Consider the following 51,278-nt stretch of genomic DNA (forward strand, 5'->3'; position numbering starts at 1 on the left):
GCCGGACGGGCTGGATCGTTGCCGCAACAAAATCCAGCCCCTCCGGCGTTTGAGGAGCGGGGTCTGGGGCGGAGCCCCAGTTCGGGAAGGGGCGGGTAGGGGAAAGGGCCCCGCGCAGCGGCCCGCCCGCACTCGCCCGCACCGGATGGCAGAATCGAGCGCGAGAACCGCCACCCGCCCCCAAAACCCCGCAGGGGACATGAGCACGTACCGAGACTTCGCGCACCGCGGCTCCGCCCGCGCCACCGTCCTGCGGACCGTCGGCACCCGGGAGCGGCGCTCGCACCTCAGCGCGCCCCGGGTGCCCACCGTCGGGATCGACATCGGCGGTACGAAGGTGATGGCCGGCGTCGTCGACGCCGACGGCGTCATCCTGGAGAAGATCCGCACCGAGACGCCGGACAAGTCCAAGAGCCCCAAGGTCGTCGAGGACACCATCGTCGAGCTGGTCCTCGACCTCTCCGACCGCCACGACGTCCACGCGGTCGGCATCGGCGCGGCCGGCTGGGTCGACGCCGACCGCTCCACCGTCCTCTTCGCGCCCCACCTGGCCTGGCGCAACGAGCCCCTGCGCGACGCGATCTCCGCCCGGCTCGCCGTCCCCGTCCTGGTCGACAACGACGCCAACACCGCCGCCTGGGCGGAGTGGCGCTTCGGGGCCGGACGCGGTGAGGACCACCTCGTCATGATCACGCTCGGTACCGGCATCGGCGGCGCGATCCTCGAAGACGGCCAGGTCAAGCGCGGCAAGTACGGCGTCGCCGGCGAATTCGGCCACATGCAGGTCGTCCCCGGCGGCCACCGCTGCCCCTGCGGGAACCGCGGCTGCTGGGAGCAGTACAGCTCCGGCAACGCGCTCGTGCGCGAGGCCCGTGAGCTCGCCGCCGCCGACTCCCCGGTCGCGTACAGCCTCATCGAGCGCGTCGGCGGCAACATTCACGAGATCACCGGACCGCTCATCACCGAGCTCGCCCGCGAGGGCGACGCCATGTGCGTCGAGCTGTTCCAGGACATCGGCCAGTGGCTCGGCGTCGGCATCGCGAACCTCGCCGCCGCGCTCGACCCCTCCTGCTTCGTCATCGGCGGCGGTGTCAGCGCCGCCGACGACCTGCTCATCGGCCCGGCCCGCGACGCCTTCAGGCGCCACCTCACCGGCCGCGGCTATCGCCCCGAGGCCCGTATCGCCAAGGCCCAGCTCGGGCCGGAGGCCGGTATGGTCGGCGCCGCCGACCTCGCCCGCCTCGTCGCGCGCCGCTTCCGCCGCGCCAACCGCCGCCGCCTGGAGCGTTACGAACGCTATGAGCGCTACGCCCAGGCCATCCGCTCCACCACGCAGGGACCCCAGTAATGACCCCGTCCGTTCCCCACCAGTCGCCGTCCCCGGACGATGCGGGCAAGCCCACCGAGACCCACCGCCACATGATCCGCCGCCGCTGGCTGACAGCCATCATCATCGTGCTGCTCATCGGCGTCCCCGCGGTCTACCTGCTGATCGCCGCCGAGCAGAGCCGCGACAGCGGCCGCGACAAGGCGAAGATCGCCTCGGCCAGCGGCCTCACCGAGGGCTTCCCGTCCCGCATGACACGCCGTATCTACGACGTACCCGTGCCCAACGCGGGCCAGGAAGTCGCCTACTACGAGACGAACAACTGGAAGAGCAGCAGGCTGTACGTCCAGTTCCGCACGGTCCCGCCGGACTTGGACTGGTTCCTGAACGACCTCGGCATCAACCGGGCCGCCCTCAAGAAGAGCAAGATCACGATCAGTGAGCGCGACGCCGAGGTCGCCGGCTGGAACCTCGATCCCGCCCGCACCTGGTCCGGCACCACGGTCGACCAGAAGGATCCGCAGCCGACCGTCGACATCACCGTCGACGACACCGACCCGGCGCACCCCTTCGTCTACGTCGTCTCCACCGCCACCCCCTGACCCCCTGGGGCGAGCACGCTCACCGGATCGCTAATCTGGAGCGAGTGAGCGACGAGACCGAAAAGAAGCCCCCGCAGCCCCTGCAGTACCGGTTCGACGGCCCCGAGGACGCCCCGGTCCTCATCCTCGGCCCCTCGCTGGGCACGACCTGGCACAGGTAGGCCGAACCGTCTTCTGGTGTCCACGTGGTCCAGGTCGGGAGCGTTTGGCCTGGTCGGGTCCTTGTGGCGTAGCTGCGTCGACCCTGTTGGTGACACGTATGTGACCGCTGTGACTGTTGTGGACCCCTGCCGGCTCGTTTCGGCGGGGGTCTCTGCGTTCGGGGATGGGCCCGGTTGAGCGGTGGTCGATGAGGTTTGCTCTGCTCCGGCTCGCTGTTCCGGACGGCGAGGCGCGAGTGGCTGTAGCGACGCCGCGCGGAGCGGGGCACAGGGCTAGCGTTCAGCGGTGACGCAGGAGCCTCCTAGGTATGGCGCGGACCGTTTTTTATTCAGGCTCTTATCATGCGCGGCGAACATTTGGGTTTGATAGACGACCGACGCAAGTTGTCACTATTCAAGCAACTGTCGGCACGAGGCTGGAGGAAGTCCGAGCCCGTAACTGTCCATGCGGAACAGCCAATGCTGATGTGGAAACTACTCGCGGCAAAGTGTGGCCGAAAGGGCATTTATTCCCGAGCAGGTGACCTGCTTGGAATCCAAGCCCACGTCCTACGGAGTATTGCCCCCGAACCGGTAGCTGCCTAGCCGCTGCTTTGACGGCTGGTCTCGCAGGAGCTACGTCGACAGTCCGGTGGACGCGCGGGGCATGCACCACGGAGCTAGTTCCCATGCCAGCGTCCTCTCTGACGGGACGCCGGCGGTGTCCCCATGCTAGACGGTCCCGAACCTGCAGCGTGTTCCAGACCGAGCCTCTCGAATAGCAACGGACCGGGGGAGTGGCGTACTACAAGGCTGGTCGATATGCGCGCGAGCCGCTTTGTGACGCTGTGGGGGGTTGCGGCAAACGGCGGCGGGAGCCTTTGCGGCGTCAGATGCGGCCGGTCTCGTGGGCCCACATGGCGACCTCGACGCGGTTTCGGGCGCCGAGCTTTCGCATGAGGCTGGCGAGGTGGGCTTTGACGGTGCTTGGGGTGATATGGAGCTCGTTGGCGATCTCATTGTTGGTGCGGCCTTGGGCTACAGGCACGAGGACTTCCTCCTCGCGGGCGGTGAGCGGTTCTATCGGCTGCCTTGGTGGTGGGGTCTGTGCGTGGGCGAACGCTGCGAGCAGTCGGACAGTCACGCTGGGTGCGATCAGTGCGTCTCCGTCGGCGGCGGCGTGGATGGCCTGGGTCAGCAGGGCGGGTCCGGCGTCCTTGAGCAGGAACCCGCGGGCGCCGGCTTTGAGCGCCCCGTGGACATACTCGTCGAGATCGAAGGTGGTGATGACCACGATCGGCAGGGGATCGGTGACGTCGGGGCCGGCGAGGCGTCGGGTGGCTTCGATGCCGTCCATCAGCGGCATTCGGATGTCGAACAGGCCGACGTCGGGGCGCAGCTGGAGCGCCAGGCGGACTGCCTCGCGCCCGTCGGCGGCCGCGCCGACCACTTCGATGTCGGGTTGGGCGTCGAGCAGCATCGTCAGCCCGGTGCGCACGATGGGCTGGTCGTCGGCGATGAGGACCCTGATGCTCATCGTGGCGTCCCGGTTCGGGGCAGGACCGCCTCTACCCGCCAGCCCCGCTCGGCGGCGGGGCCTGCGTGGAAGGTGCCGCCGAGCAGTGAGGCGCGTTCCCGCATGCCCACCAGGCCGTAGCCTGCTGGGGCGCGGCCACCAGCGGCGGAGCCGTCGTCGTCGATGGTCAGCCGTACCTGGTCGGCGTCGCCTGTGACGGCGACGGTGACCTGGGTCGCGTGGCGGGCGTGCCGTCGAGCGTTGGTGATGGACTCCTGGGCCAGGCGGTAGATCGCGGCCCCGACCGCCGGGCTGAGGTCGTCGAACTCGCCGAATAGCGTCACCTCGACGCAGGGACGCGTCTGGCCATCGGTGGCGAGCTGCTCGACCTCGGCCACGCCGGGCTGCGGCGCGAACTCGGTGTCCTGTGTGGCGCGGAGCACGCCGACGATGGCGCGCAGCTCGGTGAGGGTGCGGGTCGCTGCGTCCTCGATGATGGCCAGGGCCTCGATGGCACGCTCGGGGTGGGAGGCCGCGATGGCACGTCCTGCTTGGGCCTGGATGGCGATGCCCGAGACGTGGTGGGCGACGGTGTCGTGGAGTTCACGAGCGAGCTGTTCGCGTTCGCGGGCCTTGGCTTGGTCGATGTCGCGGATGAGGATCTTCGTGTGATAGCGGATCGCGGCGCCGAGCGCGGCGGCGAACAGGAAGAACCCGTATGCTGCGACCGAATCCGCCAGGCTGGTGGTGTCGGCGACGTTGGTGATGGCCAGCCAGAGCAGGATGACGCCGAGGCCGCTTGCGGCTTCCCGCCCGGAGCCCCACCGGAACAGGGCGTAGGCCAGGATCAGCGCCGCGGAGATGCTGTTCAGCAGGGCGCCTTGCGACCCGGTGAGGATTCTGACGATGTCGACGATCGTCAACGTGCCGAAGGAGACCGCAACCGCGACGAGCGGGTGCGTGCGTCGCCACAGCAGGGGGCCGAGGACCGCGAGCACCGCGAGTAGCAGCAGCGGGCGTGGCGCCAGGTCCTGGCGAAGCACCACTTCCAGCAGGGACCAGCAGATCAGTACTGCGACCAAGGCCCAGTCCCGCGGCCTCCGGTCCGGGGCATTCGTGGGTCGAGGTTCGGCCCACAGCGAGCGGAGTGCGTTGGTGGCCATCTGATCAGCCTAGGCGGCCCGCGTGCTCGGTGTATCCGCCGAAAGTACAAGAGCTCGGCTGTGCCAACGGCCAGGTCGAATCAGGCTCCGCGGCTGATGTGCCCGCCGCCGGCATCCGTGAAGGTGGAAGCACCCACCCAATCAAGCCAGGGAGCATTGTGATGAGAACGCCTCAATCCCATACCGCACTAGAGAATCCGCCGTCCCAGAGCACGCTGGAAGATCTGCGCATGCCCGTGCAGGCCAAGCTCGCAGCAGCATGGACCAGCTTCATGTTCCTCTACATCTACGTCGACTACCTCGCCCTGTACAAGCCCGGCTTCGTCGACGACATCCTGGCCGGCATCGTCCACGAGTTCGACATCGGTCCAACCTTTGTCGCCATTGCGCTCATGCTCATGGCCATCCCGATCCTCATGATCCTGCTCTCCGCGACACTGCCCGCCCGTGTCAACCGCACCATCAACCTCGTCGTAGCAACGCTCTACATCCCCGTCTCGATGTTCAACGCGGTAGGGGAGTCTTGGACCTACTTCTACTTCTACGGCCTCTCCATCGGACTCGAGGTGCTGCTCCTGGCCTTCATCCTGCGCTCCGCCTGGACCTGGCCACGCCGCATCGCATCACCGGCGACCCTGGCAGCCAGCCTCGACAGCGAGCCACTCCGCAGGCCGCAGCAGGCGTGACTGCCCGCCCCGCGCCCGATCATCCTTCGCTCGCGCCACCCGCGGGCACGGTCCATTCAGCGGTGACCTGATGGCCATGCCGGTGTGGCGATGCTCCAGGGATCGCCCAGAAAGGCGTTGCGTAGGGCTGTGAAGACCTCGACTCCGTGGGCTTTGGCCGTGGCGATGTAGGAACGGACGCGGCAGAACGCGGTGAGTCCTCGCATGCTGCGCCAGCTCCCGCTGATCTTGGCTTGGAGCTTGGCCATCCTGATCGCCTGCTCGGCTGGGTTGTTGGTCCACTCGACGTGGAAGTCCAGGGTGAAGTTGAGGACTTGATCGACTCGCTCACGCATCCGTTTCGCCAGCTGGCCCACCAGGAGTTCCCGGCGACCGCCGCCGGACACCGCCAACTCCTGTCCTGGGCAGGCTCCTTCGGCACCCTGCGCCGAGCCGGAGTGGAGTGTACTGGTTCCTACGGGGCGGCTCTGGCACGGTTCCTGAGCCGAGAGAACGTCCAGGTCGTCGAGGTCAACCAGCCCGATCGCGCCACGCGCCGCAAGCGCGGCAAGACCGATGCCGTCGACGCGGACGCCGCCGCCCGCGCAGTCCTGTCCGGACGCGCTGCCACCACACCCAAGACAGGTGAGGGCCCGGCAGCCGACATGCGCGTCCTGAGGCTGGCGAAGGAATCCGCCGTCAAGGCCCGCACCCAGGCGAAGAACCAGCTCAAGGCCGTACTCCTCGGCATCGATCCCGAGCTGCGCGAGTCCCTGTCCGAACTCAGCAACTCGGAATTGATCGCCCGATGCGCAGACCTTCCCGACACCGGCAGCGCGGCCGTCTTCACGCTCCGGCTGCTGGCTTGACGTATCCAGCAGCTGACCGCCGAGGCGAAGGAGCTCACCCGCCGGGTCAATCGAGCAGTCCGTACCCAACATCCGCAGCTCCTGGACAGCGTCGGAGTCGGGCCCGACAGCTGCACTGCTTATCGCCGCCGGTGACAACCCTGAGCGGCTGGCCAGCGAGGCATCCTTCGCCGCTCTGTGCGGTGTCAGCCCAGTCGAGCACTCCTCCGGAAAGACCCAGCGCCGACAGCTGAACCGCGGAGGCAACCGACAGGCCAACGCCGCCCTCTACCGCATTGTTGTGACGCGCATCCTCCGTGACACTTGCACCCGCATCTACCTCGAACGACGCACGAAGCAGGGCATGTCGAAACGCGAGATCATCCGCTGCCTGAAACGCTACGTCGCCCGCGAGATCTACCGTCAGATCCAGCCGGAGACAGCCTCCCCGACCTCCCCATCTGCCATCCTCAACACCCACCTGGCCGCGGGGCTGAAGCGGTACGAGGCCGAGCACGACTGGCTCACCACCGTCCGGCTTCCACCGTATGCACCCGACCTGAATCCCGTCGAGGCCGTCTGGTCACTCGTGCGCAGAGCGATGGCCAACACCGCTTTCACCACACCCGACGACCTCGACCGCAAGCTCCGCAGCGAGTTACGCAGGATCCAGCTCCGACCCCGCCTGTTCGACGGCTGCCTCACCGCCACAAGCCTGGCCATCAACCCACCGACCCCACCCTGAAAACCTCAGTAAGTGACGAGCGACATATCGTAACTTGGTGTGACTTTTGCAGGGCCCACGTGCTCGACGGTCGGCGCGCAAGCAGGTGCTTAAGATCTCGTGGTTGAGACCAAGGTGACTTTCGGTCACTTTAAACTCTTCCAAACCGAAAGGGAGTTGGCGTGTCGGTACCGCGATCAGCAGTTTGAGGCTACGTTTCAGCACGAACGCGAGAATGACCAACTCGCGTGAGCCGGGGGGTTTTGGGTGCAACGGATACTCCGGCGATCTCTAGACCACCTGCACCCAAGGGGGAGGGAACACCTATGTCCACCGCAATTCGCAGACACGGCCTGCGCATCTTAGTGGCAGCCTTTCTGTTCGCCGCCGCCGGCTTGGTAGCACCTCAGGAATCCGCTGCCGATGACCCTTCCGAGGCAGTCGTGGCGATATCGCCGACTGCGGATAAGGCCACGCGCGCCATCGCTGTGGCTGAGGCAGGTGCGGTGCGAGCGACAGCGAATCTGTGTGGTTCGGGTTACGTGCTTCAGTCCGCTGAGCGACTGCCGGATGAACGGCGCTTCGGCACGCTGTTCAGCTACGTCCGGGGGTCTGCTGATCTCACCGGTGCGTGTTCCGTTTTCGACAACAACACCGGCTCGGCTAAGTACATGAAGCTGAAACTGTGTACGAACAGGGTCCAGCCGAGGTGCGACACCGACGAGGGGACCTTCAGCCAGTACGCGGGCCCAGTCAAGATCACAGGCACTCACAGTGAGATCTTTTGTTCCAGGTTCACTGCTGTCATGAAGACCAGCAAGACATCCACCTCGGCACTGATTGACCGGGTCGACTACGCCACGGTGTGCGGATGAGGTCATGTGCACCCCACCGTGAGCCAGTGGCAGAGAGTCGACTGGCGCGGCGGGGTAGGGCTCTGTTGCTGAGTGTTGCAACGCTCGCGGTGGGTGCCTTCCTGGTTTCCTGTAGCGGGACGCAATCGGACGATAAGGCAAGCGCTGAGAGTGCTGTAGCGACATCACAGCCGTCCGCTACCAACCCAGCGGCTCTTCCAGTGCCTAGCGAATCGAAGCCGGTACGACGACCCGCCGCTTCTGCATCGGCCTCTCTCGAAGTCACAGTTACGCCGCATTCGAACCCGAGCAAGGAGGCGGCGGATAGGGTGGCCGCGGAGCGTGTAGCCGGCATGCCCAGCGGCGACTTGGTCACGCCCTCAACTGGTGCGGCCTCAGGCAGCGAGGAATTCGGCAGATCGGTCGCCACCAATGGGGATGTCGTGGTCTATGCGCCGACCCGTACCGGAACACGCCTGACCGTCCCAGTGAAGATCACGAATGCTGGTGATCGACGGGCCTTCTATCAGGTTGCCATTCGCATCACCGGACCTGGCGGGTTCGACGTGACCGTACGCGTTGCTACCGACGTAGTCGGCATCTATCCCGGTGCTTCGTGGCCGACTGAACTCTCCGCCGTGGATCCCGGCAAGCCGTTGCCGCGTAATCCGATCGTGACGATCGAGAAGAACACTAAGCAAGAACTCCAGTACTGATTTGGAGTAGGCGGCCCCTTCGTCACCCAGACCGCCTGCGCTGTACGACACCACCGTGCGCGCCAGGCGCCCCTGCTTGGCCGAGGTCTGCAGCTATGGGCAGGTGACTCCAGGATGCTGAGGCCGTTTCGGCTCCCCTCGTTATGCCTAGCTCTCAGGAGAACCGTCATGAACCGCACCACCATGCGTCTGTCCACTATTGCCGCGGCGGCCGTCGTTCTCCGGCACGCGCAGTAGCGCGGCCCTGGGGTTCGTCAGGTAGCGGTGATCCGGCGCTGGAATGAAGCACCCGGGCAGGGTGACGGCGTCATCGTCGACCTGTCGCTCCCGTCTCCCCAACAGAAAGCCGCCTTCTACCGGTGAAACTGGCCTAATGAAACGAATCCTGCCTGCGCTCGTCCTTGCTGCTGCCGTCCTCCTCTCAGGATGCGGCCAAGACGATGAGACTCCGTGGACGCGCGATCCGACCTCACCGGCGCCCCCGAGCGCCACCGCTTCTCCTGCCCCGGCGGCCACCGAGCTGGCCGACCGCTACCGCAAGGCCGGCGGAGACACCGACGTCTACGGCATCCGCCACGCGAAGAACAAGGACGGCTCCCTCGTGCTGACCGTGTGGACCCGCAAGATGACCGGCTACGAGCCCTTTGACGACTTCGCCACCAACTTGGCGTCCTTCCTGGCCGCCGAGGGCGTTCGCCTCGACCAGGGCTACGTACTCAACGTGTACGGCCCTGACGGAACCCGGCTGCACAACTACGACACCACACCGGAGAACAACTCGTGATACGCAAACCGTTAGCCAATCTCCTGCTCGCGACCGCCTCGGCCACCGCGCTGATCTTCACCAGCGCCGCAGCAGCGCAGGCCGACGAGCCCACTCCTGAGCCGTCGGTCACGGCGCCGCCGGCGGCAGAGGAGCCGGTCAACCCGGTGATCGCCGAATACGACGGGCGGAAGATCAACCTCGCCGAGTCATGGGAGGGGGCGGACAGCTGCACCGAACTCCCCAACGGGGAGGTCCACTGCTACGACTCGGACGAGGAAGCGCTGGCCGACCCCGAACTGCCCGCCGAGAGTCGCAAGGAGACGTTGAAGGCCGCCTCGGCGCGCTCGGCCTCCGCCCCTCCCCGTGGGTGTGTCGCCGACTACTGGTGCCTGTACATGGACACCGGCTACGGGGGCAGGCTCCTCCGGCTGTCCAGCGACGGTAAGAAGGATCTCAACGAGTGGGGCTGCCGCGACAACCTGGGCTCCGTCTTCTACTGGGTCGGACGTTGGGCGCTCAACTACGGCAACGCCAAGATCACCGACTACCGGTCATGGCCGGTCGAAGACCGGGTCAGGGAGCTCAACGCTCCCGCTGACTACCGCAACTTCGGCAACCTCGCCTATCCCGGTGGCGGGAACTGGAACAACAAGGTGGACATCTTCGAAGTCCGCCGCAACTAGCTTCCGCAGCCACGACACGGTGCTCGCACAGCGCCACGCTGTGCGAGCCCGTTGACCTGTTCGCCCACTTCACGTGACGGGCAGGGCTGCCGGGCCGGGCCGCGTCTGACCGAGGTCGCAGTCCAGGTTCGAGGCCGACCCGCGTTGAAACGTGCGGGTACTCGCGTGGACGCGCGCAACAGCGCCGCGCCTCCGGCGCCGCACACCCTCAGCGCAACCGTGCGGCCCTTCACTGTGCGGAAGCAGGTGAGACGAGCGGTGTGTCCTCCGCTCGTACTTTGCGAGTGTCGGTGCGACTGGGCAATCACGGCTTGCTGCTGCAATGCGCTCGCTTGCCTGGACTCACCGGTAGAGCGGCCACCTGGCAAGCAGTCGGTGATTGACGGGCTGCCCCCATTTCGATTCAGAGCAACAACTAGGAGATCTGCTATGAACCGCACCGTCATGCGCCTGTCGACATTTGCTGCGGCAGCAGTCGCTTTCAGCGGAGTCATGATGACCTCGCAGTCAGCCAGCGCAGCTGCTACTTGCTCGGCGGCGTCCAGCAACTTACGCGTCATAGACCTGCCCGGATTCAAGCCGGACACTCAGGTCGGCGCCGACGTCTGCGCCGACCCTTCCGCCGACGGAAAGGTAAAGGCTGACGTCACGCTCAACTGGGGCATCCTGGACGACCAAGTGCAGGACGCCGGCAAGCGATTCACGTCATTCAAGGTAACCAGTCGAGTGGAAAACCGACCGTCGCCGTCCGGCGTCGACCGTGTGGTCGCGAGCACCACTTGCGACTTCACGAACAGGCTCAACCAGAGCTATGCCAACGCGACGGGCCTGACGTGCTCTACTCCGACCGCCGCTTACAACGCGGATCTGCATTGGTCCGGTGACGCGACCGTCGTCTCCGACATCGAGGGAGACGGGAAGGGCGCGTTCACCTGGCAGCTCATCGGATCTCCGCTCGTCAGCTGAGCGAAGAAACTCGGCCCTGGTCTGCCCCAGCAAAAGGGGCGGACCAGGGCCGAACCCAGCACCACTGACGATTGCTGCTGAGCTGCGTGTTACCGCTCCGAGCCGCCTCATCGGAACTGTGGTCACCGCGGTAGGCGGTATCAGCCCTTGACGCCACACGCTGCGTACTGACTGAGCATGCCCATGACAGAGGCGACGGCACATCTCACCCCGGCACAGGGCTGCGGCGTCTTTGTCCAGCCCATCTCCCTGTACGGGCCGCCCACGCCACCCCCATCCCGAGAGCACACAGAGGGAAAATCGTTGAAATTCAGAACAAGACAGGGAAGGGCCGTCGCCGCAGTGCTGAGTGCCACGCTGATAGCCGGCCTCGTCCAGAGCCAGGCGTGGGCGGACCCCCAGCCAGCGGACGATCTGCCAGCGCGTTCCGCAGCTGACGCTCTGGTCCGCCCGTCAAAGGTCCCGCCGGCCGACCGTGACAAGGTGCTGGGGAGGGATTGGAAGGAATCGGCCGACCGGGCCTGGACGACGACGGGCGATGCCGCAGGCTTCCATCTCCTCGCGGCGGATCAGAAGGCCGGTTACGCCTGGCGCACTGCGGCCACGCTGTCTGAGCCGGGTTTCGATACCGACATGTGGATCGGCAATGCCTGTGTCACCGGGTCCGGCAAGCGTGCCGTCGTCGCCTACGCCCCGCGTAGTTTCACCAACAAGCCGGAGCTGATGGCCCGCGGTGCGTTCACTGCCGTCGTCGACTTGGGATCCAGTGCGGTCACCAAGCTCAACCGCCAAGCCTCGCTAGCGTACTTCAGCCCCCGCTGTGGCACCGGCGAGACCGCCGTGTTCACCCAAGCCGGCGGTGAATCCAAGAACGCGACCCGGCTGCTGACCGTTGACGCCTCTACCGCGAAGCTCGGCCGAACCGTAGAGCTCCAGGGCCAAGTTACGTCCGCGGTACCAATCGGCAAGGACATCGTCGCCGCAGATGCGGCGCGCCTCACCCGGATCGACCCTTCGGGCCGCCGCACCGCTCTCGCGCACACCGGCCAGGTCCCCTTCGAGCTCACAGCAGACAGCGATGGTGGCGTGGTCTACATGGACCGCCCCGCCGGCTCCGGCACCAGGGGCGAGGTCCGACGGATCACCGCAGCTGACATCTCCCGCGCAGACGCCACCAAGACGAGACCGGCAGTGCTGGCCCGCGGACCAAGCTCCGGCGGCACGCAGGACGACCCGTGGGCGATCGACTGGGCAGAAGCCGACTGCGGTTACGGCATCACCCAGGTTACCGACGGCATGCGGATGCACGGCAGGGAGAAGCCCGGCGAGAAACCCCTTACCACTCTGCAACAGGAAGCGGTCGCCCTGGACTACACCGCCAACGTCGCGGCCGGCGTCAACATCCTCATTGACAAGTGGAACCAGACCCGCAAGGACGGCCTGACCGCCAACGGCGGTGACCCGAAGTATCTGGAGAACTGGTTCTTCGCCCTTTGGGCCTACAACGCCGGCTACTACCCCAAGGCCAGCGCGGGCGCCAATGGCGGCATGTGGGGAGTGGGCTATACCAACAACCCGGCCAACCCGCTGTGGAAGGCCAACCGCACCCCGTTCCTGGAGAGCCCGTCCGGCGGCAACGACTATTCCCAGGCCGCCCACCCACAGGACTGGCCCTACCAGGAAAAGGTCCTCGGCTGGGCCGCACGCCCACTCGAGGGGCTGGAATCCCCGGGCAACATGGTCTCCGGCTTCCGCCCCGCCTGGTGGACCAACGATTCCCTGCGCACCAAAATGAAGCCCGCAGAGGGACTGTTCTGCACCGCGTCCAACAACTGCGACGCGAGCAAAATCGGTCCGAACGATAAGAACGAACCCGGCCTGGGTGCTTGCAACCGCGCCGACCTCAAATGCTGGTGGAACCAGCCAGTCAAGTGGAAGGACTGCACCAAGGCGGAGTGCGGCAACGAGATCCTCAGGTTCAACGACACGTACGCGGAAGAGGCCGACGGCACCGCCTACCCGCCCAATTGCTCGACCCAGGGCCTACCTGCAAACGCCCTCATCGTCGATAACACTCCGAACAGTTACGCCTCTCCACGGGGCGGTTGCTCACTGCTGAAGCCTTCAGCAGGAACGTTCGACCTGGACTTCGCATCTCCCAGCGCCCGAATCGACTTCCAGCAGCTCGGGGCCGGGTACGGGGGCCACTTCTGGTTCGCCCACACCCGCAAGCCCGGCGCCGACGGCGGGCGCATGAAAGTCACCGGCACCTGGAAGCTCGACAAGCCCATGACTGGAGCAGCCGAAGTCTTGGTGCACCTGCCCGATCACGGGGCGCACACCACCCAGGCCGCATACGACATCAAGTCCATCGCTCGCACAACCCGCAAGGTCATCTCCCAGCCAGGCATGGCGAACCGGTGGGTATCGCTCGGCATACAAAACTTCAAGGGCGTCATCCCGGAAGTCAGCCTCTCTTCGGAGACACCGGACGGTACCGGCGACCAGGACGTCGCATTTGATGCCGTCGCATTCGCACCGAAGACCACAACGGGTGGTGTCCCGCAGCTGGTCCTGCAGGATGCCGACCCGAACGCACCTGACGTTGTGTTCGGCGAGGATGCCCGCCCGATACCAGCCAACCGGGCTGCGTTCAAGTCGCCGGCGAACAGCTGCCGCCCCGTCCCTGGCGACGCCGGGCGCGAAATGTGCGTCCAGACGACGTCACTCGAGGGAAAAGCCGTGCCGAACTCTCGCGGCCCTGGCGCCCGAGCAGCCGCCCTGACGTGCAGTACCGGCATCGAGATGTCGTCCTACAGTCGATTCCAGGCGTGCGCGGTGACGAAGCTGAAGCTCATCCTCTTCGAAAACAACGTGCCTGTGGGAACAGGTGAGTTCGTCGTCGACCATGACATCAGGCTTACTGCGACCAAGACGGAGATCTACCAGGCTCTCAATATCAAGCCGGTGGAGATCCAGCCGCAACTGGGGACCGTCTCTCTAGATCTGAACTTCATTTGCGGCGGGGCCTGCTCGACGGAACCGCCGATCTCCGTCATCGACGGAGTGTGGACTGCGGGGCAGACACACACCGCCACCATTACTTCCAAGTCCAAGTGGGTCAGCTCCGATCCCACAAAGAAGGTCCATGACTTCCTGGACCTGAAGTGGACGGTGACCGCTACCGCTGTGGGCGGCAAGGCCAAGAGCGTTCCGCACACGTGGACCAAGGACGCTCTGACGGTGCGTTGCGACAATGAGGTCGGCGGAAACTCTGGCTGCGTATTTCCCAGCTACATCCCCGACTTCGAACTCAATTACGAAAAATACCCGGTCGCGGCATCTCTGTACTGGGTCATCTGGAAGAAACTCCAAGGCGGCAACTTCCCTGGAAACAAAGACAAAAATTCACCACTGACACGACTGGCCAACGATGCGGCTGCAAAAACCAATCGCAGCCGCATGTGTTCCAAGAGCGCCACGAACTTCGTCCCCAACCCGGCAGGGGCCAGCTGCGACGAGTACCCGTTCGCCAAGTCACGACAGAGCGGTGGACTGAAGACCGACGCCAGCGGCGCGCCCCTCAAGGGCACCGCCTGCGCGCAGTTCTCCGCCGTGCAGAACACCCAGACCAAGAAGTGGTCGCTCCACTACGACTCCAACTACGCCCTGCCTACTTGGAACGAACCATGTGGCCGAGGCAGCATTCCCACTCAGCAGAACACGGATGCGGGCGGCGACCTGGGGCGCTTCACCGTCGCGGTACGGCTGATCGACAGCGATCCGTACTACCCCGTGGTCCCCGAACTCGAGAACTGCAAGGTAGAGGAGGTATGCACCGTCATGCCGCGGCCGTAGTGCAGAGAAGCACCGGGCAGTGGAACTGAGGCCGAAGAGGACACCTCTTCGGCCTCAGGGCTTTACTAGGACGGGGCGCGCATGGTCAAGACCTCTTCGGTGAGTATCGTGCGGGGAACCGAAAGCGAAAAGGAATCCTCGACCATTTTCAGAGTCAGCAACATAGGGTCGCGTTCCGGACGCTCATCCCACTCCACAGGGTTGCCGTCGGAATCGAGCAGTCCCACCCGCTGCATGGCCAACACCATGGATTCGGGCTGATCCCCGCGGGGCTCGGCGTCCGCCAGTGGATCGAACGTGCAGAGCGTCCGCTCATGAGAGGCATGAGCAAAGAATGTATCGAAATTCGTCGTTTGGGAAACGTCCACCGCCTGTGTACCCCGGGATGCTCTGCGGACCGCTGCATCGAGCTCCCTGCCGGCCTCTCCGGACGGCCCGTATTGCCCCAGCGCGACAGACCAGTCTCCGACGGTAACTGAACGCAGCAGCGTTACTCCGGTCTCCACCTCCAACGATGTGCCGTCACCCCAAGTCAAATGCAGCTCTTCGCCCGAGCAGCCCACCCGGCCCAGCAGTTCACGGGCGGAGATGTTCCATGCCGCGAGCAACCAGAACCCCTCCAGCCCCTCATGAGCCAGCCACTGCACTCCGTCTTCCGACACACTCACTCCCCACAACCGGCCCCGCAGCAAAAATGCCCCTGCCGGTAGAGGGTATTAGCGAGCTGATCCTTTGGACAACCACAAGGTGCGACAAGGAAGTCACGGCCCGACCCGAGTCACCGAGGTGACTGGCCCACAGATACGGGGTCGTCATCCAACCGAGGAAGGCGCGCAGTCCCCGCAGCCCGTGGGCAGCGGGGACTTGTTCTATGCCGTTTTGTGAAAGTGAGGTCAGGGCCTCACCTCGAGCCGTACCGCAGTGCCAGTTGAGTGGGTCACCGCACGCCACGTAGTCTCATGCCGCCGACATGACAAGAAGGGGGCATTAATCGATGGGAAAAAAGCCGGTACGTGCAGCACTTGGTGAAGTGTGTGGCTCAACTGCCAGGTCTGCCAAGGAGACCTGTTTCTAGATCGGAGTGTCCTGCTCAACAGCACTGGCATGGAGTTCATGAAGTTGGCCTGGGCCGACGGGAGCGCCACCGGTCTGATCTGTTGGCGGTGTGGCTACGTCCACCTCTTCGTCAACAAAGCCATCAAGCTCTATCGAGCGGACAAGTAGACGTTTCGCCTGACCCGTCCCTGCTCCCAGTCACCCCGAAGATGTTGAAGATCAAGGTCTCCCACCGAGCCGAAAGGCCCCTACGTCCCCGGGTAGGCAGCCCGTGGAGCCAGCTCATGGGGCGATGCCAGGCGGCGTCGCGCACTTCGTCCTGATGCGCGGTACCACCGCGACGGCACCTGTGCCGATCGGCAGCAGGGCGTCAACACCAGCGATCAGTTGGGGCGGAACCTCCGGAAGGGCTTCCACCTTGATTGTGGACACCGGTTGTCATGCAGCGATGACCAGCGTAGTTGATCTTTGTTCGAAGGCGACCGGGGCGAGGTAGCCGATCGTGGAGTGCCTGCGCTGGTGGTTGTAGAAGCCGAGCCAGCGGAAGACCGCGAGCCGGGCGGCTCGTCCGGTCGGCCAGCCGCGCCGGCCGGGGAGGATCTCCCGCTTGAGCGAGGCGAAGAACGATTCTGAGGCAGCGTTGTCTGCCGAGGTGCCCACCGCGCCCATGGACCGGCGGACCCCGAACCCGTGGCAGTCATCTGCGAATGCCTTCGAGCTGTACTGGGCCCCGTGATCGCTGTGGAAATGACACCGTCAACCCTCCCGCCGCGGGTGCGGACGGCCGCCTCGAGAGCGTCGGTGACCAGCTCGGCGCGCATGTGGTCGGCGATCGACCAGCCCAGCAGCCGACGGGAGTACACGTCGATGACCGTGGCCACATACAGGAACTTTCCGCCGACGACGGGCAGATAGGTGATGTCCCCGATCCAGGCCCGGTTCGGGGCGGAGGCGGTGAAGTTGCGTCGCAGCAGATCGGGTACTGCCTGGGCGGCCGGGTCCGGGATGGTCGTGCGGTGCCGGCGCTTCAACCTTCGGCATTGGATGGTTGACGACCAAGCCGCCCGCGCGGAGCTCGCAGTGGCCCGCTTCGCCGCGTACGTCTTCCCGGACGCTGCGTGGACCTTGCGTATCCGCCGGATGAGTGCCGCGTCCGCGGCCTGTTTCGTGGCGCGGGAAGGGGCGGTCTTCAGCCACCGGTAGAACCCGGACCTCGACAGGTTCAGCACGGTGCACAGCCGCTTCACGCCGAAGGCGCCGCGGTGGTCGGCAACGAACTCGAAGCGGCTCACCAGTTCGTCTTGCCCGCGAAGAAGAGCGGTTGGCCTGCCGGACCACTGTCCCGCGGCTCATCACCAGCGGGTCCGATTGGCAGACCGGCCCAGGACAGGACTCGCCAGGTGCCGTCAGAAGCGCGGTCGGCCATCACGACACCTGTGTTGTCCAACTCGCGACGCTTCACGTCTTCGGTGGTGACGTTGAGTGCGCGGGCCACGAGCCAGATCCGGATGGCCACTCCGTGACTGACCATCGCCACTGCCTCAGCGCCGCTTCGTACAGCCTCGTCGACGACGCCGTCGAAGCGTTCCAGCACCTCCAGGCCGCTCTCCCCGTCGGGCACGCGCGTTGCTGGAGCGGCGGGCCAGCCGGAAGCGAGATCCAGGAAAGCGGTGTGGGAGGCGTGGTCGCTCGCACCCTCCCAGCGGCCGGCGGAGACTTCACGGATTCCGTCGCGAACAAGTACTTGCAGCCCGCAGGCTTCTGCGAGTGGAGCGGCTGTGAGCTGGGTGCGTTGGTGTGTGGACGCGTAGAGGGCATCGATCTTCTCGTCGGCAAGGGCGACGGGAAGGGCTGCGGCTTGTTGCTGGCCGAGGTGTGTCAGCCCGGGGCCGGGGAGGGTGGTGTGCATGGTGTAGGCGACATTGGCAGGGGTCTGGCCGTGGCGCATCAGAATCAGACGCATGGGCGCCATGGTCGCGTCTGCCTGGCGATTCGGGCAGAGGGCCACGTCTTCAAGAGCAAGCCAGTACGGGCCCCGGCGCTACTCGAGAGCGCTTCATATGACGGCCAGCGTGTTGAGGCGCGCACGCGTGAGTGCCACGTAGAGGGCACGGTGGTCTGCCTCCGTAGGGTCGAGGCCGAGCGCCAGCGCCGAGATGTCTGCGCTGCTCAGCTTTATGGCCACCGTGTTCCACTCTCGCCCTTTGGACTGGTGGCATGTGAGACCAGGAACCAGCTGGTCATCTCCGAGCCGGAGCTGTAGACGGGTCAGTGCGAGGACGGGCTTGCGTGCGCAGCGTTGTGCAGCTAGCGCCGGAACGAGATCGGCCAGCCCGTCTGAAAGGCTCTCCCATACCTGCCGAGACGGGGCGCCGTCTTTCAGATGAGATACGGCATCCTGCAGGCAGGCGTGGAGAGTTGTCGCTAGATCCTCCTTTTCGAGACCCAGTGTGGCCAAAGCGTCGTGCAGAAACACTGCCTGCAAGCCGAGCGCATGCTGGATGATCTCGTTAAGAAGCAGTGTGCATATCGCCTCCTGGGCTTGTCCTACGCCAGGCTTGATGGCAAGGGGGAGTACGTGTGCATCGGCGCCCCAAAGTGCCTGCCATCTATGTGCAATGACTACATCGGCGTCCTGAGCGTGGCCCGGGGTCAGTTGCACTGGCAGCCGCTTGCGCAGCTTCCTCGTGAGAGATGCCTGCCTGTCGCTTCCCCACCGGAATGATTCGTCCAGGCGATGTGTGGTGAATCCGTTCTCGCTGATGTATGTCGTCATCGCCGCGGGACGTGCGCCTCTGAACTGGTAGAGGGCTTGCCAGGGGTCCCCGACCAGAGTGAGTGACCTGCACCCTGACGCGGCCAGCGAGAAGATGTCCCTGTCCAAGTCGTTAGCGTCGAATACCTCGTCCACTGTCAATGATCGTATGGTGCCCTCGAAGTAGGAGGTCAATGCTTCCCTTGCCTCGCCGGCTGCAAGGGCGCCTTGCAGGGCTTCCCGTACGTTGTCGTGCGTGCATCTGCCCTCAGAGATCGCTTTCCTGAAGTCCGTGACGGAGGGGTGGCTTGCGGACTGAGATTCGTGTGGTGGTGACCGGCAGGCCAATGCCGCGCTCCATCGCATCGTGTTCACCCGCCTGCGGGTCGATCCGCGCACCCAGGAGTACTACGAGCGGCGTATCAAGGAGGGCAAGACTCGACGCGAAATCGTCCGTTGCCTCAAACGCTATGCGGCCCGAGAGGTCTTCCACCTGGTCAGATGGCTACAGCCAGAACCCCGCTCATAGGGGCTGTCACCGAAGTGTCCTGGTGTCACAGTGTCGGCCGTTGGCCGGGGATGGTGCGTTGTCGGTCCCGGGTTGGCGGGGGTGTGTCCCGATAGGGGCCTGCCGATCGTTGTGGCGTCCTCACGATTCTGACCGCCCGACGCGGCCCGGTACTGGCAACGCGACGCGCCATCGGACCGGAAGGGGAACGGGCATGTCCAGTTCGACCATGTCCAGTACGCCGCCTGCTCCGCAGACCCGTCGTCGTCGCCCTGCGGGGGAGGTGGTGCTGGGAGTGGACACGCACCGGGATGCCCATGTGGCTGCGGTGCTCTCCGTGATGGGGACAGCGCTTGACACCGGCGAGTTCCCGGCCACCGCGGCGGGATACCGCGATCTGCTGAAGTGGGCCAGGAAGTGGGGAGCCGTGATGCGGGCCGGGGTGGAAGGGACCGGCTCCTACGGGGCGTCCCTGTCCCGCTATCTGCTGACCCAGGGCATAGACGTGTTTGACGTGAATCGCATGGACCGGGCCGATCGCCGTCGGCGCGGCAAATCAGATCCGCTCGATGCCCAGAACGCGGCGCGTGCTGTGCTGAGCGGGCGGGCCCGTGCCCGGGCCAAATCGGGCGATGGACCGGTGCAGATCGCGAGAATGTACAAACTCACGAAGGCGTCGGCCGTCAAAGCCCGCAGGCAGGCCATCAACCAGCTCAAGGCCGTCCTCGTCACTGCCGATCCCGCCTTGCGGGAAGAACTGGCCGGACTGGGCAATGCGGAACTCTTCCGGGCCTGCGCGCGGTTCACCGACGCGAGCAGTCGCGAGGAGGTCGGCGAGGAGTCGGTGCTGCAGGCCACTCGGATCACGCTGGGTCTGCTGGCTCACCGGATCGGCCAGCTCTCCGAGCAGATCCGGGATGTGGACGCTCGTCTGGCCCGGCTCGTGAAATGTCATGCCCCGCAGATGCTCGAGGTGGTGGGGATCGGTCCGGACACGGCCGTCACTCTGCTGATCACGGTGGGGGACAACCCGCAACGGCTGGACAGCGAGGCGTCCTTCGCCGCTTTGTGCGGGGTCAGTCCCGTCGAGCGTTCCTCCGGACGCCGGCAGTTCCGTCGTCTCAACCGTGGTGGTGACCGGCAGGCCAATGCCGCGCTCCATCGCATCGTGTTCACCCGCCTGCGGGTCGACCCGCGCACTCAGGACTACTACGAGCGCCGGATCAAGGAGGGCAAGACCCGGCGCGAAATCGTCCGGTGCCTCAAACGCTACGCTGCCCGTGAGGTGGTCCACCTGGTGAGGCCCACGCAATCGTGACCCCCGTCATAGTGGCTGTCACCCCGCCGGCCATTGCGGACGGGCGTGCTGCGTGTGGCGGCGGCCCTCGCTGGGGGGTGCTCGGTGCGGCCTGTCGGATCTGACTGCGGTCGGAACGCTGTGAGACCGCAGCCAGACAGCAACGTCGGCCGCCCGGCTCCATGGCCCAGTCAAAGGGGCTGTGTGAGAGCGCGAGACAGGTGAGAAGCCCCCGTCGGCTGGTGTCGACGGGTGATTTCTGCGTGATGGGTTGCGACGGCGGGCCGCGTTGGACGGCTCAGTGGCATGCCGTACTTCGGCCCGCTTGCGCAGCGTTGGCAAGCCGGGCGCTCGGCCGTTCAAGTTCGCTGGGCCGGTGTCCCTGGGCTCCAGATGGTGAGCGTGTCCGAGTACGGCCGCCTGGCCGACTACTCGCACGAGCACCGTCGCCACGGTGTGAACGTGCAGGTCGTCACCGACCCGACCGGGCAGGTGCTGCGGATCTCGTCGGCCTTGCCAAGCCGGTGCCACTGGAGTCGACCCCTGGTGGGATACCGGCACGTGGCCGACCAATCAGGGGATCCGCTGACCCCGGCGCCTGACTGGCCAGCTATCGCTGCGCGTGGCCATCTACCGCTGCGCGTCACAACGCGTTGTGACTTTGAGGGCTACGTAAAGCACGGGCCACGCCACGACGGAGACGGGGAGCTGGGCGCTTAACATGTTGCGCACCGCTGGGTGCCTGCTGGCTCCCGCTTCACCGCTCAAAGACTCACCCAGAACAGCGGCTCTCTGATCTGAACGAGCGGTCTGGTTTCCTCACGTCTGAGGGGCGGGGATTTCGATGTCGCCGAAACCAAACCAGTCAATTCTGTATTTCGTGTCGTGTTGTGTGTGTCTGAGTTTGATCCTCTGGCCCTTTGGTACCGGAATCGACGTGCAGGCACTCCATTTTCCTGGCAATCCCGATTGGGATCGGATAAACACTTCGCCGCAGCCCACATCGAGGATCACGTGATCCGTCTCGACTTGAACGAGCAGGATTCCGTCGGTTGGCGCCGTTGTATATGACCACATGTCGGGCCAGGGGATGGTGATTTCTTGTCGATTCAGCATTGTTCCGGTGATCGACAGTGCGTTGCGCACGGTGGCTTCACCATGGACGTCCAGAGTGTTGGCTTCGAGGTCGGGTTTGTCGACGGTGATGTAGCTGCTGAGGCGGAGGGTGGCGCTGCCGGTGCCTTGTTGTGCGGTGCCTTCGACGTAGAACATGGTGTTGCGTTTAACGTTGTTGACCGTGAAGCTGCTGTAGTTGGTGACGTCGATGGACTTGTCCTCGTACAGCAGTGTGTAGGTGGCGCCGGTGGAGCGTTCCCAGGTGAGTGTGACGGAGTCCCCGTTGTCGATGTAGTTGCTGTCCGCCTTGAGGTTGCGGAGGTAGAACCCGGGCGGGAACTTTCCGACACTGAGAGTTTGCTCCTCCGTGCGGAAGCTTCCACTGGATCCGGCAGTGCGCCAGTTGAGAGCGACAACCATGGGGGCTGTGCCGACCTGCCGGTTGATCCTGAGTTTGTCGAGGTGCAGGCTGAAGCCGTTCTTGTCCGTGAGGGTGGCGTGACCAGTGCTCGGCTTGAACAGAATGCGCTCGTTGGCCGGGTCCGGGGTGGCGGTCCAGCCGGTGAGGTTGATCGAGCTCTGCAAGCCGGTGTAGTCGAGGACGAGCTGCCACGCATCGGAGCCGATGGGCACGTAGACAGCAATCTGGTTGGTCTCGATGGGGTCGGGGTGGATGCGGCTGCCGACGAGGATGAGGTCCGCGAGTTCGACGGTGCTCTCCGGGCTGACCGTGAGTGGGTCGGGGACAGTGGTGAGTGTGTAGTCGAGTTCGCCGTCCCCGACGGTGGCCGATTCGGCGCCCTCCGGTGTCTTCGTGGAGGCGCCGGCCACGGTGTGGTTGACGAGAGCCATGGGATGAGCTCCTTCAGCGTGAGGAAGTGTGAGGGGCTAGCGGCTGGCGTCGGCTGCATCGCCGAGGACGAGGAAGCCGGAACGGATCTCCGGGTCGCCCAACGGCAGGGCGGTGGGGTCAGGGACAGTGACCGGCAGAGTGCGCCAAGTAGTGGTACCGGCGGGTTCGGTCCACGTCCAGGTGCCGGTGGCGGTGGCCGGGTGGGGCAGGACTGCCGTGACCGGGTCGGCTGTTGCGGGGGCGAGGAGCGGACCAGTGCGGAAGCAGATGGCCATGCGGGCCAGCGCATCGGCGACGTACTGCTGGGGGACGTATACGGAAGTGGTGGGCAGGATGTCGGTGACCGCGTGCACTGTCGCCCGCGGGTCGAGCAGCAAGGTGACGGTGGCGGTACTGGTGCCCGCGAAGGCGAGTGTCAGGCGGTCCTCCGCGATCCAGCGGAGGTAGCCTTCGGCGTCGTCGGTGGGGTTGGTGAGGGTCTCCAGGTGGTCGTAGTCCTCGTTGAGTACGTAGCCGACGAGTCCGTCGTCGGTCGCCTTGGCCAGGCCGAGGCGCACGATCCACTCCCAGCCGGGCATGGCCGGGGGGTGGTCCGCGGGGTCGAGGACCTCGTTCCAGCCCACGGAGGTGCGTGCGGGCCCGCACAGTTGAAGGTCGAGGCTGGCCCGGACCAGGGCGAGGGGACGGCCGAGGAGGTAGCCGAGACTGGCATCGTCGGGGCCGTCGGGGTCGATGGTGGCCAGTGCGTCGTCGACGGCGGCGCGGACGGCGTCGAGGGCGGCCGGACCGCGGGAGGCGATGGCGGCCAGCAGGTGGTGGGCGTGGGGCGATGCCGCCTGGAGTTCGTCCAGGGTGGTGACGGAGGAGCCGGGCAGTGGCGTCCACACGACGGCCTTCTGACCGTCGCCGCGCATGATCGTGCGCAGTTCGCCCCAGGGGTGGCCGGCGGGGTCGTAGCAGGCGAGAGTGCGGTCCACGCGGTTGTGGATGATCCAGGCGCAGACAGGGTTGGCGCCAGGGGCGAGGTGGACGTCGTCGTCGCCGGTGGAGCTGAGGAAGTCGAAGCCCAGGCGGGCGGGCTGGAGTAGGCGCGGGGAGAGTTCGACGAAGCGGTGGGTGTCGGTGGTGTCCACCGGGTGGTCGGGGACCATCGACAGTGGCCTGCAGAGTTCGAGATGCCGGGGGTTGTCGAAAAGGTTGACTGCACGGCCGAACCGGTCGACGACCGTGAGCTGGGTGAACGCGAGCTGGCCGGTGCGCAGTTCGAAGAACGGTGAGGAGGTCGGGGGGCGTCCCGGGAAGGAGGAGAGGGTGCCGGGCACGGGGGCGTGGTGGTCGGCGTGGCCGACCATTTCGCCGAGGGGGCCGGTGGGGCAGAGCGTGGAGCGCGGGTCACGCTGGTTGAGGAAGGCGCCCAGGCCGTCCAGGCGCTGGGAGAGCATGTCGACGCTGCGAACCTCCTCTCGCAGGGGGCGCAGGTCGGGGAGGTCACTGCGGTGGGCGGCGTGCACGGCGATTTTGCCGTCGAGATCGTGTCCGGCCGTGGGGGCGAGGGTCTGCCGGCCGGTGATGACGAACGGGTCGGGGACCTCTCCGGTGCCGCCCCAGCGGTAGCGGGTGCCGTCGAAGGACCAGTGTTCACCCTGGTCGTCGCGGTAGGGCAGCGCGGTGTAGTCGACGGCCCATTGGAGGAACAGCGGCTCCCAGGGCTGGCGCCACGGCTCGGTGCCGTACTCGGGCAGGGCACCGGTGGCATCGGCGAGGTCGGCACCTTCGGCACGGGCGCGGTCGAGGAGGAAGAACTCGGTCAGCAGACCCGGGACCGGCTCGGGCAGGTTCGCGGTGTTCACCTGGTCCACGTCCGCTTGCACGGAGGCGGCGGTGAGGGAGCCGACTGCGGTCACCAGCCGGTCGGGGGTGCGGCACGGCAGGAACGAGTCGCGGGTGAGCGGCGCGTTGAGGTGGGCGCCCTGGACGAGGACGACCGGGTCGGCTGCCTCCTCGTGCGGCGGCTGGGGGACTCGCTGGAGGACATGGGTGGAGCGCATGCCGTGCTCGGCCGCGTACGCGGCGGCACTGGTCTCCAGTTCGTCGGGGGTGGTGCCCCAGGGGATGGCGGCGCGCTTTTCGGCGAGTTCCCGCGAGAATTCCTGGACGCGTCCGGCGGTGCCCTCGGCGAATTCGGGGTTGAGTTCGTCGTCGATGCGGTTCTGGAAGTCGGTCGGCTTCTTCTCCGCCAGTGACAGCGCCCACAGCAGGTACAGGCGTTCCTGTGCGGCAGCCAGATCGCGTGCGACAGCGTCGTGTGCGGCTTGTGCCCGGTTGAGCGCGGCGACGACGTCCTGTTCGAGTGAGCGTTCGCGGGCTCGTTCGGCGGCCGGGAGTGACGCCGTTGCGGCGGAGTCACCGCGGTCGACGACCCGCCAGACGTAGCCGGCCGGGACGGGTCCGAAGCCCGACTGGTGGGCGGTGCGCTCGGTCAGTTCGTCCCCGTCGGCGCGGTCGAGCTGGTTGAGCGTGCCGAGGGCAAAGGCGCGCATCAGGCGGGCCTCGTCCGTGCTGAACGAGTCGGGCCCGTCCGCCTCGTCGGTGAGCCCCGCCATGGCTTCCGCGGTGGAGTTGCCGATCGAGATGGCCACTTGGCCGGCTTCGGGGATGTCCGATTCAGGGATGTCGCCCTCGGGCTGCCAGTCGATACCGAGCACGCATCCGGTGTAGAGGGAGCGGTTCACGTCACTTCCGGCGCCGGGTGCGAGCCACTCCAGGTCGTCCAGCAGGTCGGTCAGGCTGCCGTCGCCCCGCCCGGCGAGGACATCGGTGGTGGGGTCGGCGTGCCAGCCGGCCACGTAGTAGCTGAGCCGGTCCCCGCCCGAGACGTCCTCCAGGGTGTCGTGCACGGAGAAGACGTTCTCGTTGTAGGGCTGGTAGGCGGAGAACGTGAGCAGGCCGGGTCCCAGGGCGGTCAGGAACGGCGCTCGGGCGTCAGCCGGTTCGCGCCACGGGTTCTGGGCGGTCAGGTCGTGGCGGCGGCCGATCCGGGTCGCCGTCGGCTCGTCGGCCTCAGGGGCGAGATAGGACACGGTGCCGGTCTCGACCCCCAGGTGGTCACTCTCCACGATCCACGCGCGCACTGCCCGGGACGCTGCCTGGTATCGGACCACAAGCCAGCGGTTCGGTACGAGCGGGAAGTCCTGGATCCCGTCCTGCTCGTCGTGCCGGCCGTTGCACAGGGCCTCGGGGAGCTGCCACTTCACGTACACACCGCGACGCTCGGCGGTGCCGGGCCAGTCGTCGATCTGGAACGGCTCCGGCTCGGGCGGCAGGTTGTTGTCCTGCAGCAGGAAGAAGTTGGCGTGCCAGCGGTGGAAGACAAAGGTGCCGTCGGTGTTCTGGGTGTGGGTGTTCACCGCGAGGGCGGACACCTCGACCGGCACCACCAGGTCGTTGCTGTGACGCGAGGGCATCGGGTATCTCCAGGGAGGCGCGGGTGGTAGCCGGTCAGGGGCGGACGAAGGTCTGCAGCTGAGGAGCCTTGATCATCTGCAGCGTGAACTGCGCCGAGGACAGCTCGGCAACGCTGTGGGCCAGGGCGAGGGCGGGGAGCAGCGCGTCCCCCGGGCCTGCGACGTTGAGCACGTCGTGCTCACCGGGGCGCTTGAACCGGATGAACTGGTCGTCCTCGGGATCGGCAGGAAACTCACCCTCCGACACGCCGATCTCCGCGCCGGAGATCTTCCGCTTCTCGATGGTGCCCAGGTCCCCGAACCCGAAATGCAGCCCCTGCGGGGGTTCGGCGACCGTGAACGTATCGATCGCGCGCGGGTAGAGCAGCAGCAGGATGTGCGTGCCGTAGTGGGCGGTGCGCACCGGCTCGACGAGAGCGTTGTCGCGGAAGGCTGTGTAGATGGTCTTCGGCCAGCCCTCAATGAGGTCGGAGTGCAGCAGCACCCCGCACTGGGGCGGCTCCTGGATGCCGCGGCCGAGGTCGTTCAGGTCGGCATCCAAGGTGTGTCCGACGCCGATGCTCAGTGCACCGTCAACCGCAGAGCGGATCCAGCCTGGATCGACGTGGAAGAAGCGGATGCTCTCGGGCGGCAGCATGCCCGCGTCGGGGACCAGGTGCTCGAACGGGACCATCTCCAGCAGACGGAGGCGGTGCAGCCATGCCTGCACCGGGCCGAGTTCGCTGGCGGTGGCCTGCCGCAGTACGCCGCGTACGTCGGCGCGGGCCAGCGCCTGGTGCAGCCCGGCCGCGGTCAGCGGGGCGACGGCAGCCGTGCGCGACGCGGACGTACGGCGGCGTCCGGAGGCGACATTGGCGCCAGCCCGGGTCAGGGCGGTCGCCAGTCGAGTGCCGCCGCTGTCGGTGAGGAGCCGGTCGAAGGCATCGCGGGCCAGATCGCGGGTCAGCAGGTCCGCGGTCGCGGCGCCGATCTCCCGTCCGGCGAGATCCGGATGCGTGAGCAGCCGCCGCGCAGCACCGCGGGCTGCCTTGCGGAAGGCCAGCAGCGCGCTACGGAATTCAGGGTCGGCCAGGGCGAGGGCGCGGCCAAGCGCGAAGGCGGACGCGTATCCGGTGTCGTAGACGCCGTGGGACTCCAGGTAGATCTGCGCCTCGTCCGCAGACTCCAGGCGCTCTCCGTTCACGGGGTCAGGCAGCGGCTGGGCCGGAGCCGCGGTGAATGGGCCACGGTAGAAGCCGAAGCTGTGCTCGCCGGAGGCCAGCCGATGCGGCAGCGCGGTCGCTCCCGTGGCGAGCCTGTCCAGGGCCTCGCTTTGCGCCGGGGTGGGATCGGACGGTGCGGTGGGGCGCAGTCTCAGCACCGGGTCTGGGTCGGCGGCCAGGTTCTGTGCCAGGTCGCCGAAGCCGCGTCCCGTATCGGGCTCGGATTCGAACGCCCAGGACCACATGGACACCAGGCGCAGCCCCTCGTCGGGGACGGTGGCGTCGGGGCCGACACAGTCGCCGAACCCGTCCAGGGAGACCAGGTGCGCTACATGCCGGCCGCCGGCGAGTTCGGGGAAGCGGTTGGCGACGACGACCGCCTTCAGTTCCTCCTCGTCCGGTGCTGGTGTGGCGCCACGGGTGGCGTCCGGCGGACCGCCCTCGCGTACGTGCGCCAGCATCGCCATCTCCTCCGGCAGCGGGGCGATGGCGGCGAACAGCTCCTTCGGCACGTGAATACTGCGGCAGACCAGCTCGACCTCGTCGGGGAACAACGTGTCCAGGTCGATCTCCGGCAGTCGGCCGTCCAGCTGCTCCCCGGTGTCGAGCCGTCCGGCGAGGACTTCGCGGACGGTGCATACGTCTGCCTGCCCGACGGCCTGCGGGTCACCGGGGAGTTCGCCCTCGCGGAAGACCATCAGTGTCATCGAGGGGACGGACGGGTCCTGTCCAGCCAGCGGGTGCAGCCACGGCACGCCCGGTGTCTCGAAGGTGATGTGCGGCAGCACCTGGCTGTAGAAGCCGGTCGAGCCAGGCAGCGGGTAGGTGGCGTGCACGTCGATCGCGGCAATGGCGAACCGGGGGCCGCGGACGTCGAATCGCTGGGCGTGGGCGGGCAGCGAGTCACCGGTGTTCAGCTCGGTGATGTCCTGCTCGGTGATGATGGTGTAACGGCCGGGGCGAAGTGCGGGGATGCGGTGGTCGAAGAACCGAGTGCGGTGCTGCACGGGAGGTGTGGTGGGCACGAAGGGCCACCCCAATCGGTGTCGGCGGGCGTGATGTCATTCGGAGCGCGGGGTCAGCGGTGGTGGTGGCGCAGGAACCCGTCGCCTGAAGTGGGCGTTGACGCGGCGGCGGAGCGCGTTCCAGGCGAGTCAGGAAGCGGGCACGAGCATCGGCTCGGCCGCGAACGCCGCCTCCGCCGCGTCCGCATGCGCGGAAAGATCTGCATCCAGCTGCCCGAGGTCGAATCCCAAGCCGGTCAGGGCGGCGGCCAGTTCGGTACGGGCAGCGGTCTGCGTCGGGGCGGCAACCGTCCGCGCGATCGCGTCGATTACTCCAGGCTGGCGCCGTGGCACCGGCCCGGCCGGGTCCGCTGCCGTGTCGAGGGGCTGGATCCCGTCCGGATCGATCGGGTCGAACTTGAAGGCTTCCTCGGTGATGTAGCCGGTGTCGTTGCCGTATTCCGGGCCCGGGGAGGTGATCTGCGCCCCGGTCAGCTGGTCCGGTACAACCTGCTCGCCGGCCGCGGGCAGGGTGTCGCCCTTGCCTTCGCCCCAGAGAGCCTGGGGGACCGCGGCGGTGGAGCGCGACCGGCCCCAGTTGCTGATGTCAACGCCCTCGCCATCCTTGGTGAGGGAGACGCGCTGCACACTGGTCAGGCCGGTCCGCCGCATGGGGCGGATATTGAGCGTGCTGCCCGTCTCGACCGGGCTGCCGGTGCCGGTGTTCACGTACAGCTCACTGACCGGCACTGCCGAGTCGGTAGAGAAGGTGAACCCGGCAGAAGACACCTGCCACGCGTCGTCATCGCCACGCGTACCGTCGGCACGGGGCGGCCGGTCGGAGAGCAGCCCATGCCCAGGCAGGACACGGACCACGGATTCGGGTGGGGGCAGCATGTCGCGGAAGCCCGCCCAGTCCAGGGCGTTGTCATTCCCGTCCCGGCTGTGGCCGAAGCCGACGGTGAACGAGATGAACCACAGCTTGATCTTCGCCTCGCCACCGGTCGGCGGCCCCCACACCTGCAGGGACACCCCGACCTCGACGGTGATCGTAACGCGGACGAACCAGATCTTGACGGAGGCGGAGACCCCGACACTGACCCGGATCCCGACATCGAAGAAGAACGGCTTCCACTGGATCAGCGCATCCACACCCGCCGTCAGCCAGGCCCGCACCGCACCCGAGTGGAACCGCACCGCCAGTTCCCCGCCGCCCATCACCGCGGCCGGAGTCAGTGCCAGGTAGGCACTGCCGGAGATGGTGACGGTGCCCGACAGGTCCCAGTCGAAGCCCAGCCGCGGGACGCTCGGGTAATTCCCGGGCTGCCGGTAGTTGGGGTGGTATCCGCCGACCGTGATGACAAAGTCCCCGCGGTGGGGGCTGGGACCGAACCAGATCTTCGCCGCCACCCCGCCGCGCAGCTGACACCCTGGGTCCAGTACGTACGAGTTGGGCGTGACCGCCGCGCTCCAGGACAGTTCCCCGGCCTTCGGCTTGAGCACCAGCTCGACGGCGATCTCGAGCTTGGCGTACTTGCGGCCGCCCCCCTTCTTGGGGAACTCCATGCCCGCCACCCCCAGCAGCGCGAGCGTGAGGTCCTCGCCGGTCTGCAGCACGGCCATCGCTGAACCGTTGAAGAACTCGGCCACAGTGAAGGCGAGCCCGGCCGCCAGCCACAACGGGTCCTCACCCACGGCAGCGGGCGTCACCCAGGGCTTCGTACCCGACGTGAGAGTCTGCAGGACATGCAGCGGGTCGGTGTTTCCATCCGGGTCCACGCCGATCGACGCCGGGTCATCCAGGGCCTTCAGGAACGGGAAGTCCGCAAGGTCCTCGGTCCCGCCCAGCCGGATCTTGCTGCGCCAGCCCATGCCTCCGGCGATCCCGCGCACCTGGAAGGCGGGCAGCCCGATGCCCTTCTCCGAGCCCAGCGCCCCGAAGGCGAAGAACGACGGCTTCCCGCCGGCGGTGGGCAGATACGCCGCGGCCACCGCACTGCCGGTGAAGGTGCCGGTGTCCACCACCAGCACCCCGCCCGCCACCACCTCGTACGGGTCCACCGCAGGCAGCGCGGCCAGTCCCCCGAGGATGGTCAACGGAGAATTGCGGTACTCGATCGAAACCGAGGCGCCCGCGGACAACCCGAAATCGTTCCAACTGCGGCCCGGGACATAGGTGGAGGGGCCCGTGACGGCGAATCGGCCCCAGGACGCGCGCAGCCCTCCCGGAGCGAGGACGAAGAACCCGGTGTCGGTGGCGATCGCGTGCGGGGCACGGCGTACGCCATTACGCGGGACCGAATACGTCCCCGGGGCCTTCTCCTCGGTGCCGACTGTGGATGCTGCCCCGCTCCGCGCGGCCTGCCGCTTCGGCAACACCGGCACCAGCAGCGGCTTGTCCACACCTTCCGGACCGGGCAGGCACAGCCAGGCACCCTCGGGCAAGCCGCCGTCGAGCCGCGGCACCGTCACCCCTGCCGCGGCCGCACCCAACAGGGCGACCTGCTCCTGGGTCAGCGCACGGTCCGCGCACAGCACCCGCCAGCCGCCCTCCTCGCCGTAGGCCACCAACAGCCGGCCCGTGTCCTGACGACTCACGAGTGCCATCCGGCCGCGCTCGCCGGTGCCGGTGAGGATCCGCGTGCCGTTCGCCTGCTCCAACGTCAGCCGTGACACCTGTACCGCGTCCGGCAGGGCCGGAACATTGAAATCCAGCCTCCGCCCCAGCTCCTGGGCACTCGCCCCGGGGGTGGGCAACTCGGCCGCCAGCCGCACCTCGGTGACCTCGGGACCCCCGTTGTGAGAGAACGCCACGTGCAGGGGCACCGGATCGTCGGCCAGCGCGGTGCGGGCAGATCCGGTGACGGAGAGGCTGTCGCCGTCCTCCGCCCCATCCTCTCGACGGACGCGCAGCACCCCGTCCTCGAAGAGCGGATGGAACGCCCCACCGTCGTGCCCCAGCACCCCGCCCGGAACCGCCACTTCACCGTCCGGACCATCGCCCGCGAGCAAATCCCGCAGCTCGTCGACCTTGATCGCCATGAATCGGCCCCTTGCTGCTCGGCGCGCTAGCATGCGGAACCTGGCCGCATCGGCGTATTTCGGTTGGAAGGAAGGACGCTCAGTCACAGTCTGTGACTGAATCGCTATGGAGAGTAGCGCAGTAAGAGGGCAACCGATGGCCCGAGGTTGCGCCCACGTGGCAATACCCCTGGTCGGCTTACCGATCAGCCGTTGTTCGAGGCGTGGTCGAGGATGTGGAACTGCGCGACAACTGGCCCCGAAGAGAGAGGCCGCTCCAGGGCAGTGAGCGAGTCGTCCCGGTTGACCGCTCGACGGCGTGCAGCACCGCCCCGCACGGCATGACCGGCGCCGACCCCGGCGAGCACCAGGCGCGTGGCGTGGCTGATCGAATACAGTGCGTGGCGACGGACGGCAGGCAAGCAGGAGAGCCACGATAGGGAGACTTGTGCACGCCCGCTGGACGTTGCCGACGCAGTGCTCGCAGGTCCAGGACGTGATCGACGACATCCAGCATCTGCTCGCAGCGTCACCCGCCGAGATCGCCGCTCTTGGCAACCTGCTGCTGGCAGTCCGCGAGGGCTTGGTCAACGCAGTCCGGCACGGATGTGGAGGCTACTCCGCGCTGGCCGTCACGATGCAGGTGACCGCCACCGCCGCAGGCGGAATCACCGTCCGTCTGCCTGATCCCGGGCGCGGATTCGACCCGGCCGCTGTCCCTGACCCGACCCTCCCAGAAGGCCGCGGGCGCCCTCACGGCCGCGGGCTATTTATGCGGCACCTCACCGACAGCGTCGACTACGTCTTCCCCGCCAGCGGTGGGACTCTGCTGACGCTGACCGCGAAACCGGCCAACGCCGCCCCGGCCCGAACCAGGGAGAGCCATTGCCCACCACCACCCGTCAACGCGACAACGTGACCGTCGTGGATGCCCCGGCGACGCTCGACTTCAACGCCAGTAAGGACTTCGCCGCCGTCACCGACAACGAGTTCGTCAACGGTGCCACGAAATTCATCATCAATCTCGCCTCGACCCAACTGATCGATTCCTCAGGTGTCGGTTCCATGGTCAAGCTCTACAAGAACGTCCGGTCCTGCCGCGGCAACCTGGTGCTCGTCGGTGTGCACGGCCAGGTGAAAGCAATCCTTCGACTCCTCCGTATGGACCGGACCTTTACCTACTACGACAGCGAGGATGCCGCGGTCGCCGCCCTCAGCTGAAAGTTCTTCAAACCTCGTTCGGGAAGAAGAGGCCATGGGTGCAAATGATGGCCACCTGCTCCGCAAAGTGTTCCCGTACGACGATCGGCCCCGCAAGAAGCCATCCGTGCGGGACGTCACCAGCTGGCTCACCCGTCACCCCGACTGCCTCAACGACGACCAGGCCCAACAGCTCAAGCAGACCCTTGCCCGCTGCCCGGCACTCGACCGGGCCGGCGACCTGTCCGCCCCGCACACGTTCGCCGACGGCCTCGGCCAGGACCTCGACCCCGCCGTCGCCAGACTCAGCCGCCGCTACAGCTCCGGCGAGGTCGAAGACCACAACAACGTGCTGCTGAATCGATTCGCAGTGGATTAACTGCTGCACCCATGGACGGGACCGTCTGATCGGTGGGTCTACCAAGCAGCAGGTCGCTGACCATGGGAGCGCGCTGATTCTCGTCCGGGTGTCGGGCCCAAGGCCCCCGCCGTTCGCCGGCGCCGTTGGTGAGTCCTGGGGGCTGAACGTGATGTCGACGCTCGTGATCCGTTGTGGTCGGCCAGAGTCCGATTCGGGGTGTTCCATGAGCTGGGATTGAGCATGTTCTGCGGGCCTGGGGCGGGGGCCCTGAGTGTGGGGAGAATTGGCGGGTGCTGTCCTGCGGCGGGGTCTGACTCTTTAAAGGATCTCTGACCTGGGTGTCTTGCTCACGCTGTGTCGACCGCTGGCCGGGGATGGTGCGTTGCTGGTACCGGGCCGGCCGGGTGTGTCTCGATAGGGACTTGCCGACCAGGCGTCGTCACGGTTCTGACCGTCCGCGCGGTCCGGTGCCGGCTACGCGATGCGATATCGGGTCGGAAGGTGAACGAACATGACCGGTACGTCCCCTGCCCCGCGTACCCGCCGACGCCGGCCGACGGGGGAGGTGGTCCTTGGAGTGGACACGCACCAGGACGCTCATGTGGCGGCTGTGCTCTCTCTGGTGGGGGAAGTGATCGGCACCGAGGTGTTCCAGACCACCGCGGCCGGTTACCGCGAACTGCTGGGTGGGCCAGGGGGCTGGGCACGGTGCGGCGGGCCGGAGTGGAGGGGACCGGCTCCTTCGGGGCGGCCCTGTCCCGCTACCTGCTGACCCAGGGCGTGGAAGTGTTCGACGTGAACCGGCCCGACCGGCCCGACCGCCGCCAGCGCGGCAAGTCGGACCCCTTCGATGCCCAGAACGCCGCCCGGGCGGTGCTGAGCGGGCGGGCACGCGCACGGGCCAAATCAGGCGACGGACCCGTGCAGATCGCCCGGATGTACAAACTCACCAAAGGGTCGGCCGTCAAAGCCCGCACCCAGGCCATCAACCAGCTCAAGACCGTCCTCGTCACCGCTCACCCGGACCTACGCGAAGATCTGGCCCGGCTGAACAACCCAGACCTCCTCCGTACCTGCGCACGGTTCGCCGACGACAGCAAGCACGACGAGGGAGACGAAGAGACGGTACTGCAGGCCACCGCACCACGCTGCGCCTGCCCACCGCATCGAGCAGCTCACCGCGCAGATCAAGGACGTGGAACACCGCTTGACCCGGCTCGCGGAACGCCACGCCCGCAACTGCTCGCTGCGGTGGGCATCGGCCCGGACACTGCCGCCACTCTGCTGATCACGATGCGAGACAACCCGGAGCGTCTGGGCAGCGAGGCATCGTTTGCTTCGCTGTGCGGGGTCAGCCCCGTCGAGCGCTCCTCGGGCACCCGACAGTACCGTCGCCTCAACCGCGGCGGCGACCGGCAGGCCAACGCCGCCCTGCACCGGATCGTGCAGACCCGCCTGCGCTTCCACCCCGGGCACCCAGGACTACTATGAACGCCGCATCAAGGAGGGCAAGACCCGACGCGACGTCGTCCGATGCCTCAAACGCTACGTTGCCCGGGAGGTCTTCCACCTGATCAGGGCCAAACAGTCATGCCCCCCGTCATAGGGGCTGTCGTGACAGATGAAGGTGTGAACCCGTGAGCGAGACCAAGATCAATACGCTGCAATACCGCTTTGACGGGCCAGAAGACGCCCCTGTCCTGATCATGGGGCCGTCCCTCGGTACCACATGGCACATGTGGGACCGGCAGATACCGGACCTGACCCGCCAATGGCGCGTCTTCCGCTTCGACCTGCCGGGTCACGGCGGCGCCCCCGCGCACCCCGCCAGCTCCGTCAACGAACTCGCGGAGCGCCTGCTGGCGACCCTCGACAGCCTCGGCGTACAGCGCTTCGGTTACGCCGGCTGCTCCATCGGCGGCGCGATCGGCGCCGAGCTGGCCCTGCGCCACCCGGAGCGGGTCGCCTCGCTGGGGCTGGTCGCGGCGTCGCCCCGGTTCGGCACCGCCGACGAGTTCCGCCAGCGCGGCGTGATCGTACGGACGAACGGCCTGGAGCCGATGGCGGCGTCCGCGCCCGCCCGCTGGTTCACGCACGGGTTCGCCGCCGCGCAGCCCGCGATCGTGGAGTGGGCCGTCCAGATGGTCCGCACCACCGACCCCGGCTGCTACATCGCCGCCTGCGAGGCGCTGGCCGCCTTCGACATCCGCGTCGACCTGCGCCGCATCGGCGTCCCGACCCTCGTCCTGGTCGGCTCCGAGGACCAGGTCACCGGCCCCGCCGAGGCCCGCACCCTCGTCGCGGGCATTCCCGATGCCCGGCTGGCGCTGGTTCCCGGGGCCTCCCACCTCGCCCCGGTCGAGCAGCCGGCCGCCGTCACGGATCTGCTCGTACGCCACTTCTCCACCGCGTGGCAGGCCACGCCCGCCTCGACCACGGGCATGCAGGCCATCCAGGCGCCGCCCGTGATGCCGGCGATCTCCGCGCCCATCAGCCCGGTGGGCGAGATCGGCACGGCCGAGCAGCCCGTCGCCGTACCGGAGGAGGGGGGCCGTCCCGACCCGTACGAGGCCGGGCTCAAGGTCCGTCGTGAGGTCCTGGGCGACGCCCATGTGGACCGCGCCCTCGGCGACGCCGACGCCTTCACCGGCGACTTCCAGGAGCTGATCACCCGCTACGCGTGGGGCGAGGTGTGGACGCGGGACGGACTCGACCGGCGTACGCGCAGCTGCGTCACCCTGACCGCGCTGGTCGCGGGCGGCCACCTGGAGGAGCTGGCGTTCCACACCAAGGCCGCCCTGCGCAACGGCCTGACGCCCGCCGAGATCAAGGAAGTGCTGATCCAGACGGCCGTCTACTGCGGCGTTCCCGCGGCGAACTCGGCCTTCAAGGTGGCCCAGGCGGTCATCCAGGAGGAGACGACACCGCAGGCGTAGCAGGACGGCGGGAAGGAGGATGTCCGTATGAAGCTGACCAAGAAGTCCCATGCCTGCATCCGGCTGGAGAAGGACGGGCGGACCCTCGTCATCGATCCGGGCAACTTCAGTGAAGAGGACGCGGCGGTCGGCGCCGACGTCATCCTGGTGACGCACGAGCACCCCGACCACTTCGACGGGGACCGGCTGCGGGCCGGCCTGGAGGCGAACCCGGGTGCCGAGATCTGGACCCTGCGCAGCGTCGCGGACCAGCTCTCGGCGGCCTTCCCCGGCCGCGTGCACACCGTCGGCCACGGCGACACGTTCTCCGCCGCCGGCTTCGACGTGCAGGTCCACGGCGAGCTGCACGCCGTCATCCACCCGGACATCCCGCGGATCACCAACGTCGGGTATCTGGTGGACGGTTCGGTGTTCCACCCCGGCGACGCGCTGACCGTGCCCGAGCAGCCGGTCGAGACGCTCATGCTCCCGGTGATGGCCCCGTGGTCGAAGATCTCCGAGGTGATCGAGTACGTACGCGAGGTGAAACCGCGGCGCGCCATCGACATCCACGACGCGCTGCTCACCGACCTCGCCCGGCCCATCTACGACCGCCAGATCGGCGGGCTGGGCGGCGCGGACCACAGCCGGCTGACGCCGGGGGACTCCACCGACGTCTGAGTCGAACTCTGAGTGTCAGACCTCGCGGATAGGCTGTCGTACATGCGTATCGCCACCTGGAACGTCAACTCGATCACCGCTCGGCTGCCCCGGCTGCTGGCCTGGCTGGAGAGCACCGGCACCGATGTGCTGTGCCTCCAGGAGGCCAAGACGACCGCCGACGACTTCCCGGCCGCGCAGCTGCGCGACCTCGGCTACGCATGCGCGGTCAACGCCACGGGCCGGTGGAACGGTGTGGCCGTGATCTCCAAGGCCGGCCTGGAGGACGTCGTCGTGGGCCTGCCCGGCGGGCCCGACTACGAAGGCGTGCAGGAGCCGCGGGCGATCTCCGCGACCTGCGGACCGGTCCGCGTCACGTCGGTGTACGTACCGAACGGCCGCGAGGTCGGTCACGACCATTACGGGTACAAGCTGCGCTGGCTGGAGGCGCTCCGCGAGGCCGTGACCGTGGACGCCGCCGGGGAGCGGCCGTTCGCCGTCCTCGGTGACTTCAACATCGCCCCCACCGACGAGGACGTCTGGGACCCCGCGCTCTTCGTCGACTCCACGCACGTCACCCCGGCCGAGCGGGCGGCGCTCGCCGCGCTGCGCGACACCGGGCTCTCGGACGTGGTGCCGCGCCCGCTCAAGTACGACCGTCCTTATACCTACTGGGACTACCGGCTGCTGGGTTTCCCGAAGAACAAGGGCATGCGCATCGACCTGGTCTACGGCAACGCCCCCTTCGCGGCCGCGGTCAAGGACAGCTATGTGGACCGTGAGGAGCGCAAGGGCAAGGGCGCGTCCGACCACGCACCGGTCGTCGTCGACATCGACGTCTGACCGCGCGCCTGTGGTGAACATGGCGGGACGAATGCGAGGCTGAGCGATATGAAGAACATCCCTTTCCTCGACAACTGGCTCAAGCGCCGCGACCTGGCGCGTGGTACGGCGGTGTTCGGACCCGGCGCCGGCGGAGACAGCGAGACGGAAGGTCTGGCGGAACTGCTCGCCGAGTGCGAGCTGTTGCGCGTCCGGGCGGGGGATGCCGGCCTCGAACTCGACGACTCCCCGGCCTCGTTGGAGGCCCTCGACCAGCTGACCCCGCGCTGGCGCGACGACCCGGAGGAGCTGCCCTGGCTGGGCAATGACGCGGGCCTCTACCTCGGGTCCGTGATCGTACGTACGGTCCCGGGGGCGGTCTGGCATCTGTGGCCGAGCGGCCAGCCGGTGGTCCGGCTTGCCTCGGGCCGCGAGATCAACGTCGTCGAGTTCGGTCTGGACTGGGCGGTCAACGGCGCGCCCGAGCTCTCCCAGGTGTACGCCGAGGTCTCCGAGCTCTGAGCTCTGACCGTCCGAACTCTTTAGTGCGCCTTATGCCCCATTTGAGCGTGTCGTGTGCGAAGTCCCTTATTGGGATGGATAGTTTGCGCTGACCTCGACACAGCTGAGAGTGGGTAGGGCTGCGTATGGCCGTCGATCCGTTGATCGAGCTGCGTGACGTCAACAAGTACTACGGGAAGTTGCACGTCCTTCAGAACATCAGCCTCACCGTCGGCCGCGGTGAGGTGGTGGTGGTCATCGGCCCGTCCGGGTCGGGCAAGTCGACGCTCTGCCGGGCGGTGAACCGGCTGGAGACGGTCGAGTCGGGCACCATCCTCATCGACGGAAAGCCCCTCCCCGAAGAAGGCCGCGGGCTCGCCAGGCTGCGCGCCGATGTGGGAATGGTCTTCCAGTCCTTCAATCTCTTCGCGCACAAGACCGTGCTCGCGAATGTCTCCCTCGCCCAGGTCAAGGTGCGGGGGCGCGACAGGGAGGACGCCGACAGGCGGTCCCGCGGACTTCTGGAGCGGGTGGGCCTCGCCGACCAGGCAGACAAAAGCCCGGCGCAGCTGTCCGGCGGCCAGCAGCAGCGCGTGGCCATCGCCCGCGCCCTCGCCATGGACCCCAAGGCCCTCCTCTTCGACGAGCCGACCTCGGCGCTCGACCCGGAGATGATCAACGAAGTCCTCGAAGTCATGCGGCAGCTCGCCCGCGAGGGCATGACCATGATCGTCGTCACGCACGAGATGGGCTTCGCCCGCTCCGCGGCCCACCGCGTCGTCTTCATGTCCGACGGCCGCATCGTCGAGGACCGCACGCCCGAGGAATTCTTCACCGCCCCCAAGAGCGACCGTGCCAAGGACTTCCTCTCCAAGATCCTCAAGCACTGACGGGCAGGTGTACGGACACATGAAGCGCACCCCCCGCACCCCCCGGACCCCCCGCGCCTCCCGGACCCCCCCCACGATCGCCGCTCTCGTGCTCGGCCTGCTTGCCCTGACCGCCGTCGCCTGCGGCAAGGAGGGCAGCCCGCCGGTCAAGGGCCCGCAGCCCGGGAAACTGCCCACGTACCAGGTGGCGAAGGACTTCCGGCTGCCCGAGTCCGGCACCTGGCAGAAGGCGAAGCGGCGGGGCCATCTCGTGGTCGGTGCCAAGGAGGACCAGCCGTACCTGGGTGAGAAGGACCCCGCCACCGGCCGCTACTCGGGCTTCGACATCGAGATCGCGAAGATGGTCGCCGCGTCGCTCGGCTTCGGCCCCAAGACCGTCCAGTTCAGGACGATCGCGTCGGCCAACCGCGAAACCGCCCTGCAGAACGGCCAGATCGACTACTACGTCGGCACCTACACCATCAACGACAACCGCAAGAAGCTCGTCGGCTTCGCCGGCCCCTACTACCTGGCCGGCCAGTCCCTCCTGGTGCGTACCGACGAGGACGACATCCACGGGCCGCAGGACCTCGACGGCAAGCGCGTGTGCTCCGCCGCCGGATCCACCCCCTTCCAGCGGATCGAGGCGGACTACCCGAAGGCCGACCTCGTCGCGTACGACACGTACTCCGTCTGCGTGGACAACCTGCTGACCTACCAAATCGACGCCGTCACCACCGACGACGCCATCCTCATCGGCTACGCCGCCAAGGTGCCCGACGAACTCAAGACCGTCGGCAAGCCCTTCTCGGAAGAGCCGTACGGCATCGGTGTCCCGCGCGCCGACAACGCGCTGCGCTTCGCCATCGACGACGCCCTCGCGGCCAACGAGAAGAACGGGAACTGGAAGAAGGCGTATGACGCGACGCTCGGCCTCTCCGGCGTGCCGGCCCCGAAGCCGCCCACGATCGACCGCTACCCGGCGAGCTGAGGGAGCCGCACGCCATGGACGTACTCACCGAGAACTTCTCCCTCTACGGCAAGGGCTTCCTCGGCACCGTCGAACTCACGGTCTACGCCTCCCTCCTCGCCCTGGTACTCGGCTTCGTCATGGCCTCCTTCCGCGTGGCGCCCGTCGGCTCGCTGCGGGTACTGGGCACCGTCTGGGTCACCGTGCTGCGCAACACCCCACTGACCCTGCTGTTCTTCGCCGTCCTGCTCGGCCTGCCGCGCTTCGGGCTCGTGCTGCCGTTCCAGCTCTTCGCGGTGCTCGCCCTCGGCTGCTACACCTCGGCCTTCATCTGCGAGGCGCTGCGCTCCGGCATCAACACCGTGCCGCTGGGGCAGGGCGAGGCCGCCCGCAGCCTCGGCATGACGTTCCGTCAGAGCTTGGGCGCGGTCGTGCTGCCGCAGGCTTTCCGCTCCGTCATCCCGCCGATCGGCTCCACGCTCATCGCGCTCGCCAAGAACTCGGCGATCGCCGGGGCGTTCAGCGTCACCGAGCTGCTCGGGACGTACAAGCCCCTCAACGAGCTGGGCTACAGCATCATCTGGACCTTCGTCTGGATCGCCGTCGGATACCTGATCATCACCCTGTCCATCAGTGCGCTCTTCAACGTGCTGGAGCAGCGCTGGGGAGTCGCCCGATGACCGCGACTTCCTCAGCCCTCTACGACATCCCCGGCCCCCGGACCCGCAAGCGGCACCTCCTGTACGGCGTCCTGTCGACCGTGCTCATCCTCGTCCTGGCCGGCTGGCTGCTGTATCTGCTGTTCGACACCGAACAGTTCACCTCGGCCAAATGGACTCCCTTCGAGTACGAGGGAATCCAGGAGCTGCTGCTGCGCGGACTGGGCAACACCCTCAAGGCCTTCGCGTACGCCGCCGTGCTCTCGCTCGCGCTCGGCGCGCTCCTCGCGACCGGCAGGCTCTCCGACCACCGTCCGCTGCGCCGGTTGGCGACGCTTCTGGTCGAGTTCTTCCGCGCCATGCCCGTACTGGTGATGATTTTCTTCATCTTCGTGGCGCTGAAGGTCCAGCCGCTGCCCGCTCTGGTGGCCGGACTGACGCTGTACAACGGCTCGGTGCTCGCCGAGGTGTTCCGTGCGGGGGTCAACTCCGTGGAAAGGGGGCAGCGGGAGGCAGCGTACTCACTCGGTATGCGAAAGACTCAGGTCATGGCGTACGTCCTGGTACCGCAGGGAGTGCGGGCCATGTTGCCGGCCATCATCAGCCAGTTGGTGGTCGCGCTGAAGGACACCTCGCTCGGTTTCCTGATCACCTATGAGGAGTTCCTCCACGCCGGAAAACTCATCGCGTCCAATCTCGACTACGATTTGCCGTTCATCCCCGTAGTGATGGTGATCTCGCCGATCTACATCGGGATGTGCATGCTGCTCTCCTGGTTCGCCCAGTGGGTGGCCAAGCGGGAGAAGCGCAGTCCCAAGACCGAGGCCGTGGATGTGGGTCCGGCCGACGTGGGCACGCTGCTGCCGGGCGTGCGTTAGTTCAATACAAGGGCACGTGCCTGCCCGGCAGCAGCCGGAGATCACTTGTCGCGCAGTGGGACCGACACGTATGACGGGTCGGACTCGGGCGACGAGAAGGTCAGCTGCGCGCCGGACGGGTTGTGTTCGATGTAGAGCGGGTCGACGGTGTCGACCACCAGGGCCAGCCGGTGGCCTGCCGGGACGTCGTAGGCGGTGGAGAACAGCTCCAGGTCGACGGGGAACGGCTTGCCGGGTGTCCGGCCGTGGAAGGTGTACGGCGCATTGCTGACCAGCTTGCCGAGGCCGAGCGGGCCCACGTCGTAGAGGTATGCGACGAGGGTGCCGCTCTCCTTGGTGCTGGAGAGCGTCGTGTGGAGCTTGGCGGTGCCGCGCACGCGCTGGGTCTCGGCGTACCGCTCGGACTGCCAGACCGAGGCGTAGGAGCGCGGCAGCAGCGGTATGGATGCCATCGGCGGCAGCTTCAGGAACTGGTCGAGGGCGTTGGACAGCAGGATGACTCCGCCGTTGGCGCCCGAATCGACGTTCGCGTGGATGGTTTTGTCGCCACCCATGGCGATCTTCCGCTGGTTCGCACCGACGGACTTCCAGTCGGCGTAGCCCTCGTAGGCGCCGGTGGAGCGTGACTTGAGCTGAACCGGCTGCTCGCCGTCGATGCCGTTCACGGCGCCGTTGAGGTGGTGGTCGAACCAGCGCTGGGCGTTGGTCCAGACGTCGTTCGGCAGCCCGAGCAGGCCGGTGGCCTCGGCGGTGGCGTGGTCGCCGGGGCGCAGCTCCAGACGCTTGGGCCCGGTGAGCTTTTCGTAGAAGTCCGCGTACTGGTTGGGCGGGAAGATGGTGTCGCCCCACGCGTTGCCCAGCATGATCGCCGAGCCGTTCTTGTTGATCTGATCGAGGTAGGTGGCGGGGGAGCGCTTCTTCCCCCAGTCGATCATTTCCTGCTCCTTGGCCAGGTTGGAGCCGAGGAAGTCCTTCATCGTCTGCTGGAGTTCGGGGCTCGGGCGGCCGGTGAGTTCGCCCGCGCCGCTGAGCATCGCCGCGGCCTGGAGGTGCTGCGTACGGCCGCTGTAGATGGAGTCGATGAGGTCGGCCCAGCCGCTCATCGCCACGACCGCCTTGATCCGCTTGTCGTGTCCGGCGGCGAGGAGGCTGATTCCGGCGCCGTACGAGACGCCGGCCATGCCGACCTTCGCCGGATCGGCGGGGGTGTTGGCGAGTGCCCAGTCGATGACCTTGGAGGCGTCGGCGATGTCCGGCGGGCCGGCGACCTCGATGTTGCCGCCGGACTGCCAGAAGCCGCGGGAGTTGTAACTGACCACGACGTAGCCGGAGTCGGCGAGCTTCTTGGCCTGGGCGACGTACTCGATCTGCGGCATGGCCCAGCTGGTCGGCAGCACGATCACCGGGTACGTGCGGCTGCCGTCGGCGCCGGCCGGGGTGAAGACGTTGGCTTTGAGTACGGTTCCGCCGTCGCCGGCGATGTCGACGAACCGTACGCCGGGGAGAGCGTCGGTCGCCGCCGCGGGCTGCTGCGCGGGGGCAGCGGTGGCCTGGGCTGTGGGAGCCACGCCAGTGGCGGTCCCGGCGAGCAGTACGGCGGCGGTGGCGGCGCCTGCCGTAGTGCCGCGCAGGGACATGTGGGGGTGTCTCACGGGTCACTCCTCACTCGTGTCAGTGCAAAGTGACCCGACGGTAACCTGCGTCGCTTACCGTTGGTAACTCCCCGGTAAGTTACGTCGGGGTAACAATTATTGGACGACGTGTCAGTGCGCGGCGGTCTTCAGCGCGCTCTTCGTCTGCCAGTCGGCCCAGGAAAGGTTCCACTCGCCGTAACCGTTGTTGGGCGCGACCGTGCCCTTGGCGTCGTCACCGGTCATCTCGAACGGGTCTCCGACCTGCACGTGGCGGTAGATCCACTCGGCGTCCTTGTCGCTCATGCCGACGCAGCCGGAGCTCTTGTTGGCCTTGCCGAGGTACGCCTTGTTCCAGGGCGCGGCGTGCGCGTACATCCCGGACCAGGTCAGCCGCATCGAGGAGTCGACCATCTTGTCGTAGGCGTCACCGAGGCCCACGGTCTCGGAGCGCATGTTGATCGTGCCCTCCTTGGACATCAGGACGGCCGTGCCGCGCCACGAGGCCTTGTCGCCGCCGGGCGTGCCGGCCGACATGGGCACGTCCTTGACCAGCTTTCCGTCACGCATCAGCTTGAGGCGGTGCTTGTCGAGGTCGACCTTGACGATCTGCTGCTCGCCGATGGTGAAGTGGGTGGCGTAGTCGCGTGCGAACCAGCCACCGTCGGCGCCCGAGTCGACGCCGTCGAGGTCCGCCTTCAGGGAGACCTTCGTGCCCGGCTTCCAGTACTCCTTGGGGCGCCAGTCGACGCGGTCCTTGCCGGAGTAGTCCCGCATCCAGCCCCAGGAGCCCTCGGTGCCGTTCGAGGTGGACACCTTGAGGCGCTCCTCGACATCGGCCTTGTTCTTGACCGGGTGGTCGAAGGAGACCGACAGGGGCTGGGCGATGCCGACGGTGGTCTTGTGGCCCGGGGTCAGGTTGACCTTGTTGACCTTGTCGCGGGCTGCCGGGGTGGCGGCGGCCTTCGGGCTGCCGTCGGGATCGTCCGCGCCATGGCCGGGCTGCTCTCCGTGGAGGTTCACCGAGGCCCCGGGGTTCTTTTCGGACAGGGCGGCCGCGTCCGCCTTGGCGGCCCCGCCGGGGGAACAGGCGGTGAGCGCGACGGTGAGCGTCGCGGTGCCGGCCAGCAGGGCGCGGCGGCGGTAGCGGGGGAGGGGGCGGTCGTGCGTGGGGCTTGAGCGGCTCAAGGAGAAAACCTCCGGTGCGATGTCTGTCGTCCCGAAGAGCCGATTGAACAGGGAGTGGTTGCGTGAATGACAGCAAATTCACCCAAATCCGCTGTGACAAATGCCGCAGAAGGGGAGGACCTATGGCCCTGACGGCCGCGTACGCGGTCTTGTCGGGACCCGGTGCCTGGGTCAACGTGAGGACCGACACAGCCGTACCTCCCGATCGGAGACGCCGTGGCCCCCTTCGTACTCCCGCACACGCTGCTCGGCGACGGACCCCACCAGGTCATCGCCGTGCACGGCTGGCTCGCTGACCGCAACGCCTACGCCGCCGTCCTGCCGGATCTCGACACCCGTTCCTTCAGCTACGCCGTCGTCGATCTGCGCGGCTACGGCGAGGCCAAGGACGCACCGGGGCGGTATACGACGGCCGAGGGCGCGGCGGACGTGCTCGCGCTCGCCGACCGGCTCGGCTGGGACTCCTTCTCGCTCGTCGGACACTCGATGGGCGGCTCGGTCGGCCAGCGCGTCCTGGCCGCCGCGCCGCAGCGGGTGCGGCGCCTGGTCGGCGTATCGCCCGTGCCGGCGAGCGGGCTGCCGATGCCGCCCGAGCAGTGGGAGCTCTTCGCCGGAGCGGCCGACCGTCCCGCGAACCGCCGCATCATCTTCGACTCCACGACCGGCGGGAACCGCCCGGCCGCCTGGCTGGACCGCATGGTGCGCCAGTCGGTCGAGCAGAGCGCCCCCAAGGCCTTCGGTGCCTGGTTCGAATCCTGGGCCGGTGACGACTTCCACGCCGAGGTCAAGGGCTGCGACGTACCCGCCCTCGCGGTGACAGGGGCCCTGGACCCGGCGCTGAGCGCCGAGCTGATGCGCCGGACCTGGCTGAGCTGGTTCCCCCGCGCCGCGCTCACCGAACTGCCGGGCGCCGGTCACTACGCAATGGACGAGACGCCGCTCCAGCTGATCCGTACGGTCGAGGACTTCCTGCGCGCATGAGCGATGTTGATGTTCCTGACGTGCCTGACGTATTCGACCCCCGGCTGTACGGCGCCGGGCTGCCGCACGAGGCCTTCCGGGTGCTGCGCGACCGGCACCCGGTGGCCCGCCAGGAGGAGTACGAAGTGCTGGGCTGGCCCGCCGGACCCGGCTTCTGGGCGGTGACGCGCCACCGCGACGTCCTGGGCGTACTCAAGGACTCGCTGACCTACTCCTCCGCGCTGGGCGCCACCCAGATCCGCGATCCCGACCCGGCCGACCTGCCCTTCATCCGCCGCATGATGCTCAACCAGGATCGACCCGGGCACGGCCGACTGCGGCGGCTGGTCAGCCGGGCCTTCACTCCTGGGCGCACCGACCGCTTCGAGGCGTCCGCGCGGGCGAGGGCCCGGGCGCTGCTCGGCGCGGCCAGGGACGCCGGGCCCGTCTTCGACCTGGTCACAGCCGTCACAGACGACTACGCCTTGCTCAACCTCGCCGACCTGCTGGGCGTACCGGGGAGCGACCGTGGTCTGCTGCTCAAGTGGACCGAGCGGGTCATCGCCTACCAGGACCCCGACGAGCCGCCCGTCCTGGGACCCGACGGGAAGCCGGTCAATCCGCGCTCCCCGGCCATGCTCCAGGAGATGTTCGCGTACGCGCAGGAGCTCGCGGCGCACAAGCGAGGCCACCCCGGGGACGACATCATGACCTCGCTCGCGCACTCGGAGCTGCTGGACGCCGAGCTGGAGATGTTCTTCTTCCTGCTGACGGTGGCGGGCAACGACACGGTACGCAGCGCCGCCCCCGGCGGCTTCCTCGCGCTGGCCGAGCACCCGGATCAGCAGCGCGGACTGCGTGCCGGTGACGTGCCGCTGTCCACGGCCGTCGAGGAGCTGCTGCGCTGGCACCCACCCGTCCTGACGTTCCGCCGCACCGCGGCCAGGGACGCGGAACTCGCCGGTCAGCAGGTGCGTACGGGCGACAAGGTCGTCGTATTCCACGCCTCGGCCAACTACGACGAGCGGGTCTTCGACACCCCGCACCGCCTCGACCTGGCCCGGTCACCCAACCCGCACGTCTCCTTCGGCGACGGCCCGCACGTCTGCCTCGGCGCACACTTCGCCCGGCTTCAGCTGCGGGTCCTGCACGAGGAGGCGCTGCGCGCGCCCGCCCTGGAGCTCGCGGGCCCGCCGCGCCGCCTCGTCTCCAACTTCATCAACGGCATCAAGTCCCTGCCCCTGCGGTTCGCGGGCTGACGGGCACCGGGGCCGGCGCCTGGGCCGCGCGGGTCACGTCGGCGACCAGCTCCACCACGTCCGGGCCGTACGCCTCGGAGTTGACGACCTTCAGCAGCAGGCAGAAGGAACCGTTGCCGTACTTGCGGGCCAGCTTCTCGTGGTTGCGGGCGAGGTAGCGGGTCGCGGCCTGGTTGGTGATGGCCCGCTGCCCACAGAAGAGGAAGACCGGCCGGACCCCCTGACCACCGGTCAGGCGCGCCAGCACGACGTACTCGACCGCACCGGGCTCCATGCGGTAGAGCTCGCCGCCTATCCGGAGGGTGGCCCGGTCGGAGACCGGATCGGGATCGGTGTTGACCCGGAGGCCGGGGAGCAGGCTCCGAAGGTGGGCGGCCATGCGGCGGTTCGACGCGGGACCCCCGACGCAGAACTCCGTGCGCTCGCCGAAGCCCTGCTGTGCGACGTCGTGGGAGAGGATCTGCGCGTGCGCCCCGCAGTCCTTGATGACGGCGGCGAGTTCGAGAAGCGCGAAGACGTCGAACCGGTGCACGCCGTCGCCGCCCACCTCGCGGTTCACCACGAGCAGCGACTCGGAGTTCGTGGGCAGCCCCAGGAACGCCTGCTTGCGGCGCAGCTTGCGCCGCCACAGGTACGTACGGGTGAGCCAGCCGAGTGAAGCGCTGAGTCCGGCCGCGATCACGCCGAGCACGATGTTGCGTACGTCGTCAGTCATGGGGCGGCATGCTAGCGCCACGGCGCACCGGTGTTCGACGGGGTCCTGACGGGCATGGTGTCGTGAAGTTACGCTGCGCGGACACGTGTTGACTGGAGGTACGCATGCGCCGCTCCACGGTACGAGTGCTGTCGCTTTGGGCCGCTGCGGCGGTGGTGGTCTCGGTGAGTGCCACCGCCCCGTCCGCCGTTCCCGCGACGGCACCACCCCCACCACCCGTCAAGACACCGGTCGCCGCCGGATACGGGGGAGCGGTCGCGAGCGTCGACGCCGACGCCTCGGCCGCCGGGATCGAGGTCCTGAGGCGGGGTGGCAACGCGGTCGACGCGGCGGTCGCGACGGCGGCCGCGCTCGGTGTGACCGAGCCGTACTCGGCGGGCATCGGCGGTGGCGGCTACTTCGTCTACTACGACGCCAAGTCCCGCACCGTACGCACGGTCGACGGCCGTGAGACCGCGCCGCTCAGCGCCGACAAGTCCCTCTTCCTGGAGGACGGCAAGCCCATCCCGTTCGCCGAGGCGATGACGAGCGGGCTCGGCGTTGGTACGCCCGGCACACCGGCCACCTGGGACAGAGTGCTCGACGAGTGGGGCACCAAGCCCCTGCGGACGCTGCTGGAACCGGCGGAGAAACTCGCGCGCGACGGATTCACGGTCGACGCGACGTTCCGCTCGCAGACGGCGGCGAACGAGGCACGGTTCCGGGCCTTCCCCGACACGGCGAAGCTGTTCCTGCCGGGCGGGAAGCTGCCGGTGGTGGGGTCGCGGATCAAGAACCCCGATCTGGCGCGTACGTACGACAAGCTGGGCCGCGGTGGGGTGGGGGAGCTGTACCGGGGCGACATCGCCCGTGACATCGTCCGTACGGTCCGGAAGCCTCCGGTCGACCCCTCGGCGACCAGGGTGGTGCGGGCCGGTGATCTGACGGCGAAGGACCTGCGGAAGTACGGCACGCTGGACCAGGCGCCGACGAAGGTCTCGTACCAGGGGCTCGACGTGTACGGCATGGCACCGTCGTCCTCGGGTGGTACGACGGTGGGGGAGGCGCTCAACATCCTTGAGCGCACCGACCTTTCTCCCGATGCGGCCTCGGATGCGCAGTACCTGCACCGCTTCATCGAGGCGAGCCGGATCGCGTTCGCGGACCGGGGGCGGTGGGTCGGCGACCCGGCCTTCGAGGACGTACCGGTGAAGGGCCTGCTGTCGCAGCGGTTCGCGGACTCGCGCGAGTGCCTCATCCGGGACGACGCGGTGCTGAAGAGCCCGCTGGCGCCGGGCGACCCGCGAAAGCCCGGCGGTGCGTGCGGTGCTGGGGGGACGGCTGCTCCGACGACGTACGAGGGCGAGAACACGACGCACCTGACGGCAGCCGACAAGTGGGGCAACGTCGTCGCGTACACGCTGACCATCGAGTCGACGGGCGGCAGCGGCATCACGGTGCCGGGGCGGGGCTTCCTGCTCAACAATGAGCTGACGGACTTCTCCTTCGCCCCCGCCAACCCGGCGGTCCACGACCCGAACCTGCCGGGGCCCGGTAAGCGTCCGCGCTCGTCCATGTCCCCGACGATCGTGCTGGAGAACGGGCGGCCGCTGCTCGCGCTCGGTTCGCCGGGCGGCGCGACCATCATCACGACGGTGCTCCAGACCCTGACGGGGCACCTGGACCGCGGGCTGCCGCTGGTCGACGCGATCGCGGCGCCGCGGGCGAGTCAGCGGAACGCGGAGACGACGGAGCTCGAACCGGGTCTGTGGAACAGCCCTGTCCGGGCTGAACTCGAAGCCATTGGCCATGCGTTCAGGCAGAACCCGGAGATCGGTGCGGTGACGGGGGTGCAGCGGCTGCCGGACGGGCGGTGGCTCGCGGCGGCGGAGAAGGTACGGCGGGGCGGGGGCTCGGCGATGGTGGTGACTCCGAGCGGCGGCATGAGGCCGTAGCCCCTGCGGGGGGCCATTTCCCCACCCCGCCCCTTCCCGAACTGGGGCGCTGCCCCAGACCCCGGACGCCCTTCGGGCGTGTCCTCAATCGCCGGACGGGCTGGATTTTGCGGCAACTCTCAGCCCCTCCGGCGATTGAGGAGCGGGCTCTGGGGCAGCGCCCCAGTTCGGGCTCACAGCCGCGTCAGCACCCGCGGCCCCGCATCCGTGATCGCCACGGTGTGTTCCGCGTGCGCGGCCCGGCTGCCGTCGGACGTGCGCAGCGTCCATCCGTCCGGGTCCGGATGGAACCCGTCCCGCCCCCCACCGATCAGCATCGGCTCAATCGCCAGCACCATGCCGTGCCGCAGTACGAGCCCGCGCCCCGCCCGCCCCTCGTTCGGCACCTCGGGGCCCTCGTGCATCGTGCGGCCCACGCCGTGGCCGCCGAAGCCCTGCGGGATGCCGTACCCCGCCGACCGGCAGACGCGGCCGATCGCGTGGGCGATGTCGCCGATGCGGTTGCCGGGGACGGCGGCCGCGATGCCCGCGTCCAGCGCCTCGCGGGCGGTATCGGCCAGGCGTACGTCGTCGGGGCGGGCCGTGCCGACGCTGAAGGTGACGGCCGAGTCGCCGACCCAGCCGTCGAGCGTCGCGCCGCAGTCGATGCTGACGAGGTCGCCGTCGCGCAGGCGGTAGCCGGTCGGGACGCCGTGCACGATCGCGTCGTTGACGGAGGTGCAGATGACGGCGGGGAAGGGAACGGGAGCCCAGTCCGGGTGGTAGTTCAGGAAGGGCGACGACGCTCCGGCCCTCCGCAGGACCGCCCGCGCCGCCTCGTCCAGCTCGCGCAGACTGACGCCGACACCGGCCGCCTCCTGTACGGCGGTCAGCGCCTGGGCGACCACCCGCCCCGCCTCGCGCATCGCGTCCACCGAAGAATCCGTCTTGATCTCAACCATGCCAATTATTATACCGGTCCAAGCGGTATTAGAATGACGGCATGGTACGTACCCCCCTCACCCCCGAAGAACGCGAACGCGGCGAACGGCTCGGCCAGTTGCTTCGCCAGGCGCGCGGCGACCGCACCATGGTGGACGTCGCGGCCCACGCCGGCCTCTCCGCCGAAACCCTGCGCAAAATCGAGACGGGCCGGGCCCCGACCCCCGCCTTCTTCACCGTGGCGGCACTGGCGGGCGTACTGGGCCTGTCCATGGACGAGGTGGCAGCCCGCTGCGCCCTGGTGCCCGCGTGACCCTGGCGCCCCGCGTGACCCGCACGCCCCGCCGCGCCGCCCGCGTCGCGGTACTCGACCCGCGGGGCGCGGTGTTCCTGCTGCGGTACGACAACGAAGAGGCCGGCCCTCACTGGGCGATGCCCGGCGGCGGTCTCGACCCGGGGGAGAGCCCGCGGGAAGGCGCCGCGCGGGAGCTCCGGGAGGAGACCGGGTGGGCAGATCTCGTGCCCGGCGCGCTGCTCTGCACCTGGGGGCACGACTTCACGCGGGCCGGTGTGCCCGTACAGCAGCACGAGCACATCTATCGCGCCGACGGGCCGCGCCGGGAGCCCCTCGGTCAGATCGCCGCCGCCGTCCATGCCGAGGAAGGCATCCTCGGATGGCACTGGTGGACGCCGGGTGAACTGGCGGCGCGCACCGAGGCGGTCTGGCCGCCGCAGTTGGCCCCGCTGCTCCGGGCCGCGCCCGGCGCTCCGCCCGTCGACCTCGGCTTCGTGCCGACCCCGCCCGCCCCGGGAGCACCTGCCGGAGCCGGCTGAGGCGCGTGAGGCGTGCGGCGTGGTCGTAGTCTCGGAGGCATGACTTCCGACCAGGATTCGCTCGCCGTGCTCGGCCGCAGCCCGTACGTCAGCCTGACGACCTTCCGCAAGAACGGCACGGGGGTCGCCACACCGGTGTGGGCGGCCTCCGACGGCGCCGAACTGTACGTGTGGACCAAGGCCGATTCCTGGAAGGTCAAGCGCATCCGCAACGACAAGCGGGTCGTCGTGACGGCGTGCGACGTGCGCGGACGCGTCACGGACGGCGCGCCGTCCGCCGAGGGCACCGCGCGGCTGCTGGACTCGGACGGCCTGCGCAAGGCGCGCAGGCTCCTCGCGCGCAAGTACACGTGGCAGTTCTGGTTCACCGACGTGCCCGCCACGATCGTCCGGCTCGGCAAGCGGCCGCACGTCGGTATCGCCATCACTCTCTGATCGCACCGTATGAGCAGTCTGCCACTTCGACGAAAGCTCCCTGTAGCCGTGCCGTAACACAACTGCGGTCGAATGCCTGCGGACCGGATGGTTCCACGGCGTCGGTGACAGCTGGGCAGAGGCGAGGCGGCTATGACGGTGAGTCAACTCCCGGAGGAGGCCGAGGCGTTCGCGCGCTACCTGCGCGAACTGACGGCGCTCGTCGACACGGGCGCCGGCTGGTGCGGCGTCTTCTGGCAGCGCGACCCCGACGGCATGCGGGCCTGCCTGGAAGGCACCGAACTCCCGCCGTGGGACGTACTGGAGGCCCTGCTCCAGGACCTGGCCGCCGGGCACGGCGCGCCGGCCGCCGAGCGTGAGACCGTATGTCGGCTACGCGGACCGGCACGTGACGGGTCTGCTCGTCTACCACAACCTCGCCTACATCGAGAAGGGCACCAACGCCGAGGGGGGCATCCCGCC

The 51,278-nt window shown here is 67.8% G+C and carries 45 protein-coding genes and 5 pseudogenes; 34 read left to right on the plus strand and 16 right to left on the minus strand.

From position 1 onward, the window contains the following. Positions 1 to 199: 199 nt before the first annotated feature. Together ABZX79_RS34965 and ABZX79_RS34970 are read left to right on the plus strand one after the other, a co-directional pair. Entirely contained in the window at positions 200 to 1,348 is a 1,149-nt protein-coding gene (locus ABZX79_RS34965) for an ROK family glucokinase (protein ID WP_355267129.1), read from the plus strand. Next, positions 1,348 to 1,929, plus strand: coding sequence for a hypothetical protein (locus ABZX79_RS34970; RefSeq protein ID WP_355267132.1), 582 nt, complete (start codon positions 1,348 to 1,350; stop codon positions 1,927 to 1,929). The genes ABZX79_RS34965 and ABZX79_RS34970 overlap by 1 nt, the downstream gene beginning before the upstream one ends. A gap of 1,029 nt (positions 1,930 to 2,958) precedes the next feature. Here ABZX79_RS34970 and ABZX79_RS34975 read toward each other — a convergent pair. Further along, positions 2,959 to 3,606: a response regulator transcription factor gene (locus ABZX79_RS34975; RefSeq protein WP_108153103.1), complete on the minus strand. Its 648-nt coding sequence runs from the start codon at positions 3,604 to 3,606 to the stop codon at positions 2,959 to 2,961. Next, entirely contained in the window at positions 3,603 to 4,748 is a 1,146-nt protein-coding gene (locus ABZX79_RS34980; protein ID WP_355267136.1) for a histidine kinase, read from the minus strand. The genes ABZX79_RS34975 and ABZX79_RS34980 overlap by 4 nt, the downstream gene beginning before the upstream one ends. A gap of 230 nt (positions 4,749 to 4,978) precedes the next feature. On the opposite strand from ABZX79_RS34980, the gene ABZX79_RS34985 reads away from it, so the two are divergent. Beyond that, a complete protein-coding gene (locus tag ABZX79_RS34985; RefSeq protein ID WP_355267139.1) occupies positions 4,979 to 5,434 on the plus strand; it encodes a DUF6326 family protein in 456 nt (151 codons plus the stop codon). A gap of 56 nt (positions 5,435 to 5,490) precedes the next feature. On the opposite strand, the gene ABZX79_RS34990 is transcribed toward ABZX79_RS34985, so the two are convergent. Next, the gene (locus ABZX79_RS34990) at positions 5,491 to 5,769 is read right to left on the minus strand and encodes a transposase (RefSeq protein WP_355267142.1); all 279 of its coding nucleotides are present in this window, start codon (positions 5,767 to 5,769) and stop codon (positions 5,491 to 5,493) included. Here ABZX79_RS34990 and ABZX79_RS34995 point away from each other — a divergent pair. The 9 genes and pseudogenes from ABZX79_RS34995 to ABZX79_RS35035 all read left to right on the plus strand — a co-directional run bounded on the left by ABZX79_RS34995 (position 5,749) and on the right by ABZX79_RS35035 (position 14,828). Beyond that, entirely contained in the window at positions 5,749 to 6,282 is a 534-nt protein-coding gene (locus ABZX79_RS34995; RefSeq protein WP_355267145.1) for a transposase, read from the plus strand. The two genes, ABZX79_RS34990 and ABZX79_RS34995, sit on opposite strands and share 21 nt — an antisense overlap. A gap of 148 nt (positions 6,283 to 6,430) precedes the next feature. Further along, positions 6,431 to 6,523: pseudogene (locus ABZX79_RS35000) on the plus strand (transposase); the annotation flags it as partial. Positions 6,524 to 6,625: 102 nt separating this feature from the next. Then, complete coding sequence (locus tag ABZX79_RS35005; RefSeq protein WP_355267148.1) at positions 6,626 to 7,006, plus strand: transposase; 381 nt, start codon at positions 6,626 to 6,628, stop codon at positions 7,004 to 7,006. Between the two features lie 305 nt (positions 7,007 to 7,311). Beyond that, positions 7,312 to 7,860, plus strand: a complete 549-nt coding sequence (locus tag ABZX79_RS35010; RefSeq protein WP_355267151.1) for a hypothetical protein — start codon at positions 7,312 to 7,314, stop codon at positions 7,858 to 7,860. A gap of 308 nt (positions 7,861 to 8,168) precedes the next feature. Beyond that, a complete protein-coding gene (locus tag ABZX79_RS35015; protein WP_355267154.1) occupies positions 8,169 to 8,555 on the plus strand; it encodes a hypothetical protein in 387 nt (128 codons plus the stop codon). Between the two features lie 373 nt (positions 8,556 to 8,928). Next, complete coding sequence (locus tag ABZX79_RS35020; RefSeq protein WP_355267157.1) at positions 8,929 to 9,339, plus strand: hypothetical protein; 411 nt, start codon at positions 8,929 to 8,931, stop codon at positions 9,337 to 9,339. After that, complete coding sequence (locus tag ABZX79_RS35025; RefSeq protein ID WP_355267160.1) at positions 9,336 to 10,004, plus strand: peptidase inhibitor family I36 protein; 669 nt, start codon at positions 9,336 to 9,338, stop codon at positions 10,002 to 10,004. Before ABZX79_RS35020 ends, ABZX79_RS35025 begins: the two co-directional genes overlap by 4 nt. Positions 10,005 to 10,433: 429 nt before the next feature. Next, entirely contained in the window at positions 10,434 to 10,970 is a 537-nt protein-coding gene (locus tag ABZX79_RS35030) for a hypothetical protein (RefSeq protein ID WP_355267163.1), read from the plus strand. Positions 10,971 to 11,312: 342 nt separating this feature from the next. Continuing rightward, positions 11,313 to 14,828: a hypothetical protein gene (locus tag ABZX79_RS35035; RefSeq protein WP_355267166.1), complete on the plus strand. Its 3,516-nt coding sequence runs from the start codon at positions 11,313 to 11,315 to the stop codon at positions 14,826 to 14,828. Positions 14,829 to 14,893: 65 nt separating this feature from the next. On the opposite strand, the gene ABZX79_RS35040 is transcribed toward ABZX79_RS35035, so the two are convergent. The 3 genes and pseudogenes from ABZX79_RS35040 to ABZX79_RS35050 all read right to left on the minus strand — a co-directional run. Beyond that, the gene (locus ABZX79_RS35040) at positions 14,894 to 15,490 is read right to left on the minus strand and encodes a DUF6461 domain-containing protein (RefSeq protein WP_355267169.1); all 597 of its coding nucleotides are present in this window, start codon (positions 15,488 to 15,490) and stop codon (positions 14,894 to 14,896) included. Positions 15,491 to 16,322: 832 nt separating this feature from the next. Continuing rightward, positions 16,323 to 16,556 (minus strand): annotated as a pseudogene (locus ABZX79_RS35045) (integrase core domain-containing protein); the annotation flags it as partial. Between the two features lie 98 nt (positions 16,557 to 16,654). Further along, a pseudogene (locus ABZX79_RS35050) lies at positions 16,655 to 16,915 on the minus strand (DDE-type integrase/transposase/recombinase); the annotation flags it as partial. Positions 16,916 to 16,928: 13 nt separating this feature from the next. Here ABZX79_RS35050 and ABZX79_RS35055 point away from each other — a divergent pair. Next, entirely contained in the window at positions 16,929 to 17,087 is a 159-nt protein-coding gene (locus ABZX79_RS35055) for a hypothetical protein (protein ID WP_355267172.1), read from the plus strand. Between the two features lie 85 nt (positions 17,088 to 17,172). Here ABZX79_RS35055 and ABZX79_RS35060 read toward each other — a convergent pair whose 3' ends face one another. Together ABZX79_RS35060 and ABZX79_RS35065 are read right to left on the minus strand one after the other, a co-directional pair. Then, entirely contained in the window at positions 17,173 to 17,847 is a 675-nt protein-coding gene (locus ABZX79_RS35060) for a histidine phosphatase family protein (protein ID WP_355267175.1), read from the minus strand. A gap of 93 nt (positions 17,848 to 17,940) precedes the next feature. Further along, a complete protein-coding gene (locus tag ABZX79_RS35065) occupies positions 17,941 to 19,005 on the minus strand; it encodes a UvrD-helicase domain-containing protein (protein WP_355267252.1) in 1,065 nt (354 codons plus the stop codon). Between the two features lie 356 nt (positions 19,006 to 19,361). Between ABZX79_RS35065 and ABZX79_RS35070 the strand changes: the two genes are divergently transcribed. After that, a complete protein-coding gene (locus ABZX79_RS35070; protein WP_355267178.1) occupies positions 19,362 to 20,465 on the plus strand; it encodes an IS110 family transposase in 1,104 nt (367 codons plus the stop codon). Positions 20,466 to 20,837: 372 nt separating this feature from the next. After that, positions 20,838 to 20,975: pseudogene (locus ABZX79_RS35075) on the plus strand (IS5/IS1182 family transposase); the annotation flags it as partial. Positions 20,976 to 21,263: 288 nt separating this feature from the next. On the opposite strand, the gene ABZX79_RS35080 reads toward ABZX79_RS35075, so the two are convergent. The 4 genes from ABZX79_RS35080 to ABZX79_RS35095 all read right to left on the minus strand — a co-directional run bounded on the left by ABZX79_RS35080 (position 21,264) and on the right by ABZX79_RS35095 (position 31,125). Continuing rightward, on the minus strand, positions 21,264 to 22,412 hold the full coding sequence (locus ABZX79_RS35080; protein ID WP_355267181.1) for a hypothetical protein: 1,149 nt from the start codon (positions 22,410 to 22,412) through the stop codon (positions 21,264 to 21,266). Positions 22,413 to 22,448: 36 nt separating this feature from the next. Further along, positions 22,449 to 25,877 carry a hypothetical protein gene (locus ABZX79_RS35085; RefSeq protein ID WP_355267184.1) on the minus strand — a complete coding sequence of 1,143 codons (3,429 nt, stop codon included), beginning with the start codon at positions 25,875 to 25,877 and terminating at the stop codon, positions 22,449 to 22,451. 34 nt (positions 25,878 to 25,911) lie between these two features. Next, a complete protein-coding gene (locus tag ABZX79_RS35090) occupies positions 25,912 to 28,104 on the minus strand; it encodes a hypothetical protein (RefSeq protein ID WP_355267187.1) in 2,193 nt (730 codons plus the stop codon). Between the two features lie 129 nt (positions 28,105 to 28,233). Further along, the gene (locus ABZX79_RS35095; RefSeq protein WP_355267190.1) at positions 28,234 to 31,125 is read right to left on the minus strand and encodes a DUF6603 domain-containing protein; all 2,892 of its coding nucleotides are present in this window, start codon (positions 31,123 to 31,125) and stop codon (positions 28,234 to 28,236) included. Positions 31,126 to 31,552: 427 nt separating this feature from the next. Here ABZX79_RS35095 and ABZX79_RS35100 point away from each other — a divergent pair, with 427 nt between their 5' ends. The 12 genes from ABZX79_RS35100 (at position 31,553) to ABZX79_RS35155 (ending at position 40,939) form a co-directional block, all read left to right on the plus strand. After that, a complete protein-coding gene (locus ABZX79_RS35100) occupies positions 31,553 to 32,023 on the plus strand; it encodes an ATP-binding protein (RefSeq protein ID WP_355267193.1) in 471 nt (156 codons plus the stop codon). Beyond that, complete coding sequence (locus tag ABZX79_RS35105) at positions 31,990 to 32,325, plus strand: STAS domain-containing protein (RefSeq protein ID WP_355267196.1); 336 nt, start codon at positions 31,990 to 31,992, stop codon at positions 32,323 to 32,325. Before ABZX79_RS35100 ends, ABZX79_RS35105 begins: the two co-directional genes overlap by 34 nt. A gap of 34 nt (positions 32,326 to 32,359) precedes the next feature. Then, positions 32,360 to 32,683 carry a hypothetical protein gene (locus ABZX79_RS35110; protein ID WP_355267199.1) on the plus strand — a complete coding sequence of 108 codons (324 nt, stop codon included), beginning with the start codon at positions 32,360 to 32,362 and terminating at the stop codon, positions 32,681 to 32,683. A gap of 705 nt (positions 32,684 to 33,388) precedes the next feature. Further along, positions 33,389 to 34,156, plus strand: a complete 768-nt coding sequence (locus ABZX79_RS35115) for a transposase (protein WP_355267255.1) — start codon at positions 33,389 to 33,391, stop codon at positions 34,154 to 34,156. Between the two features lie 146 nt (positions 34,157 to 34,302). Further along, complete coding sequence (pcaC, locus tag ABZX79_RS35120) at positions 34,303 to 35,601, plus strand: 4-carboxymuconolactone decarboxylase (RefSeq protein WP_355267202.1); 1,299 nt, start codon at positions 34,303 to 34,305, stop codon at positions 35,599 to 35,601. A gap of 27 nt (positions 35,602 to 35,628) precedes the next feature. Next, positions 35,629 to 36,261: an MBL fold metallo-hydrolase gene (locus ABZX79_RS35125; RefSeq protein WP_355267205.1), complete on the plus strand. Its 633-nt coding sequence runs from the start codon at positions 35,629 to 35,631 to the stop codon at positions 36,259 to 36,261. Between the two features lie 42 nt (positions 36,262 to 36,303). Then, positions 36,304 to 37,083: an exodeoxyribonuclease III gene (locus tag ABZX79_RS35130; protein ID WP_355267208.1), complete on the plus strand. Its 780-nt coding sequence runs from the start codon at positions 36,304 to 36,306 to the stop codon at positions 37,081 to 37,083. A 48-nt stretch (positions 37,084 to 37,131) separates the two neighbouring features. Next, positions 37,132 to 37,584, plus strand: a complete 453-nt coding sequence (locus ABZX79_RS35135; protein WP_355267211.1) for a DUF6278 family protein — start codon at positions 37,132 to 37,134, stop codon at positions 37,582 to 37,584. 125 nt (positions 37,585 to 37,709) lie between these two features. Continuing rightward, the gene (locus tag ABZX79_RS35140) at positions 37,710 to 38,453 is read left to right on the plus strand and encodes an amino acid ABC transporter ATP-binding protein (RefSeq protein ID WP_355267215.1); all 744 of its coding nucleotides are present in this window, start codon (positions 37,710 to 37,712) and stop codon (positions 38,451 to 38,453) included. 19 nt (positions 38,454 to 38,472) lie between these two features. Continuing rightward, entirely contained in the window at positions 38,473 to 39,423 is a 951-nt protein-coding gene (locus tag ABZX79_RS35145) for a glutamate ABC transporter substrate-binding protein (protein ID WP_355267218.1), read from the plus strand. A 14-nt stretch (positions 39,424 to 39,437) separates the two neighbouring features. Further along, a complete protein-coding gene (locus ABZX79_RS35150) occupies positions 39,438 to 40,082 on the plus strand; it encodes an amino acid ABC transporter permease (RefSeq protein ID WP_355267221.1) in 645 nt (214 codons plus the stop codon). Then, entirely contained in the window at positions 40,079 to 40,939 is an 861-nt protein-coding gene (locus ABZX79_RS35155) for an amino acid ABC transporter permease (RefSeq protein ID WP_355267224.1), read from the plus strand. Before ABZX79_RS35150 ends, ABZX79_RS35155 begins: the two co-directional genes overlap by 4 nt. 41 nt (positions 40,940 to 40,980) lie before the next feature. Here ABZX79_RS35155 and ABZX79_RS35160 read toward each other — a convergent pair whose 3' ends face one another. Beyond that, positions 40,981 to 42,576 (minus strand): alpha/beta fold hydrolase, encoded by a 1,596-nt coding sequence (locus ABZX79_RS35160; protein ID WP_355267258.1) that lies wholly within the window; start codon positions 42,574 to 42,576, stop codon positions 40,981 to 40,983. A gap of 126 nt (positions 42,577 to 42,702) precedes the next feature. Continuing rightward, a complete protein-coding gene (locus ABZX79_RS35165; protein ID WP_355267227.1) occupies positions 42,703 to 43,758 on the minus strand; it encodes a L,D-transpeptidase in 1,056 nt (351 codons plus the stop codon). A 216-nt stretch (positions 43,759 to 43,974) separates the two neighbouring features. Here ABZX79_RS35165 and ABZX79_RS35170 point away from each other — a divergent pair, with 216 nt between their 5' ends. Continuing rightward, positions 43,975 to 44,739 (plus strand): alpha/beta hydrolase, encoded by a 765-nt coding sequence (locus tag ABZX79_RS35170; protein ID WP_355267230.1) that lies wholly within the window; start codon positions 43,975 to 43,977, stop codon positions 44,737 to 44,739. Then, the gene (locus ABZX79_RS35175; RefSeq protein ID WP_355267233.1) at positions 44,736 to 45,977 is read left to right on the plus strand and encodes a cytochrome P450; all 1,242 of its coding nucleotides are present in this window, start codon (positions 44,736 to 44,738) and stop codon (positions 45,975 to 45,977) included. Before ABZX79_RS35170 ends, ABZX79_RS35175 begins: the two co-directional genes overlap by 4 nt. Here the strand turns inward: ABZX79_RS35175 and ABZX79_RS35180 are convergent. Further along, a complete protein-coding gene (locus ABZX79_RS35180) occupies positions 45,946 to 46,692 on the minus strand; it encodes a hypothetical protein (RefSeq protein WP_355267236.1) in 747 nt (248 codons plus the stop codon). The two genes, ABZX79_RS35175 and ABZX79_RS35180, sit on opposite strands and share 32 nt — an antisense overlap. A 104-nt stretch (positions 46,693 to 46,796) precedes the next feature. Here ABZX79_RS35180 and ggt point away from each other — a divergent pair, with 104 nt between their 5' ends. Further along, a complete protein-coding gene (gene ggt, locus ABZX79_RS35185) occupies positions 46,797 to 48,626 on the plus strand; it encodes a gamma-glutamyltransferase (RefSeq protein ID WP_355267239.1) in 1,830 nt (609 codons plus the stop codon). 173 nt (positions 48,627 to 48,799) lie between these two features. Here ggt and map read toward each other — a convergent pair whose 3' ends face one another. Further along, positions 48,800 to 49,567, minus strand: a complete 768-nt coding sequence (gene map, locus ABZX79_RS35190; protein WP_355267242.1) for a type I methionyl aminopeptidase — start codon at positions 49,565 to 49,567, stop codon at positions 48,800 to 48,802. Between the two features lie 41 nt (positions 49,568 to 49,608). Between map and ABZX79_RS35195 the strand changes: the two genes are divergently transcribed. The 4 genes and pseudogenes from ABZX79_RS35195 to ABZX79_RS35210 form a co-directional block, all read left to right on the plus strand. Beyond that, positions 49,609 to 49,860 (plus strand): helix-turn-helix transcriptional regulator, encoded by a 252-nt coding sequence (locus tag ABZX79_RS35195; protein WP_215126584.1) that lies wholly within the window; start codon positions 49,609 to 49,611, stop codon positions 49,858 to 49,860. A 14-nt stretch (positions 49,861 to 49,874) separates the two neighbouring features. Continuing rightward, positions 49,875 to 50,381: an NUDIX domain-containing protein gene (locus ABZX79_RS35200; protein ID WP_355267246.1), complete on the plus strand. Its 507-nt coding sequence runs from the start codon at positions 49,875 to 49,877 to the stop codon at positions 50,379 to 50,381. Between the two features lie 39 nt (positions 50,382 to 50,420). Further along, entirely contained in the window at positions 50,421 to 50,816 is a 396-nt protein-coding gene (locus tag ABZX79_RS35205; RefSeq protein WP_355267249.1) for a PPOX class F420-dependent oxidoreductase, read from the plus strand. 132 nt (positions 50,817 to 50,948) lie between these two features. Next, positions 50,949 to 51,278: pseudogene (locus tag ABZX79_RS35210) on the plus strand (hypothetical protein); the annotation flags it as partial.

The sequence above is a fragment of the Streptomyces sp. NPDC002994 genome (assembly GCF_040611155.1).
Classification (GTDB): domain Bacteria; phylum Actinomycetota; class Actinomycetes; order Streptomycetales; family Streptomycetaceae; genus Streptomyces.

What these genes read in the sequence shown, in the direction of transcription:
- ABZX79_RS35175 (WP_355267233.1), top strand. Translation starts at nt 44,736, where the DNA reads ATGAGCGATGTTGATGTTCCTGACGTGCCTGACGTATTCGACCCCCGG.
- ABZX79_RS34990 (WP_355267142.1), bottom strand. Translation starts at nt 5,769, where the DNA reads ATGCGTGAGCGAGTCGATCAAGTCCTCAACTTCACCCTGGACTTCCAC.
- ABZX79_RS35065 (WP_355267252.1), bottom strand. Translation starts at nt 19,005, where the DNA reads ATGCGATGGAGCGCGGCATTGGCCTGCCGGTCACCACCACACGAATCT.
- ABZX79_RS35005 (WP_355267148.1), top strand. Translation starts at nt 6,626, where the DNA reads ATGTCGAAACGCGAGATCATCCGCTGCCTGAAACGCTACGTCGCCCGC.
- ABZX79_RS35180 (WP_355267236.1), bottom strand. Translation starts at nt 46,692, where the DNA reads ATGACTGACGACGTACGCAACATCGTGCTCGGCGTGATCGCGGCCGGA.
- ABZX79_RS35125 (WP_355267205.1), top strand. Translation starts at nt 35,629, where the DNA reads ATGAAGCTGACCAAGAAGTCCCATGCCTGCATCCGGCTGGAGAAGGAC.
- ABZX79_RS35110 (WP_355267199.1), top strand. Translation starts at nt 32,360, where the DNA reads ATGGGTGCAAATGATGGCCACCTGCTCCGCAAAGTGTTCCCGTACGAC.
- ABZX79_RS35130 (WP_355267208.1), top strand. Translation starts at nt 36,304, where the DNA reads ATGCGTATCGCCACCTGGAACGTCAACTCGATCACCGCTCGGCTGCCC.
- ABZX79_RS35070 (WP_355267178.1), top strand. Translation starts at nt 19,362, where the DNA reads ATGTCCAGTTCGACCATGTCCAGTACGCCGCCTGCTCCGCAGACCCGT.
- ABZX79_RS35020 (WP_355267157.1), top strand. Translation starts at nt 8,929, where the DNA reads ATGAAACGAATCCTGCCTGCGCTCGTCCTTGCTGCTGCCGTCCTCCTC.
- ABZX79_RS35095 (WP_355267190.1), bottom strand. Translation starts at nt 31,125, where the DNA reads ATGGCGATCAAGGTCGACGAGCTGCGGGATTTGCTCGCGGGCGATGGT.
- ABZX79_RS35030 (WP_355267163.1), top strand. Translation starts at nt 10,434, where the DNA reads ATGAACCGCACCGTCATGCGCCTGTCGACATTTGCTGCGGCAGCAGTC.
- ABZX79_RS35060 (WP_355267175.1), bottom strand. Translation starts at nt 17,847, where the DNA reads ATGCGTCTGATTCTGATGCGCCACGGCCAGACCCCTGCCAATGTCGCC.
- ABZX79_RS35155 (WP_355267224.1), top strand. Translation starts at nt 40,079, where the DNA reads ATGACCGCGACTTCCTCAGCCCTCTACGACATCCCCGGCCCCCGGACC.
- ABZX79_RS35085 (WP_355267184.1), bottom strand. Translation starts at nt 25,877, where the DNA reads ATGCCCTCGCGTCACAGCAACGACCTGGTGGTGCCGGTCGAGGTGTCC.
- ABZX79_RS34965 (WP_355267129.1), top strand. Translation starts at nt 200, where the DNA reads ATGAGCACGTACCGAGACTTCGCGCACCGCGGCTCCGCCCGCGCCACC.
- ABZX79_RS35055 (WP_355267172.1), top strand. Translation starts at nt 16,929, where the DNA reads ATGGTTGACGACCAAGCCGCCCGCGCGGAGCTCGCAGTGGCCCGCTTC.
- ABZX79_RS34970 (WP_355267132.1), top strand. Translation starts at nt 1,348, where the DNA reads ATGACCCCGTCCGTTCCCCACCAGTCGCCGTCCCCGGACGATGCGGGC.
- ABZX79_RS35140 (WP_355267215.1), top strand. Translation starts at nt 37,710, where the DNA reads ATGGCCGTCGATCCGTTGATCGAGCTGCGTGACGTCAACAAGTACTAC.
- ABZX79_RS35160 (WP_355267258.1), bottom strand. Translation starts at nt 42,576, where the DNA reads ATGTCCCTGCGCGGCACTACGGCAGGCGCCGCCACCGCCGCCGTACTG.
- ABZX79_RS35145 (WP_355267218.1), top strand. Translation starts at nt 38,473, where the DNA reads ATGAAGCGCACCCCCCGCACCCCCCGGACCCCCCGCGCCTCCCGGACC.
- ABZX79_RS35080 (WP_355267181.1), bottom strand. Translation starts at nt 22,412, where the DNA reads ATGGCTCTCGTCAACCACACCGTGGCCGGCGCCTCCACGAAGACACCG.
- ggt (WP_355267239.1), top strand. Translation starts at nt 46,797, where the DNA reads ATGCGCCGCTCCACGGTACGAGTGCTGTCGCTTTGGGCCGCTGCGGCG.
- map (WP_355267242.1), bottom strand. Translation starts at nt 49,567, where the DNA reads ATGGTTGAGATCAAGACGGATTCTTCGGTGGACGCGATGCGCGAGGCG.
- ABZX79_RS34975 (WP_108153103.1), bottom strand. Translation starts at nt 3,606, where the DNA reads ATGAGCATCAGGGTCCTCATCGCCGACGACCAGCCCATCGTGCGCACC.
- ABZX79_RS35135 (WP_355267211.1), top strand. Translation starts at nt 37,132, where the DNA reads ATGAAGAACATCCCTTTCCTCGACAACTGGCTCAAGCGCCGCGACCTG.
- ABZX79_RS35195 (WP_215126584.1), top strand. Translation starts at nt 49,609, where the DNA reads ATGGTACGTACCCCCCTCACCCCCGAAGAACGCGAACGCGGCGAACGG.
- ABZX79_RS35205 (WP_355267249.1), top strand. Translation starts at nt 50,421, where the DNA reads ATGACTTCCGACCAGGATTCGCTCGCCGTGCTCGGCCGCAGCCCGTAC.
- ABZX79_RS35150 (WP_355267221.1), top strand. Translation starts at nt 39,438, where the DNA reads ATGGACGTACTCACCGAGAACTTCTCCCTCTACGGCAAGGGCTTCCTC.
- ABZX79_RS34980 (WP_355267136.1), bottom strand. Translation starts at nt 4,748, where the DNA reads ATGGCCACCAACGCACTCCGCTCGCTGTGGGCCGAACCTCGACCCACG.
- ABZX79_RS34985 (WP_355267139.1), top strand. Translation starts at nt 4,979, where the DNA reads ATGCCCGTGCAGGCCAAGCTCGCAGCAGCATGGACCAGCTTCATGTTC.
- ABZX79_RS35010 (WP_355267151.1), top strand. Translation starts at nt 7,312, where the DNA reads ATGTCCACCGCAATTCGCAGACACGGCCTGCGCATCTTAGTGGCAGCC.